Consider the following 49656-nt stretch of genomic DNA (forward strand, 5'->3'; position numbering starts at 1 on the left):
GAATAATTGGAGAGACAGATTGGTTATAAGGAACGAACTTTCGTGAATAGTGATCCATTAAAGACGGTGGAAGTACAATATAACTTAGCCGAACGGACGGAAGGAATGATTTAGAAAATGTACCTAAATAAATCACCTTTTCCCCTTCATCTAGAGATTTGAGTGAAGGAATGGGCTGACCCTGGTAGCGAAACTCCCCGTCATAATCATCCTCGATAATATATCCTCCCGTTTGATATGCCCAATTTAACATTTGCATTCTTTTTGAAATAGAAAGAACCATGCCAAGTGGAAATTGGTGAGAGGGCGTGACAAATAGGGCAGATGCCTCACTCTTTTGAAGATGTTCCATTGACAAGCCGTCCTTTTCAAGCGGTATCGGCTCAATGTAGCATCCCTGATCTTTAAGAACCGATCGCACACCGGTATATCCTGGATCCTCCATTGCTAAGGTCTTTCCCCTGAGATCTAAAAGTTGGCAGATTAGTCCAGTGGAGGCTTGGGTTCCAGCAGTAATTATGATTTGCTCTGGTGCAGATCTCACACCTCTCGATTGCAGTAAATAGTTTGAAATCTCCTGTCTTAGTGCCTGTTCACCCATTTTACCCCCATACTGAAATAACCAGTTACCCTCTTGATCAACTGCCTCTGTCAGACATTTCTTCCACTGTTTTATAGGGAATTTCTCAATATTAACATTCCCATACTCGAAATCAACCAGAGACTTACTCGCGGTTTACATTCCAATCTTGTAGAATGCTCCTTCGCGATCGGATGCAATAAAGGTTTCTCAATTTCAGCTACCCACATGCCACTTCTAGGTACACTATCGAGATAGCCTTCTGATTGTAACTGCTGATAGGCTGCCTCAACCGTGTTCCGGCTGACCTTTAAATGAAGCGTTAGCTGTCGAATAGATGGCATCTTCATTCCTGGTGAAAGCCTACTTTCCTCTATTTCCTTCTTAATCCAATTGTACAACTGACTGTACAATGGTTCTTTTGATTCCTTTTGTAAAAATGGCGTCAATTCCACACTCAACCCTCCTCTGTCCCCATTAAACTTTTTAATTCTGTCACTTTTCATATGTACAGTTATTAATTAAAATCATTTTATCATTAAAAAAGGAGTGGGGATTGGAAAATGAATAAAATGCGCCAAAGCAAATTAGAATGTACGGATGATAATCGAATTGAGCAGTTTTTAAGCACGGCAAAGATAGGGTATCTTGGATTAACAGATGGGGAGGTTCCTTATGTCGTTCCTTTGAATTTTGTCATGCTGAATGGGGCGGTATATTTTCATGGAGCTGCACAAGGAAGAAAGGTAAATTTGATTGGCTCCAATCCCAACTGTTGTTTTACAGTATCTGAAGAATATGGAACGATGGTAAGTCCTATACCAGCGAAGGTAGATACTGCTTATTTTAGTGTGATGCTATTTGGAGTACTTGAAGCGGTAACGGATTTAAATGAAGCAACAGCTGCCATGCAAGCTTTAATCGATAAGCATGTGCCAGGCTACTATCATAACAGCCTATCACAAGCTCATGTTGAGAAATACCGCTCCTCATTAGGGAGTCACACACTGGTTTATAGACTAGTCCCCACCTTACGAACAGCAAAAGAGAATCCATTGAATCCCCAATTGGCCTTTTACTCAGGGAGGAAAGTGGATATAGATTTATAAGAATCTTTTTGGTTATATCCGAGGAAAGAAAAAAGGGGCTAATGTTAAACAAAACATTAGCTCCTTTACGTAAAAAAATATTATTTTACTTATGATAAGGTTCTCCCCGATTAATCCTAAACGCGCGGTATACCTGTTCCACTAGTATCAACCTTATTAGTTGGTGTGGGAATGTCATATCTGAAAAGGACAGGTGCTGGTTGGCCCGCTTCAGGACTTCATCACTCAAGCCTACTGATCCCCCGATAATAAATGCAACTTTACTTTTTCCATAAGTGGCTAATTGATCTAGTTCCTTTGCTAGTCTCTCGGAACTCCATTTTTTACCGTCAATAGCTAGGGCAATGACGTGTGTATCCGTTCCAATTTTGCTTAGTATTCTTTCCCCTTCTTTTTCCTTAACAATATGTATGTCTGCTTCACTCATATTTTCTGGTGCTTTTTCATCTGCAACCTCAACTATTTGTATATTGGCATAGGATGATAAGCGCTTCCTATATTCATCAATTCCTTGTTTTAAATATTTCTCCTTCAGTTTTCCGACGGTAATAATTGAAATATTCACAGGTTTTCCCCCTCCTAACACATTTATCCACATAAGTTATCCACATATCAACAGATTTACAGGGAGTTATCCACTGTTTTAATAATATATTTTGCTTTATTTTCACAGAATGAGCATTTTGTTATAACATCTGCTGAGTTTTCTTGAACAACATCCATTTCAGGCGGCATACCTGACTCATCAACCGTTTCATCAAGGGCTATATCTACATGTTCATGACAGCTGTAATACATATCTGTTGTCCTCCTAATTATCGAAAATCTATTATCTTTATTTATTCCACAATCATTATTCCATTATCATTACGAACATTTTTTATATCATCCACAAGTTATCCACAGGAAATTGTTGCGCACCTCCCATAACTTTATCATGAACCTCTACAATCAAAAAACAGGAGTGCTATTCTTTAGCACTCCTGCCCTTTTATTCTCTTAGAATATTTGCATATCTAAAGTAAGTTCCACAACATCCTTTTCTCCGTTTCGATAGAAAACTACTTCTACTGTATCACCAATACTCATGTGATTATATAAAACTCGGCGTAAGTCATGTGTATCCTTGATATCACGTCCATCCATTTCTACGATAATATCTCCTTCTTGAAGACCAGCTTTATGTGCTGGAGATTCTGGCTCCACTCCTTCAAGATAAACCCCACCTGTTACTTCCTCAGGTAAGCCTAACGTATCTTGCCAGTGGTAGCTTGGAATCTCATTTAATGAACGGATCATAACACCCATTTGTGGACGTCGTACTTCACCATACTGCTCAATATCTTCGATTACTGGCATTGTTATAGCTGCAGGGATCGCAAAGCCAATCCCTTCCACTGAATGCTCGGCGATTTTCATAGAGTTAATACCAATAACCTCGCCTTTTATATTTAATAATGCGCCACCACTATTTCCAGGGTTGATTGCTGCATCAGTTTGTAATACTTCTGCATTCCAATCTGGTTGACCATTTCTCGTTAAGTCTACAGGAATACTTCTTTCCACAGCACTGATGATTCCCAAAGTAACAGAACCTTCAAAAGATAATGGGTTACCTATAGCTATGGCTGGTTCTCCTGGCCTTAATGACTCAGAATCTCCAAACTCTGCAACGACAGAAACATGTTCTGAATCGATTGTTAAAACGGCTAAGTCTGTTAAAACATCTTCGCCAATAAGCTCTGCTGGGACACGGGAACCATTACTTAATGTAACATCGATTTGATTCGCTTGATCAATCACGTGTTGATTCGTTACTACAAAGGCACGATCACCTTCAATTTTATAAATGACACCGGAGCCCACACCTTCACCACCGCCACTAGATCCAAATAGACCACTGCCAGTTCGGCGCTCATTGACAACGCCAACAACTGCTTCGGATACTCTATCAACTGCTTCGATTATCTCGGAAGTCATATTTAAATTTACCGTATTGGTTGTGGCAGTAACAGCTTCACTTTCAACCTCTCCATCTCCAATGATGGTTTCCGCTTCTTGTGAACCTTTTGGCACTACTTCGTAGGGAAGCACACCTTGGTTTGCTAATATAGGAATAGTAAAGACAACAAGTAGTGCACCCATCATAGCACTTACAAATGAATACAAAACTGATCGTTTACTTGATTTTCTTTGCTCTTGTCTAGATGTTTGATAATGACCATCATAATAACCCATTGTGAAACCCTCCTCTTTCATTTTCCTTTCTTTATTTGAGAAAAGTTATGTGTGAATGTGGAACTCCGTCAACTATATTTTATAAAACTATGAATGTTTTCGTCTATTAGTTCCCAATATTTTTGATAATTTTCCACACATACACACATGAATAAGGATTCCCTAAAAAATGGGGAATTAAACAAGCATTAATCAGGGGTTACACCCCAACTAATGCCGTTGGTATTAATGGATCTGTATCAAATAGTTTGACCTGTTTTCCAATTTCATATCCTTTTTCTTCTAATGTTTGGTGAACGGTCATTCTCGCTAAGTCCTTCATATTATTATCTAAACTTAAATGGGCGAGATAAATGTTAGCAGGACTATCTGTTAGTATATCAGCCAAGGCTAAGCCTGCATCAACATTGGAAACGTGACCTTCGTCCCCAAGAATCCTCCGCTTCACGCTCCACGGGTATTTACCCATCCGAAGCATATCCATGTCGTGATTCGATTCAAATATGAATGTGTTGGCCTCCTTAGTAACTCCCTTGATTCTCTCACTGACATAGCCCGTATCTGTAATAACAGCAAGCTTTCTGTCACCATGTGCAAAAGTGAAAAACATTGGTTCTGCAGCATCATGGGAAACACCAAATGATTCCACTTCCATATTACCAAAGGATTTTGTTTTCCCTGTTTCAAAATGAAATCTCTGTTCAATAGGAATTGTACCAAGTGAGCTTTGCATAGCCTTCCACGTTTTTTCATTTGCATAGATTGGTAGATTATAACGCCTTGCTAATATCCCTACGCCTTTAATATGATCACTATGCTCATGAGTGACTAGAATTCCATTTAAGTCTTTAGGGTTAATGTTTATTTTTTCAAAACATTGCTCTATTTTTTTCCCACTTAAGCCAGCATCAATTAATAGGCGCTGATTATCTGATTCAACATATATGGCATTACCAGTACTTCCGCTGGCTAAAACACTAAACCTTAAGCTCATTCTTGATTCACTCCAATTTATTGATTCATGGGGTGTATTTCCCCTTCAATTGCACTAACATAATAAAACGACTCATTGACCTTAACTCTCCACATTGGCGTAAATACTCGGAACTCCAAATCATATGAAGCTTGAAGAGGGTTATAGTAGCCTAATTGTGCTTGGTCAAGCGTCGTATTAGCAGGAATATGATTCGCCTCAAATAAAATCTCAACCACTTTCATAGGTGACAAAAATTCCTGCTCTCTTCCCTGTGTATTAATATCCATATATTCCTGACTGTAGCTTTCGATTTCTAGATCTATGTTCAAATATAGCTTCAAGTGATAAGGACCATCAACAAAATTATCAATAGGTCTCCCTTCAAAGGTTTGATGTAACCCAACCTCATAAGTCTCCTCATCAAATTTAGTAAATTGATATTCATCTCCATACAGAACATGTTGTTGTACAAAAGTTTCTACTGCAGCCGGTATACTAGCATCAACTAATCTATATGGAGAATCTAAAGTTGAGTAGATTGTTTTTCCATCATTTAGTACATCAATCTCTTGGTTGTCAAATTGCTCAACTAAGTTTTCCTCATTAAAGACACGGATTGAACCAGTAATTGGTGACCCAAGCTTTGTTTCCTCCGTGCTCCTTATTTCCACTGTTATTTCATTTTCATCTAAATCTTCCTGAAGTGTTACATGCCTTAATAAATTCACATTCCTTTCACTACGTTTTTCTGATAACTGATATCCGAGAAAAAGGTTTAACAATAAAAAAGTAATTATAAAAATTGATTTTGTTTTACTCCAGTCCAATTATACCACCCTCACTAACGCGGGCAATCCGCTTCCAACTTCCTCTGTCTTTTACAAACCATGCAGGTTCAAATGTAATCACAGATGGACTCTTATTCATGTAAAACCCGATCCTAATATCTTCAATAGCCTCTAGAGCAATGGTATCACTCTCGTCAATTAACTCCATAATCCGATCATATGAGAAGAGGGTAAAATTTAATGGTATTGGCTCATTTTCCCGTTCCACAAGTTGGTTTAAAGGTCTGATATACTCTGTAATTTGATTACCTGTTCGAGTTAGAGATACCGTAAAATATTGTTCCCTGTTAATATTTGAAGCTAACACTGGGACTCCTTTAACACTCATTCGGAACTGAACATGATCATTTTGATCATACATATATAAGTGGTTCCAACTATCAAGCTGGTACTCTCCAGTCCACCCTGCATGGCTATTAATGAAGTCTATACTATCTGTCACCACATGACCTTCAGGTGTTGTTAATGGCCTGTCGTTTGTAGGGTGGTTGTATTTTAAGATATTTTTATTTTCCTCAACACTCATAAATCGACTTCCATCGATATAAATTTCATCATTTCCCTGGAAATAGTGTTTTACAAATTCTGGATCTCCAAACAGTACTTGTTTAAAACTTTCTGGATCAATTGAACTCTCAGATAGATAGGTATATCCAACCATACTAAATAACTCGTTTGGAAAATAACGCACATTTCTGAATGCAGATTCCCTGACTTGTCCTAAATCGACAGCTTTCACTGTTGTTAGCATGTTTTCTTCATGGTAATTATATAAGGACTTTAACTGCTCTTTTGATAAATTCGTATTTGCCTGATACATACGCTCCTCTTCTAAAGAGATAAATCGAATGATAACATCTGAAGATACTGAGTTTTCATTAATATAGAGAATGATTCGGTCTACTGTTTCTAATGGTAGTTCATAATCATTCATATCAATTAATCTATCTAGCCATCCACTATCTAACTTTTGTGAAAAAACTAGTTCAATCCCTTGATATTTATTCTCTGGAGAAGGCGGTCTAGTATAGGTGGAAATCAACTGATCTATTTCTATCTCTCTAATAGCTTCCATAAGGGTTTCATAAGCTTTTTCCATAGGAGAGAGCCACAACTTTTCCTCATCTTCATGTATTACTACTTTACTTGGTATTAAAAAACTACTTAATGGCCTTTCTTCTCCGATTTGGGCACTCTCTATGAAGTTCTCTGATGATTCCAGAATTCTATACTCTGGTTGATATGTCCATATCAAGTAAGTTAAATATATACTTGTTAGCACCAACACCCATAGTGTGACGGTTTTAATTAACTCAAATATCCTCATCTTCTTTCACCGCCTCATCATAAGGTAGACTAAACGATATAGTTGTACCTTTACCCCAATCACTGCTGACCCAAATTGAACCACCATGGGCAAGAACAATTTCTTTTGCAATAGCTAAACCAAGGCCTGTACCACCTAGATTTCTTGATCTAGCTTTATCTACTCGGTAAAAGCGATCAAAAACATGTTGAATGTTCTCTTTCGGTATACCTACCCCTTCATCTTTAATACTTATGACTACCCTGTCTTTCTCTTCTTTTAATACACAATTGATGGTTCCACCCTCTGGAGAATATTTCACTGCATTAGATAAAATATTGTCCAACAGCTGCGTTAATTTATCCCTATCCCCGTTTATGATGAAATCTTTATTATTAGGGAGCTTATGCTTAATTTGAATGTCTTCATTCTTTGTTGACATTTGAAAACGTTCCACAATTTGTTCTACAAAAAGGTTGAGATTAATTGGGACGGCATTCATCTGGTAATCCTTACTATCCATCTTAGATAACTGTAACAAATCGTTTACAAGTCTAATCATTCGTTCCGTTTCATTTTGGGTAACCTTTATAAAACGTGGTGCAATTTCAGAATCTTCTAGAGCACCATCGGCTAGAGCTTCTAAATAGCTTTTCATCGAAGTAAGTGGTGTGCGTAGTTCGTGCGATACGTTAGCCACAAACTCTCGTCTTTCCTCTTCGATTCTTTCTTGCTCCGTAACATCATGTAGTACAGCTATCAATCCGTTTTCTTTCCCATCATCTTTTGTGATTACGGAGAAATGCGCTTCCAAAATCATCTCATGTTCTGCATTATCAAAGTCTAACAGTATTGGATCTGTAAATTTATAAAGATCCATTAAGCTTAAGAATTTATCTAAGTTTAAAACTTTCGTCAATTCTATTTGCAAAACGTCTTCCTGAGTTGTTGTTAGCATTTCTTCTGCACGTTTATTCATTAACATAATTTTACCTTGTTTATCCGTTGCAATAACCCCGTCTGTCATATGCATGAGGACAGAAGAAAGCTTTCTCTTTTCTTCCTCCGTTGTTGCATTAGCCAGTTGTAGTTTATTTGTTAAATCATTAAATGCCATAGCCAATTGGCCAATTTCATCATTTCCATACACTTTTACACTTCTGGAAAAATCACCTTTACCCATAGCATTCGCTTGTTTTTTCATATCTACAATTGGTCGCGTAATCGTTCTTGCTAACAAAATTCCTAGAAACGCTGTAATTACAAGTGCAATAACCGTTCCTGTCATAAAAATATTATTAATCTGCTGAATCTGGTCGTAGATCTGCTCTAATGATGCTTCAATATAAACAGCACCAATAATATTGTCATCTGATTGAACAGGTACTACTGCCATTAAAATGATCTTACCCGTATCAGGATCCAAAACTATTTCAGAATCATCTAGACCAAATAACGCTCTCTTTACGAGGTAATTGGTTGTACGCTTCCCGATATTTTGTCTTTGAGTTGGATTTGAGACACTAATTACCGTATTATGGCTATCTATGACCTGGACACTAGTATCCGTATCTTCAATACTATAGAGATCAGATAAAAGGGAGTTAACTCTCATTGATAGAGATCTCTCTGTCTCTTCTTCGTCCCTAGTCATTTCTTGCTCCACATTAAATGATAAGAGCTTTGCGTGCTCAATAACAGTTTCCCGGTAATTTTCTACTAACTCTTCCTCTAATTTATCAGTAAAGTAAAAACCTATAACTTGAAGTGCAATAAGAATAAGTAGTACGTAAACAATAACAATTTTTACATGAATAGATTTATGGAAACGAATTTTATCCATACTACTTCTCCTGGTCAGCATTCCTTAAATAGTATCCGACACCTCTACGTGTAATAATCCATGTTGGATGACTTGGATTGTCCTCCACCTTTTCTCGAAGCCTTCTCACGGTTACATCGACGGTTCTTACATCGCCAAAATAATCATAACCCCAGACGGCCTGTAACAAATGCTCTCTTGTCATGACTTGTCCAATATGTTTTGCCAAATAGTAAATTAACTCAAACTCCCTATGCGTCAATTCTATCGGTTCATCTCGCTTTGTTACTAGATAAGCATCAGGTTGTATTAGTAATGGACCAACTTCCAAGTTCTTTTTTTCACTTTCAGGCTCTTTAGCCTTTTGATTACGTCGGAGATTCGCCTTTACCCTAGCAATAATTTCCCTCGTACTAAATGGCTTGGTAACATAATCATCAGCACCTAATTCTAATCCAAGAACCTTGTCTATTTCTGAGTCCTTTGCAGTGAGCATGATAATAGGCATATCATATGTTTTCCTAACCTCTCTGCAAACTTCCATCCCATCCAAATAAGGGAGCATAATATCTAATAAAATTAAGTCGGGTTCGTACTTCTTTACCTTTTCAACTGCGTCTCTTCCATCATGGGCACATACGACATCATAGCCCTCTTTCTCGAGTCCAAACTTCAAAATATCTGCGATTGGCTGTTCATCATCTACGACGAGTATTCGTTGTTTATCCATCGTTCTCACCAGCTCCTGTAGTCAATAACGACTATATTTATCTTCTTTAAACTTACTCTATATTTTATCACATTTCTCAGATTATTTTTTTAAGAGATAACCCCTAAGCCAATTTGCTTAGGGGTTAAGTTTTTCACTGTTAAACTTTGCTGTTGAATATCGATATTTACCATGCTAATTAATTAACCACATCATGAGGCATGATAATATATTATTATCCGTAGTTTGTTCAACAAAACCTATTTTCAAGATAACCTAGTTTAAATAGTTCATTGGATTTTTTAATTGGCCATTTTGTCTTACTTCAAAGTGCAGGTGTATTCCAGTTGAATTTCCTGTTGAACCCATTCGCCCGATGACTTGACCCTTTCCAACTGTTTGGCCAACACTTACATCAATACTTGAAAGGTGTGCATAGAGCGTCTCCATACCATTATTATGGTTAATTCTAACGGTATTACCATAACCATTTTCATAACGCGCAGATGAAACTGTACCATTATCAGCAGCTAAAATATTATAATTAGATGGACGTGCAATATCAATCCCATTATGCATACGTCCCCAGCGCGGTCCGTAATGACTGGAAATGTATCCTCCTACAGCAGGCCAAGCCAAATTACCAGTACCTCTAGACGGAGAGGTTTTCGTACCCCTTATGACAACTTTATTTGTTGGTTCTTTCATGATTTCCTCTGCAACTGTTTCACGATCCACAGTGCGACCATTTTCATAAGTTGTTGTGTAATGAACGAGCTTCTTTCCATCTTTTCCTTCCTGCGTTACTTTCGTTGTACCTTGCCAAACATCATCATCATCTTTTGTCTCTGTCTCATATGCAATTGTTTCTTCTTGCTTTATCTCTTTTTCTACAATGACGGATACCATTGGTTTAAGTACAGTCACATTAAGCTCATCACCAATTTGTAGCAAAGTACCTTCCGTTATTCCTGGATTAAGTAGTTGGATCTCTTCCATTGATAAATCATGTTCACTAGCAATCGTACTAAGGACATCTCCAGCCTCAACTGTATACGATTCTTCTTCAAGTGTCCCTTGTTGTATTACCTTAATTATTTCCTTTAATGAATAAACATCATCTAATTTCGCGGCGGATTCTTCCCAACTAATTTCCTCTGAAAAGCTTATATTTACTATTCTTTCACTATTTTTAGTTAGCTCTATTTCTTCTCCAGCATAATATTGCTCCAACTCTTCAACAGATACATACTCTAGTTTCAAAGTATCTACCAATGTATCAATATCTTCATTAGCATTTACGTGCCCTACACTCTTATCACCTACCACAACTTCGTAAGTTAGTGCTGATAAAACTGCTGAATCTTTTAAATGTTTCACTGTTTCTTCATTAAATGCCGTATTGCTAAAAACTACTTCAGGTACAATTTCAATATCTTCTTTAAAAGAAAGTTGAAACTCATTATATTGATCTTTGTATTTTTCAATTTGATTTTCCTTCAATTCCTCAATCAATTCAGGATTATCGACGACACCCATTTTTTCATCACCGTAAAAAACATGATATATGGTCTCGATTGAAAAGGAACTATCATTTTCACCGTTGCTATTAGCATGAACTGACTGTAAATTTATAACAAACAAAGTAAAGTATACTATCATTAAAATTATTAGCAACTTACTTTTCAAACCTTTGGATAGGATCTCCATACTATTCCTCCAATAAAAACTCATTTCTACTAAATTTCTCTACCGTTCTACTAAACCAAGAGTTATTCTATCATATATTAGTAGAAATAGGCGGAAAAGGAGGTATCCGTAAAAAATTTGTATTATTAGTGTTACATTATGTTAATTAAATGTACATTTTTTGTACAAAAACAAAAAAACTCATCTACTTTTTTGAAAAGTAAATAAGTTAATATACTGTAGTGGTGCTGGCCAGAGGACTTGAACCCCCAACCTACTGATTACAAGTCAGTTGCTCTACCAATTGAGCTAGGCCAGCATTAAGTGGTGGCTCGGGACGGAATCGAACCGCCGACACATGGATTTTCAGTCCATTGCTCTACCGACTGAGCTACCGAGCCTAATAATTGTTTACATAAAAAAATGGCGGTCCCGACGGGAATCGAACCCGCGATCTCCTGCGTGACAGGCAGGCATGTTAACCGCTACACCACGGGACCTTGTCCAAAAATAAAAAAATATGAATATACTTTTTATTAATTTTTACTGCTTATACAAAAGGTAAAAAAAAAAGAAAATATTTTGGTTGCGGGGGGCGGATTTGAACCACCGACCTTCGGGTTATGAGCCCGACGAGCTACCAGACTGCTCCACCCCGCGACGTTATAAAGTTTACGGATGATGTATTGCTTTGTAGTATTGACTGTCCCTTCCTCTACTAGCTATCCTCTGTAGAGTATCCGTCGGGACAACTCGCAGTTTATTCTTGAAGCAAACGCTCGTTGCTCCACCCCGCGACGATATGAAGTTTACCGATTTGATGAAGTTAATGTCTCCCTCAAACGCTTTGTTAACTGTTTACCTTACTAGTATGTTTAATCACAGATGTAATTATACCTTATTTTTATAAAGTTTGTAAACAATAAATAATAAATGGTGACCCGTACGGGATTCGAACCCGTGTTACCGCCGTGAAAGGGCGGTGTCTTAACCACTTGACCAACGGGCCAACTTTTAAAAGTGCAAATCATTTCTTAGCGACAAGAAATATCTTAACATCCATTAAAGAAAAATACAATATACTTTTTAAAAATAATTTTTAAACATAGGGACGGTTCTTGCGTTCACAGTTATCTGACAATTATAAACGCAAGAACCGTCCCCTATATTACACCCTTAGCTTCACCGTTGTTAAATAGCTTTGCACGATCGATACCAGGTAGTTTACGTAAGACGGGACTACATAACCAAAAAATACTGAAGATCACCATTGAGATACCACAGATGAATATAGATAATTCTGGTGCAAATGTTTCACCTAATAAACCACCAATTAAAGAACCTAAGGGCATTCCTAGAGCTGCTGCACTAGTTATTAAAGTGATTACTCTGCCTATATAGGCTGTCTCTACTTGTTTCTGTATGGCAGAAAAAACAAGAATGTTAGTTATCCCAATGGAAATTGCACCTATACAGAATAGAATTAGGGATGCTATTAATGGTAAAGTTGCTGCACCTATCCAAACTATACCTGTACCAATATATGCTGTAATAATTAATTTTCCAAAATCGATATGTTTTAGCTTTGGTGAAACAATCGTACCGATCATTATTCCTAGCGACAATGAAGCTAGATAAAATCCATATACAGCTTCTATGCCATTACCTTTCATAAGAGAAAATGCAGGTAAATTCGTTGTCATGATAACCATTGCAATGTTGATAAAAACGATAGAAAAAATCATTTTAGGAACTAATGAATTCCGAATATAGTTAAACCCTGCTTTTAGATCCATGAAGTAAACATTTGTGACAGCCCCAATTGACTTAGATTTATCTTTAGATATATCTGGTTGTTTAAAATTTAAAAATGTATATAAAAGGCTTACTAATAATAAACAGACTGCAAAAATTGAAATAGCCGAAACAGTACCAATAAAAGTTATTATAATACCTGCTCCTGCAATAAAGACAATATCCATTGCTTCTCGAACCGTTTGTAAATAAGAGTTTGCTTCAATCACATTGTCTTCTCCCACAATGAGTGGCAAAATGGTTGATTCAATTGGATAAGTGTATTGCGTGAATAAAGCTGTGATAAACAACAAAGTGATTACATACCAAACATTTAGTCCAATGGTGAAGTGTAATAATGGTAACGTCAATAAGATAATCGCTTTAATAAGATTACTATATACCAGACCATTTTTATATTTTGCATAATTTGCTAATGGAGCGATTAAGAACGACAAAACACCTGCTGATGATATTGCAAACATTGCCAGTCCAGAATAGAAAACACTTCCACTCAAATTTAAAACGAGCAACATACCTGCAACTAAGTAAATCCCACTCCCTAAACCATTAATAAAAACACCTATCATTAAGATTAAAAAGTTCCTTTCCAACATAAATGGCTTTAATTTACCGATAACTACTCACCCTCCTCATTAGAATTTTTTACAAGAAATTCTATAGAATAGGGTGATTGATCCTCACTATCCTTTTCTTTATAAGATAAATGTCCATATTTAAAGATGAGGTCCTCTACCTCTTTACTTAACTGATCCAAAAGTTTTTTAGACAAATAAATATTTGCAGCTTTACCGGCTACATGACCAATAGGAGAGGCTTTCTCTGGATTTTTAAAGACCCTGGCTTTAGATTTATAATATTTTTCAACAATCCCCTTTTCAGTATTAACGCGATCCACTTCCAAAATCTCGTGCTTAACAAGTTGTTGAATATGGTAATAAACAGTTCCTGGATTTTTTCCAACTAAATCGGCTACTTGTTTAGGTGTCATAGGCTTTTCATAAAGTAAAGCTACCATTCTTGAGCGTAGTGGATTAGACAAAACCCTTTGTTGTTCCCAATTAACTTCCATGACATCACTCGTATCCTTATAATTTCTATCCATTTCGTCCCTCCTAAATAATTTCTTTTAATATATTTGTACCCCTAATTTGATTTGGAAATACAAATCATTTGTATTTATAATACGATTTGTATTTCCAAATGTCAATGCCTTTTCGTTTATTTGTTCATCAAAAATAAAAGGGCCGACCATGTGATATCAAACATGATCAGCCCTGTAAGTATTAAGTATTGATTAAGCGAAAACGCCTCTTACTAAATTTGTTTGATTTCTGTCTGGACCTACTGAGAAAATCGTTAATGGAATTCCAGTTAACTGCGATACTCTTTCTAAATAGAATAAAGCGTTTCTTGGAAGGTCGTGTAGAGAAGTTACCCCCGTAATATCCTCTTCCCAACCAGGAAGTTCTTCATACACAGGTTCACATTCAGCCAAAACTTTCAAGCTTGCAGGGAACTCTTCAATAATTTCACCACGATATTTATAAGCTACACAAATTTTTAACGTTTTAATTCCTGTTAACACATCAATGGAGTTTAAAGATAAGTCTGTAATCCCACTCACTCTTCTTGCGTGCCTCACCACTACACTATCGAACCAGCCAACACGTCGGGGACGGCCTGTAGTTGTACCATACTCATTTCCTACTTCACGAATATGATCACCTAATTCATTTTTCAGTTCTGTTGGAAATGGACCATCACCAACTCGTGTAGTATATGCTTTTGAAACACCGACAACATGATTTATTTTAGAAGGACCTACACCAGAACCGATTGTGACTCCACCTGCGATTGGATTAGAAGAAGTAACGAAAGGATACGTACCTTGGTCAATGTCCAACATAACCCCTTGTGCACCTTCGAATAAAACTCGTTTCCCAGCATCTAAAGCATCATTTAGTACTACAGAAGTATCCGTAACATACTTAGCAAATTGTTGGCCATATTCATAATACTCATCTAAGATATCTTCCATTTTAAAGCCTTCTACTTCATATACTTTTTCAAAAAGACGATTTTTCTCTTTTAGATTGTAGGCAAGCTTTTCTTTAAATGTTTCTTTGTCTAAAAGGTCTGCAATTCTTATCCCAACACGTGCAGCCTTATCCATGTATGCAGGGCCAATCCCTTTTCTTGTTGTCCCTATTTTGTTAGCCCCTTTACTATCCTCTTCCACAGCATCCAGTTTTAAATGGTAAGGTAAAATGACATGTGCTCTGTTGCTAATTCTTAATTGGCTAGTATCTACATCTTGATCATGTAAGTATTTAAGCTCTGTTACTAAAGCTTTTGGATCAATTACCATACCATTACCGATTACTGATAATTTATTACTATAAAAAATACCTGATGGAATAAGATGAAGCTTATATTTCTTTCCGTTAAAAACAATTGTATGTCCTGCGTTATTTCCACCTTGGTATCTTGCGATTAATTCAGCTTGCTCTGATAAAAAGTCAGTAATTTTCCCTTTTCCTTCGTCACCCCATTGTGTTCCAACCACGACTACGGATGGCATAATGTGAGCACCTCCATTTAAATTTCAGTTTTTATAACACTTTATTTCATTTAATAATTAATAAATTGTTCATGTGTTTGTGCATTTATTCTTTTTAAATATTTTGAAAACCAGTGTTAGTTTATCAGCTTTTAGGGATACAGTCAATAAAAAAGGCGAACATTAGTTAAGTTTTCTTCGTTATACGTTCGGTTATTTTGTGTATAATTCATAAAAAGCTGGTAATTATGATCTTAAATTAGGGTATACCAACAAAACAGAAGGAACTAATACAAGCCATAGGAGCACTGTAAAATTAGCAAATAAAAACAGTACCACTGTGACTAATGAGAAAATCTACAACATGCTTTGATTTAATAAGGGGAGGATTTCCGCTTAAATTAAAAATTCTCCTAATTTCGTCGCAAATTAGGGGAGTTTTTCCGCCTATGTAAAGGAAACTCCTCCTTTTGAAATAGATTCGAGTCAATAAGCAGAATTTCTCCGGTTATTCATACTTTTTTCCGTGCTATTTATTAATTAAGGGAAATTTCTCCGCTTATTTATTCAATTCAGCATTTCCATATCTCTTCGTTTCTTTAATTAAATTTCTTGAAAGAATTTATATATCTTTTCATTATCTTTAATATAAATTACCAAATCTCCTTTGGATAAACTCTTCAATCATGTATGGTCCCTTTTTATTGGGTTGTTCACCCTTTTTGTACTCTATTGTGAGCCGTTTTCAATTTTAGTTAAAAAAAAGAAGCTTGCCCGTATTAAAGGCTAAGCTCCTGGTGGGATATCTTGATCATCATAACGACGCTCAAGATTCACGAATTTATTATATTCTTTAACGAAAGCAAGCTCTACTGTCCCTACAGGACCGTTACGCTGTTTTGCTATAATGATTTCTATAATATCTTTCTTTTCACTTTCTTTATCGTAATAATCGTCACGATATAAGAAGGCAACGATATCGGCATCCTGCTCAATACTTCCAGATTCACGAATATCAGACATCATCGGACGCTTGTCTGTTCTTGACTCAACACCACGGGATAACTGGGATAAGGCAATGACAGGTACTTCAAGCTCACGGGCAAGTCCCTTAAGTGAACGGGAAATTTCTGATACCTCTTGTTGACGACCTTCGCCACTTCGAGCATCCCCTTGAATAAGCTGTAAATAGTCAATCATAATCATTCCAAGACCACGCTCTTGCTTTAGACGTCGGCATTTCGCCCTAATTTCATTCACCTTGATACCTGGTGTATCATCAATATAAATTCCTGCCTTAGATAAGGTTCCCATCGCCATTGTCAGCTTTTGCCAATCTTCATCTAGTAATTTACCTGTACGAAGTCTTTGAGCATCAATATTTCCCTCTGCACAGAGCATACGCATGACTAGTTGGTCTGCACCCATCTCCAAACTAAAGATTGCCACATTTTCGTCCGTTTTTGTTGCCACGTTCTGCGTAATGTTTAAGGCGAACGCCGTTTTACCTACTGATGGTCGAGCTGCTACGATGATGAGATCATTTCTTTGGAATCCTGCAGTGATTCGGTCTAACTCTGAAAACCCTGTTGGAATCCCTGTTATTTCACCAGCTGTATGCTGTAACAATTCAATTTTATCAAAGGCTTCTACTAAAACATCTTTGATTGATACAAATGCACCTGAATTCTTTTTCTGTGAAACTTCTAAAATTGTTTTTTCAGCTTCGTTCAAGATAGAATCTACATCTTCATCTGCAGCATAGCCTTCAGCAGCTATAGTCGTTGCAACCCTAATTAATCGACGCAGAAGCGATTTTTCCTCTACCATTTGACTGTAATAGTCTATGTTTGCAGCTGTAGGTACTCCTCCAGCTAAATCACTTAAATAAGATACACCGCCAACCTCATCTAACCATTTTTTCGTTTGAAGTTCTGAGGTTACTGTAATTAAATCTACAGGCTCCCCTTTTTGGGCCAATGATAACATCACCGTGTAAATACGTTGGTGTGAGGCTCTATAAAAATCCTCTGGAACTAATCGCTCTGATGCAGATACTAATGCTTCATCGTTTATAAAAATAGCACCTAGGACAGCTTGTTCCGCTTCTATATTTTGTGGCGGTGTACGGTCAGTAAAGATATCACTCATGACCCAATCCCCTCGTTTCTTTAGTGTTTATTCTTCGATGACATGGACTTTAAGTGTTGCATTTACCTTTGGATGTACTTTTAAATTTACGTTCGTATATCCTAAATTACGGATAGGTTCGTCCATTTCAATTTTTCTTTTATCTACTTTAACTTTCATTTTCTTTAAATGCTCAGCAATTTGTTTATTGGTTACGGCCCCAAATAATCTGCCACCTTCACCTGACTTTGCTTTTATTTTCACTTCCATAGACTCTAGTTTTTCTTTGAGTTGTTCTGCTTGTTTCACTTCTTCTTCTGCTTGCTTTTGTTTACTTTCCTGTTTCTTCTCCAACGTTTTCATATTACCAGCATTGGCTTCAATTGCTAGATTATTCTTAAATAAATAGTTTCGAGCATACCCTTCTGAAACATTCTTCACTTCACCTTTTTTACCTTTACCTTTTACATCGCTTAAAAAGATGACTTTCATGTCGATTGTCCTCCTTTAAAATAATCATCTATTTTTTCCTTAAGTAATTCTTCTGCTTCTTCGATCTCAATTCCTTCTAACTGTGTAGCAGCATTAGATAAATGGCCACCGCCACCCATATTCTCCATTATAACTTGAACATTAACATCTCCTAAAGAGCGAGCACTAATCGTAACTCGGCCATCATTAAGTTTAGAAATAACAAAGGATGCAATAACATCATTCATGGTTAACAATGTATCTGCGGCTTGTGCAATAATCAATTGTTCATAATCTTCCTCAGGATCTCCTATTGCAATCGCAGTGCCCCCACCATATATATAAGCTCTTTCTACCAATTTTGCTCGTTTTACAAACTGGTCCAGGTCTTCCTTCATTAACTTTTGAACTTGCGTTGCGTCTGCACCTTTACTTTTTAGATAAGATGCTGCATCAAAAGTACGTGAACCTGTACGAACGGCAAAGCTTTTCGTATCCACAATAATCCCAGCTAACAATGCAGTTGATTCAAGTACATCTAGCTTCGGTTGTGTTGGTTGATACTCTAGAAGTTCTGTTACAAGTTCTGCTGTGGAAGATGCATAAGGCTCCATATAAACGAGGACAGCCTCCTCAATAAATTCTTCCCCTCGTCGATGGTGATCGATTACTATAATGCGATCCATCATATTAAGTAATGCTGGTTCAATAACGAGTGATGGTTTATGCGTATCTACAACTACTAGTAAACATTCTTCCGTTACTTCCTCACGCGCTTTCTCTGGAGTAATGAATTTTTCCCATAACTCTGGTTTCTTCTTAATTCTTTCAACGAGCTTTTTCACACTATCATTCATTTCCATTGGATCTAACACAATATATGCCTCTTTACCGATAGACTCTACTATTTTCAACATACCAATAGCAGCACCAATGGAATCAAGATCTGGATTTTTGTGACCCATTAGAAAAACTTTATTACTATCTGATATAAAACCTCTAATTGCATGTGAAATCACCCTAGCACGGACCCTAGTTCGTTTCTCCACTGCATTAGACTTACCACCATAAAAGCGAACTTTTCCGTTAGCTTGCTTAATTGCAGCTTGATCGCCACCCCTACCAAGTGCTAAATCTAAGCTTGAATGGGCTAGTTGACCCAATTCTCTCATTCCAGACTTTCCAGTACCAATACCTATGCTTAATGTAAGAGCCACCCTTTCATGGGCTGTAGCTTCCCTAACTTCATCAAGAATAGTAAACCTGTCTTCCTCTAGGGCAGCTAATGTCTCCGTATTGAAAACTGCAATATATCTGTCAGCGGCCGTTCGGCGTAATAATATATCATTATTTTTTGACCAAGAGTTTAATTTCTCAGTTACATGAGCTAAAAGCTTACTACGTAACTGATCTTCCATACCTTGAGTTACTTCATCATAATTATCAAGATAGATTAACCCAATGACTGTCCTGTCTTTTTCAAATAGCTCTTTTATTTCTTGTTCTTCAGTAGCATCGAAAAAATATAGTAACCTTTCATTCACTTCATGAACAATTCTATACTTGTTACCTGCAATATTAATAATGAACGTTCTATCTTCCTCATTAAGTATATCTGGAAGTTGATCAGATATAAATTCTAAGTTTTTTCCAACACAGTCTTCCTCTTTCAAACTTGCAATATAAGGGTTAGCCCATTGAATGCTTCCCTCTTCATTATATAAAACTATTCCAAGGGGAAGGTGAGTAACAGCCTCTTCACCAGCCTTATTTACGCGATAGGTTAACGTTGATATATATTCTGATAGTTCATCTTCAAATTGTGTTTTTGCACGATTCATCAAGTACAAAACCACACCAAGGATAAGAAAACCAACGAGCCCTAATTGCCATTGATAAATAGTAACAATCCCTGAGAATATGATTGATATAACAAATAGTGCTATTACATGATAACCATGCCATCTTTTTAATAGAAAATTAGGCATTATTTACAACTCCTACTTCTTTGAGTTCAATCTTTTCCTTAGTTCAAAACCAAGGTCTATAATTCCGACGATCCGTACTAAATACAGTACAGGAGCTAAGATAAATGAAACAATCACTATTAAAACAGGCATGAGAATTCCTTTGTTTTTATGGTGAAAGAAGAAAAAGATAAATGAAAATCCTTGAATCAACATGATAGTTTCAAGTAATGGTCTTAAGTTAGCTGTAACAATAAAGAGTGGTGAACCAACTTCAATATCCATTAAGATAATGATATAAACAATTAAATAATACCATATAACTGCTTTAGGAAATGTCCATTCTCTAAACGGTGGAAATAAGGAAACTTCCAAATTTTTTGCCCTTAGAAAACGTGAGCTTAGCCATTGCACAATAAAGGCAAATGCAATCCCTATCATAATAATTATCGTTGGTGCTACATAAGATAGTAAATCAACAAACTCTTCTACAACTTCTAAATAAGCCTCTTCCTCGAAAGTAAACATAAACAGCATTTCTTCAGTTGTTTCTATAGATTCATGTAATATATTTTGCATTTCGTTAATTGGATTCACTCCAACTAATACAATGGAGCCAATAAAATTTAATAATAGGGCCGCAATAAAGGCCAATGCTCCTCCTTGTAAAACTCCAAAGGCATTCTTTCTCCTTCGATATAGTTCACCAATCACAATACCACCAATAGTGAAGCCCACTGTTAAAGGTAGTGCCGCAGGGCCAATAAATAGGAATAAAGCGAAGAAGGAAATCAAGCCTAATAATATTCCAGGTCGTAGCCCATTTTTGTTTGTATATATAACAAAAGGAATTGGTAATAGAAACAATGTAAATAATCCTATTAAAGGTATTAGCAATGTTATTACAGCAAGTAGTAAATATATTCCTAAGTATATTGCTCCTTCTCTAAGTAACTTTGAGCGATCCATTACAGTACCTCTTTTCCGAATAAATTCAAGTCTGTCGACCCCTATTGTAGCATGAGAAGAATAAAAAGAACAAAAGGTAAAATAGTAATAATAGTAAGAAAAACGTTACCTTTATCATTATAATCTTCGTTCTTATTGTTTATAATTGCAGGTCAAAATGTTTCATGTGAAACATTCAGAAAAAATAAAGCACAGTAGCTCCGTCACTACTGTGCTTTATTTTTTAAGTTTAGATGTTTATGTGATTGCTCTGTAACAACGAATACAGAGCATATCATGTACTACTCAGTAACATACGGCAATAAAGCCATTGTACGAGAGCGCTTAATTGCGCGAGTTAATTGACGTTGATACTTAGCTGAAGTACCAGTTACACGACGAGGAAGAATTTTTCCGCGTTCGGAAACAAATTTCTTCAACAAGTCAGTATCTTTATAGTCGATTTTCGTAATTTTGTTCACTGTAAAGTAACATACTTTACGGCGTTTTGGACGACCACGACGTGCCATGAGAACCCCTCCTTTTATATTTTATTAAAATGGAAGATCATCGTCACTGATATCAATAGGCTTACCATCATTAGCAAACGGATCATCATTGTTTGGCTGGTTTGATGGACGACCTTGATTACCTTGACTAAATCCTTGTCCAGGTCCTGGGTTCGGAGGATTTTGTTGATAACCGCTATTGCCTTGCCCTTGTTGTTGATCATAACCGCTACCATATTGTTCGCGATTACCACCACCTGAAGCATTTCTAGGCTCTAAAAATTGAACACTGTCTGCTACGATTTCTGTTACGTAGACACGACGACCTTCATTATTATCATAGCTGCGTGTTTGAATGCGACCATCTACACCTGCAAGACTTCCTTTTTTCAAAAAGTTCGCCACGTTTTCAGCAGGCTTTCTCCAAATTACACAATTGATGAAATCCGCTTCGCGGTTCCCCTGTTGATTTGAAAATGGACGATTTACAGCTAGTGTAAATGTTGCAACAGCTACGCCGTTAGCAGTATAACGTAATTCTGGGTCCTTCGTTAATCGGCCTACTAAGACAACTCGGTTTAACATCCGAACTCCCCCCTGGAAAATATATTACTACTTCTTTAATTTATCTAATTATTCTTCGTCTTTTACAACAATGTGTCGTAAAATGTTGTCGTTAATTCGAACTAAACGGTTGAATTCATCAATTGCTTCAGAAGGAGCATTTACGTTTAATAAAACGTAGTAACCTTCTGTAAAGTCATTGATTTCATAAGCTAAGCGACGCTTACCTTTTTCCTCAACTTTTTCGACTTCTGCGCCATTGTCTGATAAAACCTTGTTAAAACGCTCTACTACTTCTTTCGTAGCTGCTTCTTCAAGATTTGGACGTACAATGTACATAATTTCATATTTGCGCATGTTTCGTCACCTCCTTTTGGACTAAGGCTCCTTTTCAAATGAAAGGAGCAAGGAGCAAGTACAAGTATCATATTGCTCGCAATTGTCAATTATAGCAGAGTCATCACCCATTTACAAGAAGTGATTTTATATCCTGCTAATTTTCTTAGATAATGTCATAAAATAAGATTCAAATTAATGAAAATAAAACTATCTCATGCTTTTATTTGCACTGCAGAGATAGTTAGTTACTTTCTTATATAGTAGGTTACCCTAATATAAGTCTTGTTAGATCACACTTACGGTTGGTTTACTCGCTTTGCGTGGGCGACTGGTGTTTAAACATTGAAACGGAAATGAATCACATCACCATCTTGTACAATATAGTCTTTACCTTCTAATCGTACTTTTCCATTTTCTTTTGCCTGCCCCATAGAGCCTGCTTCAATTAAATCATCATAAGATACAACTTCTGCTCGAATAAAGCCGCGTTCAAAGTCAGTATGAATGACACCTGCTGCTTGAGGTGCTTTTGTACCTTTTCTGATTGTCCATGCACGTACTTCTTGTTTTCCAGCAGTAAAGTATGTTTCAAGGCCTAGCAAATTGTATGCAGCTTTAATTAGTTGGTCAAGACCCGATTCCTCTATACCAAGATCATCAAGAAACTCTTGTTTTTCTGCACCGTCTAATTCCGCTATTTCCGATTCAATTTTTGCACAAACGACAATTACTTCTGAACCTTCTGATTGTGCAAAATCACGTACTTTAGCAACATATGGATTTTGTTCCGCATCAATGATTTCTTCTTCACTAACGTTTGCAGCGTAAAGTACTGGCTTCATTGTCAATAAGTGAAGTCCCTTTGCTATTTTTGCTTGTTCCTTACTAAGTTCTACACTTCTTGCTGGCATTTCATTTTCAAAGGCTTCCCTTAGCTTTTCTAAAACTTCAAATTCAGCTATAGCCTCTTTGTCTTTTTGTTTTGCCATTTTTTCAACACGGCCAATTCTTTTTTCCACTGTTTCCATGTCAGCTAAAATAAGCTCAAGATTGATTACTTGAATATCCCTTATTGGATCTACTGAACCAGAAACATGGGTAATGTTTTCATCTACAAAACATCTTACCACATGGGAAATAGCATCAACCTGACGGATATGTGATAAGAATTTATTACCTAGCCCTTCCCCTTTACTAGCACCTTCTACAATCCCGGCAATATCAGTAAATTCAAAGGCAGTAGGAACTGTTTTATCTGGGTCAACAAGCTCAGTAAGCTTGTCCAAGCGATAATCTGGTACTTCTACAATCCCAACGTTTGGATCTATCGTACAGAATGGGTAATTGGCAGATTCTGCCCCAGCCTGTGTAATTGCATTAAATAATGTAGACTTTCCGACATTCGGCAAGCCAACTATTCCAGTTGTTAAAGCCATATTCACATACCCCTTTACATTTCAAACATCTAGTTAGATTTTAATCATATTTCCGATATATTTATTCTACATCATTATAGAGATAGAACATAAAAAAGACAAGGCTCTTCTATAGGAAGACCTTATCATCTATACATGTATCAATTGTAGTCTATCTGCTACCAGCCTTAAGCTGGTAGCCCAACACATCACTTCAATTATTACTTTCTAATATTCGTTTCAATTTCTTAGTGAATTCTTTTCTTGGAAGCATAACACTATGGGAACACCCAAGACATTTTATTCGTATATCCATTCCGAGTCTAATAATCTGCCATCTATTTTCCCCGCATGGATGTGGCTTTTTCATTTCAACAACATCATGTAATACGAATTGTTGATCCATTCTATTACACTTCCTCTCAACATTGTAATCATTATATTAGTTGAAATTATACTATATTTTTTCTTAATATGCTCTGAAATTCGTGTTTTATCTAATCTTACGTACGTTACTTGTGTACAGTAACATTCTAGCCTACTCCAGCTGGAACTTATTCACGATTGGGTGAAGTATGATGGCCGCTAAAACATATAGATTTAATATCCCATAGATTGGATAAAGAATGGAAATCAGTTGTGAAAAACCAAATGTCGTTAATGGTACCATTAGTAGAATTAAAAATAGTGAAAGTAACCAAAACGGCATTTTTAAATACTCATAAAATCTTGTACATAGCCCTAAAATTCCAGATGCAGCTGTAGTATATATTGCTGCCCACAATAACCCTGTCATGATTAAAACCATAAAATAAGGATAATGCTTTAAAATTGCAAACAAAGGAATCTCATAAAGCATCACTTCATTTGAAACCTTCAATAATGATTCATTATATAAGAGAGAAATAGTTCCTAATATAAACGCGCTTCCCCCACTAGCAATCCATATTTCACCTTTTCTTTTAATTTTCCCACCGATAGCACCAAGTACTGCAATAAGAGGAAGAATGTTTAAAGCAGTGAATGTAAATGCTGCTGGCCAATTACTTTGGCTCGTTAAGTCTATTTCAAAAGAGAAACCTGTTGTCCATTGAAAAACCGTCAGTGTTCCTACTAGAAAAATGATAAGTAGTGGAATAATAAACGCATTCATTGATGTCATACCATTTATACCCCAAATAAATAACACTACTAGTAAAGAGGATATGATGATCACACCATACCAGTAAGGTATATGTAAAACTTGGAGAGTAGCCCCACCTCCAGCAATCATCACCACTGTAACAGAAAACAAATATAACACTATCATCCCATCATATAGTTTTGTTAACCTCTTCCCCATCAACTCATTTAGTACTGGAATATAGTGTCCTGATTCCTTCTCATAACTAATATTCAATATTACAGTTGTACAAATGAAAAATAGAATGGAGAACAGTACTATTCCAAGAGTACTTTCTGTCCCAAAAAATTGCCATAACTCTCTCCCTGATGCATAACCTGCCCCAATCATTGTTCCTATTATTAGAAACATCCACTTAATCCCTGATATGATCATTGTTTTTCCCCTCTTTTTCTTATTTTGAAGTATAGATTTAAAAAAGAATCCGTATACTGTTACTATTATTTAAGAAATGAGGGTTGTATGATGTTTTCTGGACAACTTTTTCAACAAAAAAGAAATGACTCATTTCGATTCCATATGAATCAACCACTTGTAACCAATGAAATTGCCAAAAAAATTTATTCTTTTTTACCAGATGACCCTTCGAGAGATATAGTTTTAGTATGTATAGGTACAGATCGTTCTACTGGAGACAGCCTAGGTCCACTGATTGGATCTAAACTTAATGAGCGGAGATGTATGATACCTATTTACGGTACATTAAATAATCCTGTCCATGCAAAAAATCTAGTGGAAACGATGGAAAAGATTGAATCTACTTATAATAACCCATTTATTATTGGTATTGACGCTTGTTTAGGTCGTTCCTCTAGTGTAGGTTATATTACCGTGGCTAACGGTCCTGTTCGCCCTGGAGCTGCTGTTAAAAAGCAACTACCGGAAGTGGGAAACATTCATATTACTGGTATTGTAAATGTTAATGGCTTTATGGAAATGATGGTATTACAAAATACAAGATTATCTTTAGTCATGGATATGGCTGAAATAATCTCAAGATCTATTGCAAGATGTAATCGTTGGAGAGAAACACAGCCTAACTGGCTTCTTGCATCACTTCAACGTGAGAAAACAATATAGTAATTTTGTGTTTGTAAATATCCCTCTATGTAAAAAAACTAGATTATACCTATTAACAGAGGATAATCTAGTTTCTTCATTAATTGCTTTATTTGAATGTATATAGACAAATAGTACGTACTTGAAAAAATAAACAACGAAGAATACCACTACACTTCCTTTTAATTAAAGAACATTACTTTACCAACGACAAATAAGGCAGTTATTAATATAGCTGGTAACAAATTAGCCACTCGTATTTTAGGTATTCCAATGATATTTAAACCAATAGCGATAATCATAATTCCACCTACAGCAGTTACTTCACTAATAAATAAATCAATATGCTCCTGAGGAATCCATCTTACTATTAATGTAGCTGATAAAGCTATTGCACCTTGATATATTAAGACTGGAAACGCTGAAAACATGACACCAATCCCTAAAGTTGCTGCAAAAACGATAGAAGAAAATCCATCTAGGACAGATTTTGTAAACAAAACTGTATGGTCTTGTCTCAACCCGCTATCAATTGCGCCTATAATTGCCATGGCACCTACTACGAATAACAAAGTAGCTGCCACAAACCCTTCAGCTAACTGGCCATCAGTCTTTTTTTTCATCTTTTTTTCTAGCCATTGCCCTACTTCATTTAGTTTCCCCTCTATATTCCACCTTTCACCTAAAACACCACCAAGTGCGAGACTAAAGATAACAAATAAAAATTGTTCTCCTTGTAGTGCCATATTAAAACCCAGTACAATTACAGCAAGGCCTATGGCTTTCATTACAGTATCTTTCATTTCACTTGAAAACTTTTTTAGTTTTACTCCTAACCAAGCCCCCAATATAATCGCTATACCATTCACAATTGTTCCTAACAACACCATTTCTCTCTCTCCTTATTTGAAAAGCGTAAGCGCCTTTGTTCACGAGCTTAGGGCAGTGGAGATATGACAACTAAAAGTCACGCTTTGGGACTTCTGTTGTCATGTCGAAGTGCCCTGTACCGAGCAGGCCCTGGAGCTAGCATCAGTTCGAAGAATTATATTTATTCTAGAAAAAAGACCATCAAATGATGGTCATCAACTCTGATTATTCTTCTGTTTCTTTATTTAATAAGACTAAAATTCGTTCAAGATCCGTTTCTGAGAAAAATTCGATTTCAATTTTACCCTTTTTTCGACCTTTTTTAATATGAACATTCGTTCCAAAGTATTCTTTTAAGCGTGATTCACTTTCACGAAGGAACGGCGATATAGGCTTTTTTTGTTTTGTTTCACGTGAAACATTCTTATTTAGTTGCTGTACCAATTCCTCTAACTGACGAACGCTTAATTTTTCGTTTAATACCTTTTGAATGACAGGAGTCATTTTCTCTTTGTTCTTTAACCCTAAAAGTGCCCTTCCATGCCCCATGGAAAGCTTTCCTTCAGCGATGAAATCTTGCACTAGTTGAGGTAATTGTAATAAACGAACATGGTTAGCAATATGTGGACGGCTTTTTCCGAGTTTTTGAGCTAACTCTTCCTGCGTAACTTGAAGATGCTCCATCAGTTTTTGATAAGCCTTCGCTTCCTCAAGTGGATTTAAATCTTCTCGCTGAAGATTCTCAATGAGCGCTATTTCCATCATTTGATCTTCCGTTAGTTCTCGAACAACGGCTGGGATAGCCTGTAGTTTAGCTTCTTTAGAAGCTCTAAACCTTCGTTCACCAACTACGATTTCATATCCCTTTATGCTTTTCCTAACAATAATAGGTTGTAATACACCATTTTGTTCAATGGAGGTTTTCAGTTCCTCTATTGCTTCTGGATCAAATACTTTTCTTGGTTGATAAGGGTTGGGACGTAACTCAGAGAGTTTTATATCAATTACTTTTTCTTCTTTTACTTCCAATTCACCTGGAAAAAAAACATTAATACCTTTTCCTAAACCTTTACCCATGACTAATCACTTCCTTCGCTAAATCAATATATACCTCTGCCCCACGTGATTTTGGGTCATATGTAATGATTGGCTCTCCGTGACTAGGTGCTTCTCCTAAACGAACATTTCTTGGGATAATCGTTTGAAATACTTTTTCCCTAAAGTATTTCTTTACTTCTTCAATTACTTGAATACCTAAGTTTGTTCTGGCATCTAGCATTGTTAGTAATACACCTTCTATTTCTAATTCATTATTCAGGTGTTTTTGTACTAATCTTACTGTATTTAAGAGTTGGCTTAGTCCTTCTAAGGCATAATATTCACATTGAACTGGAATCAAAACTGAATTTGATGCAGTTAAGGAATTGATAGTTAGTAATCCTAAAGAAGGTGGGCAATCAATAATAATATAATCATAATCATCTTTAATTTGCTCTATTGCACGTTTCAAACGAACTTCTCTAGAAATAGTAGGAACAAGTTCAATTTCTGCACCAGCTAACTGAATAGTAGACGGTAAAATATATAAATTCTCAACATTAGTGGAAACAACAACATTCGCTGCTTTTTGATCCTCTACAAGAACATTATATATACACTCATCTACATCTCCTTTATCAATACCAACCCCACTTGTTGTATTCCCTTGAGGGTCAATATCAATAATCAGTGTTTTCTTACCCACATGGGCGAGACAAGCACTTAAATTTACTGCAGTAGTTGTTTTACCAACACCGCCTTTTTGGTTTGCGATTGCTATGACTCTTCCCATCTTTTCACCTACCTCACTAACAATAACTAAAATTATCTATTACATAGTCTGATACAAGTATAGCAAACTATAAAAAGGAATCTACTAATTTAATTTGCTCTGTATTTCATTTTATCATGAAATTTGATATATGATGTCAAATCAGAACTAAAAATAATTTAAAAATGTGAATAATTTTTTAAAAATATCCTATTATTACCTACTCAACATAAAAAGCTCATTCAAAACTAAACAAAAATAAAGCACTCGCCTACTTTTAGGCGAATGCAGCATATTAAAAATAAAGATTATGTGCTATTTTTTCGGTATTTTAATTGTAAATTGATAATAATCTTCATGTTCTTCTTCAGATGTATCTAAATTCATGCCAGTTTGTGTCACCATATCCACAGACTTACGGATCGTATTCATAGCTAACCGCATGTCCCTTGAAAAGCCTTTTCGAATCGGTTTCTGCTTTGCTGGCTTCTCCTCTTTTTCTGTCAACCTCTTCACAATTTCCTCTGTTTGTTTTACGTTTAAATCATCATTAAGAATTCTATTTAGCACTTTTTCTTGTATATCTGCTTCTTTAAGCTTAATAAGCGCCCTAGCATGTCGCTCCGTTATTTCACGCTTAAGAAGGGCTTCCTTCACAGACTCTGGTAAATGTAGCAATCTCAATTTATTAGCTATTGTAGACTGTCCTTTACCTAATCGTTGTGCTAAACTCTCCTGTGTTAAATTATGAATTTCTAGCAGCTTTGCATAAGCAGTAGCCTCTTCAATGGCTGTTAAACCTTCTCGTTGTAAGTTCTCTATTAAGGCTATGGAAGCAGTTTGAGAATCGTTAAATTCTCTAATTACGGCAGGAATTGTCTCCCACCCTAGTGTTTGAACAGCTCGCCAGCGCCTTTCTCCCGCGATGATCTCATAATTCCCATCGCGATTTCTAACAACGATCGGCTGGATAATTCCATGCGTTTTGATCGTTTGTGCTAATTCTTCAATTTTATCATCTTGAAATATCGTTCTAGGTTGATACCGGTTGGGTACGATTTCATTTACAGGAATTTTAATAACTTCCTCTTTTTCCTCATCCACAACTAAATCGTCATTAGATAATTGTTCCTTTTCAGTTGTAACTTCATTTGTTTCTTCATTTTTTTCATTAAAACCAAATAATCTAGTAAATGGTTGTTTCATGGCCTCACCCACCACCCTTAAAAAAACTGCCTTTTTTATTTCTTCTAGAGAAAATAGAAAATTCCTCTTTTATTCTATCATTCTCTGAGAAAAATACAATTACTGCTGATTTTCTTCTCAAGATCTACTCTATTAATATTATAACTATAAATAGTGAATCTGTTAATCTTTTTGATACTTTCTACCATTGATATATCCATATTATATATTTTACTATAAAATTCTCTTTTTATTGCGTAAATAAAAGGCTACCTTGAAAATAGACATTATTTAATTGAATTCGCTGTCCATCAGGAACGTGTGTTTATACCGAAAATGATTAGAATTGTCTCGAAGGATACGCAACAGAGCGTTAGCAAGTAGAGGGAACGACAGGTACCTGCGAAACTCCTGCGGATAAAAGTAGTTATGGTGAGACCCCGCAGAGCGAAAATAGAATGGAGTTCGAGGAGACTCACCGTTTGCCCGCGGAAAACGAGCAAGTGGTTGGCATATCATCACCTATTCTCAAAGCTTCAGATAAAATATTGAAATTCTTAAATATCAACATTTTCTTTTAAAAACCAAATAAAAAACAGCAATGTTTCACGTGAAACATTGCCTTATATTCTTAAACTAATGGTTGTTTATTTGGCGTTCCTGCTTTTCTTGGATATTTTTTTGGTGTAGGTTTCTCTTTAGCAATTTCAATTATTGCACGTTCACTTTCTTCACCTGGTAATTTGAATGAAGAATCGGAAGATATCACCCCACCAAGAAGGTTCAATGCTTTATTTGAATCTTTTAGTTCTTCTTGTGCACCAGCAGCTTTCATAGCAATGAATCGGCCACCTACTTTTGTTAGTGGTAAGCACAATTCTAATAGTACTGGTAAACGTGCGACTGCCCGTGCTAATACAATATCATATTTTTCACGATGCTCTTTCAATAAACCAAAGTTTTCTGCCCTTTCATGATAAAAAGAAACGTTTGATAAATTTAATTCTGCCGCTAAAGCATTCAAGAATGAAATACGTTTATTTAATGAGTCAACGATCGTCACATGTAATTCAGGAAAACAAATTTTTAAAGGGATACTAGGAAATCCCGCTCCTGCACCTACATCTACTAGCTTAAACTCCTTGTTAAAATCATGATAAAAAGCAACTGAGATAGAATCATAAAAATGCTTTAGATAAACTTCTTCTTTATCCGTGATGGACGTTAAATTCATTCTTTCGTTCCAATCAACCAGTAATTCATAGTACTTCTCGAATTGGTTCATTTGTTCATCAGTTAATGTAAATCCTTTAGTTAATAGTGCCTCGCGGAACTGATCTTGATTCATAGTACCACCCTCAAAAATTAATTGATCTATCAAGTTATTCAACTAAAAGAGCATTAAGAATTTATTTTTTTCAATTTTCCTTGCTCTAAATAAACAAGTAAAACAGATACGTCAGCAGGATTTACACCTGAAACCCTTGATGCTTGTGCAACAGAAAGTGGCCTTACTTCTGCAAGCTTTTGTTTTGCCTCCATTGCTAACCCATTAATAGCCATGTAATCCAGATCTTCAGGAAGTTTTTTGTTCTCCATTTTTTTCATTTTTTGAACTTGATCCAGTTGTTTTGAGATATAGCCTTCATACTTAACATGGATTTCAACCTGCTCGGTTACATCACTGTCTAAATTTGTTTCTGGAGGAGCTATTTTTTCAATATGCTCATATTTAATTTCAGGCCTTTTTAAAAGCAAAGTTGCAGTTGCAGCCTCTTTTAATGGTGAGCCAATTTCTTCAAATAACTCTTTAGCTTCTGAAGGTTTAATCATTGTATTTTTTAAACGATTAATTTCAGTATCTATAGCTTCTTTCTTCTCTAAATACTTTTTATATCGTTCTTCAGATATTAAATTTATGTCATATCCAATATCTGTAAGTCTTAAATCAGCATTATCATGTCGTAAAAGTAAACGATATTCTGCTCTAGACGTGAGTAAACGATAAGGCTCATTTGTCCCTTTTGTAACTAAATCGTCAATTAAGACGCCTATATATGCTTCCGAACGATCAAGAATCACAGGTTCTTTGTTTTGAACCTTCCTTGCAGCATTAATTCCAGCAATTAATCCTTGGCCTGCAGCTTCTTCATAGCCACTTGTACCATTTATTTGACCAGCAGTGAAAAGCCCACTAATTTTTTTCGTTTCAAGAGAAGGCCACAACTGTGTCGGAACGATAGAATCGTACTCAATGGCATAGCCAGCACGCATCATTCTTACATTTTCCAAGCCAGGTATTGTGCTTAAAATTCGGTGTTGAACATCTTCTGGCATACTCGTAGATAACCCTTGAACATATACTTCTTGTGTATTGCGTCCCTCTGGCTCTAAAAAGATCTGGTGTCTAGGTTTATCATTAAATCTAACCACTTTATCTTCAATAGAAGGACAGTAACGAGGACCTGTTCCTTCAATAATACCTGAATACATTGGTGCGCGATCAAGGTTACTATTAATAATTTCATGTGTCTCATCATTTGTATAAGTCAACCAGCATGGAAGCTGATCTGTAATATACTTCGTTGTTTCATAAGAAAAAGCACGGGGAACGTCGTCACCTGGTTGTATTTCCGTTTTTGAATAATCGATCGTTTGGCTATTTACCCTTGGAGGTGTCCCTGTTTTAAAACGAACCATTTCAAATCCAAGATCCTTTAAATTGTAGGACAGGTTTACAGATGGTTGTTGATTATTTGGTCCACTCTCATAAGCTAAATCACCAAGTATAATTTTTCCTCTTAAGTATGTTCCCGTTGTGATGATTACTGCTTTCGCTTTATATTCAGTGCCCGTTTGAGTGACTACCCCTGTTACAGTATCACCTTCAACAACTAAACCCTCCACCATTCCTTGTCGTAACAATAGATTTTCCGTTTCTTCTATTGTTTTTTTCATTTCATGCTGATATAAAAACTTGTCTGCTTGAGCACGCAGCGCACGAACGGCGGGGCCTTTACCTGTATTAAGCATTCTCATTTGAATGTGTGTCTTATCAATATTTTTGGCCATTTCTCCACCAAGGGCATCAATTTCCCTAACAACGATTCCCTTTGCTGGTCCCCCTACTGAAGGGTTACACGGCATATATGCAATAGCATCTAGATTTAATGTCAGCATTAACGTCTTTGCACCCATTCGTGCAGAAGCTAGACCAGCTTCAACACCTGCGTGTCCTGCACCAATGACTATGACATCAAATTCTCCTCCTTGATAACTCAAATTACCTCTCCTCCTTTAATGAAGCTAGTTTCGGTTATTTTCCTAAACAAAATTGTGAAAACAATTGATCAATTAAGCTTTCATGGACGCTATCTCCAATTACTTCTCCTAATAGTTCCCACGCTTTTGTAATATCTATTTGAATGACATCAACAGGCATTCCCACTTCAATGGCCCCAAGTGCATCATTGACTGCAGTTTTAGCCTGATTTAGTAGAGAAATATGTCGAGAATTAGAGACATATGTTAAGTCCTCTGATTCCAATCCTCCACCAAAGAACAATTGCTTAATAGCTTCTTCAAGCTCATCAACCCCTTCATCCTTTAAAAGAGATGTAGTTACTATAGGTTGATCTATTGCTAATTCTTTTACAAGATTAAGATTGATCTTTTGTGGTAAATCTGTTTTATTAATGATGATAATTCGATCACGTCCATCACTAATTTGGAATAATTCTTCGTCTGCAGAAGTTAACTCCTCATTATTATTTAAGACTAGCAGAACTAACTCTGAATCTAAAACAACTTTTCTTGATCTCTCTACTCCTAGTTTTTCAACAATATCCTCTGTTTCTCGAATACCTGCTGTATCTAATAATCGGAGTGGAACTCCTCGGACATTAACATACTCTTCAATAACATCTCTTGTCGTTCCAGGAATATCAGTTACGATTGCTTTATTATCATGAACTAAACTGTTTAATAAGGATGATTTCCCGACATTAGGTCTTCCAATAATGACTGTAGACAACCCTTCACGTAATATTTTCCCTTGTTGTGCAGTTGCTAAAAGCTTATCTATTCCTTTATTTACTATTTCTGCTTTTTCCTTAAGAATTCCCAATGTCATTTCTTCCGCATCATATTCAGGATAATCTATATTCACTTCAACGTGAGCTACAGTTTCCAATAGCTCCTGTCGTAACTTTTGAATACGAATAGAGAGCTTTCCTTCAATTTGTGACATTGCTACATTCATTGCCTTATCCGTTTTGGCACGTATTAAATCCATTACACCTTCTGCCTGGGATAAATCAATTCTTCCATTTAAGAAAGCACGTTTTGTAAATTCTCCTGGCTCAGCTAATCTTGCTCCCTGTCCCAATACAAGCTGCAAAATTTTATTAACGGAAACTAATCCACCATGACAATTTATTTCAATCATATTTTCCTTTGTAAAGGTTCTTGGTGCTAGCAATACAGAAACCATCACTTCCTCAATAATATCTCCAGACATTGGATCTATGATGTGACCATAGTTAATAGTATGACTCTCTACCTCTGTTAGCTTCTTCTTACCTTTATATATGTTATCACCTATTTGAATTGCATCTTCACCACTCACCCTAATGATGGCAATTGCTCCCTCACCCATTGGAGTGGATATGGCCGCGATTGTATCCATTTCCATCTTCTACACCTCTATTACATTATAAAAATTGACAAAAATTATTAATAACTCTCCATCATTATAGAATATCATAAAGCCCTCTGATTACAAAGAATTCCTTCTTCATACAATATTGGCATTTATACTCTATCTCAATCAATTTATCACATGTTGATAACTTTTTAATGAAATTCCCCAATCTAAAACAAAAATGTTCTCTAATAATATCCCCATGTGGATAACTTATATAAAGGGTTGTTAAACATTGATTGTGGATATTTATTTTCCGCTCTTATGTCAAGCATCCTAGATTTATATGAATGCAGTTAGTTGAGCTAGGGTAAAATTCCCGTTCCTTGGAGAAGCCAACTAGCCCCTTTTAGATACAAAAAAAGTGTACCAAGGATAAATTACCCTCGATACACTTTCAAATTTGAAGATCAAGCTCTTAATATAATGTATGCTAGCTTTCATAGGTGACTGTATGAATTATTTAGGAGCTACGATAATACGGCGATTTGGTTCCTCACCATCGGAATAAGTCTTAACGCCCTTTACATTCTGCAAAGCAGTATGAATAATTTTACGTTCATGAGCATTCATTGGCTCTAAACGAACTTCTCTTTTTGTTCGAATAGCTTTACTAGATAAACGGGCAGCAAGGGTTTCTAACGCTTCTTTTCTTCTCTCTCTATACCCTTCTGCATCAAGATAGATCCGAACATAATTACTAGATTGACGGTTTGCAACGAGATTTACTAAATATTGTAAAGAGTCAAGTGTTTGTCCTCGTTTTCCAATTAAAACGCCAATATCGACCCCAGTAATATTTAGGAAAACTCCATCTTTTTTCTCTTCTTTATCTACGCTGGCTGAGATCCCCATTTTATCAATGGTATCCCTTAAAAATAAGATAGCTTCTTTCACTGGATCTGGTTTTAGCGTCACTTCTACTACTGCAGGTTTACCACCAAGTAACCCTAGAAAACCTTTTTGTGGCTCTTCCAGCACTGAAATAGTCACGTTGTCTTTTTCGGTACCAAGCTTCGATAATCCTAACTCAATGGCTTCATCCACCGTTTTTCCTGATACAGTCACTTTTCTCACTTGCCCTTCGCTCCCCCTGTACTAGGCTGTGGGTCTTTATCTTTCCCCACATTTGGCCCTGTAATAAAGTATGTTTGAACGATCATAAACAAGTTACCAATTACCCAATAAAGTGCCATAGCTGCTGGGAAGAATGCTGCAAAAGCCATGATCATTATCGGCATAATATACATCAACATGCGCATTTGTGGGTTATCCTGTACCATCATCATTTTTTGCTGAATAAATGTTGTTGCACCAGCAATTAATGGTAATAAGTAATATGGATCTGCTGCACCTAATTCAAACCATAAGAACATTTGCGGATCAAAATGACCATAAGCTTCTGGATCAATTCCAGGATTGATATATGGTGTTCTAATGATAGCATGATATAACGCAATTAGAATTGGCATTTGTACAAAAATTGGTAAACACCCTGCTAAAGGATTTACATTATGTTTTTGGAAAAGTGCCATTGTCTCTTGCTGTAGTTTTTGTTGCGTTTGCTGATCTTTAGCACTGTATTTTTCCTGTAGCTTTTTCATTTCTGGTTGTAATGCTTGCATTGCCTTCGTACTTTTAGTCTGTTTGATCATTAATGGTAGAATCAAGATTCTTAGTAAAATTGTAACAATAATGATCGCAATACCATAACTGTTATTAAATGTTTCAGCAATCGTCGTCATTAGCCAAGATAATGGATATACAAAGTAGGAATCCCAGATCCCTTCTCTTCCTTCAGTAATTGGCTCATTGACGTTAAAACAGCCTGTCATTATTAACATTAAACCTATAAGTAAAATAACTAATCCTATTTTTCTTTTTACTGACACACGCGGCCCTCCTAAATACAAATATATTTATATGATAAACGTCATTCATTGAATGACCGAAAAAACTATTTTTTACTCTTTACGCTCTGGAACTGGATCATGCCCTCCTGGATGAAAAGGATGACATTTCAAGATTCGAATAAAAGTTAAGAAAAAACCTTTAAATGCACCAAATCTTTGAATTGCTTCATATCCATAGTGTGAGCAGCTCGGATAAAATCGACATCGTGGTGGAGTATAACGTGAGATATAATTTTGATAGAAACGAATTGCTCCTAATAAAAGCCTTTTCATTTCCTCACCACCTCAAGCATTATTTTAAAAGTTTTCCTAGCTTGAAAACATGTTTCAGTGATTTATTTATGCTAAGCATGTCCATTTCTGTCACTGGCTTTCTTGCTATAAGTACAACGTCATATGATCCATTCAAACTAGGGATAAGTTCACGTAAACCTTCTCTCAATAATCGTTTGATTCGGTTTCTTATAACAGCATTTCCTAGTTTTTTACTTACTGATAGACCTATACGAATGTTTTTTTGATCAGTCTTTTTTAATTTATATACAACAAATTGTCGATTAGCAACAGATGATCCCCGTTGAAAAACAACTTGAAATTCTTCATTTTTTTTCAACCGGTTTTCTTTCTTCATCACTACACCCCGTAAACATATCAATGATTCTAATGAATCCAAGTATCATTATAAAGAATAATCCACTATATCTCCATCATTTTATGCAATCAAGTAAAATTACATAAATCATTACGAGTATAGCCTAAAAAAATACTAAATAAATCAGTAGGAACAAATATTATATAGTATATAAAGTTAAAAAAGTAATAGCTCTATTATCACGAAAAAAAAACCACTGAAAAGTCAGTGGTTAAATTAAGCAGATAATACTTTTCTGCCTTTACGTCGACGATTTGCTAAAACTCTTCTACCATTTTTAGTACTCATTCTAGCACGGAAACCGTGATTTTTTTTACGTTTACGATTATTTGGATTAAATGTTGGTTTACCCATTTATAACACCTCCTGCGGGAAATATCTAACGACAGTCTTGTAAATTATATGAAAGTCGTAATCCAATGTCAAGGTTTTCTCTGATATAAACAAGTTTTTCCTGTCTATTCAAATTTAACCTCTCATTATATTTACATTCATATTGCTCCCCTGGATACGGAAACAACTTTACGGTAATTGTACTCCCTTTTCGTAGGTAGCTGAACTCCTCGAGAAGTATCCAGTATCTCTCCTTGCTGCGTTGTATCTGTGGCCATACTATATGAATAACATCATTTAATTAAGCGTATTATAATCATTACCCTTCTCCAGAACAAATAATTCTTTACATATTTCCTTCATTTGTTTTCTTCAATTAAATCATGCACGATTCTTCTTCGTTTGTCATACTTCAAAATTTTCGTAATCGAATCAACGTCTCGTCTTTAATTTAAGTAAGCTGGAAACTTAAATTCTCATGTCGATCTGAACTCATCTCCAGCTACTAAATAGTATTTACAAAACATACAAAAATAATTTTTTATTATCGCTTCCTCATTTTGTGGACAACTTTCAACAATTTTTTCACATGTTAACAGACATTTCGACATATTATACACAGTATCTTGTGTTGTGGAAAACATTTAAACACAACAGGTTGAATCTTGTGGATAACTTGTCCTAAACGTTGCTAACACTGTTTTTATTTGATATCATATTCTTGTTTTTTCTAGTGGAAAACTTGTGTTACAATAGAAACTATCCACAACTGTTAGTAACTATGTGGATAGTTATTCTCACTATATGGACAAGCTTTTCCACAGAGCTGTGGAAAATGTTTATGATTATTTTTCTTCTTTATTATATATTTTTCCACAATTATCGAGTAGAATATATATTCACCCATATACAAAGCACTTGTACAATACTTATACAAAACGGATTTTGTTTTAGAAATTCGTTTATCTGTTATGGAACAATTCCTTGATAAAGGAGGGAAAGGGTTTTGGAAAACCTAAATGATCTATGGGATCAGGTACTAAAATTAATTCAAGGTAAAGTTAGTAAGCCTAGCTTTGATACTTGGTTTAAATTTACGAAAGCTGACTCCATTGACCAAAGCACTAATACAATTACTGTCATCGCACCTAATGAATTTGCTAGGGATTGGTTGGAAAATAGATATTTTGCAATCATCACAGAAACGTTAAATGAATTAACTGGTGCTGAACTAGAAGCAAGATTTGTTTTACCAAAAGAAGAAAAAAATGACGATCTTGAATTACTTGATAAAGTCAAACCACCAATCAAACAAACTGTCCAATCAAACGGCGATACACCAAAAAGTATGTTAAATCCTAAATACACTTTTGATACCTTCGTTATAGGTAGTGGAAACCGTTTTGCACATGCTGCTTCCCTTGCAGTTGCTGAAGCGCCAGCTAAAGCTTACAATCCTTTATTTATATATGGGGGCGTCGGTCTTGGTAAGACTCACTTAATGCATGCTATTGGCCATTATGTTATTGATCATAATCCAAGTGCTAAAGTAGTTTATTTGTCGTCTGAAAAATTCACAAATGAATTTATAAATTCTATTAGGGATAATAAAGCCGTTAATTTTAGAAATAAATACCGTAATGTTGATGTCTTATTAATAGACGATATTCAGTTCCTTGCTGGAAAAGAACAAACACAAGAAGAATTTTTCCATACGTTTAATGCATTACATGAGGAACGTAAACAAATCGTTATTTCTAGTGACCGTCCCCCAAAGGAAATTCCAACCTTAGAGGACAGGCTTCGTTCACGTTTTGAATGGGGATTAATTACAGATATTACTCCACCAGATTTAGAGACGCGAATCGCAATTTTACGTAAAAAAGCTAAAGCAGAAAACCTAGATATACCGAATGAAGTTATGCTATATATTGCTAATCAAATAGACACTAATATACGTGAATTAGAAGGAGCACTTATTCGGGTTGTTGCGTACTCTTCGCTAATAAACCAGGATATGAATGCAGATTTAGCAGCAGTGGCTCTTAAAGATATTATTCCTAATTCCAAACCTAAAGTGATTACAATTCCAGATATTCAAAAAACGGTTGCAGAAGCTTTCAATATTAGAGTTGATGAATTAAAAGCGAAAAAGCGGACAAAGACCGTGGCTTACCCTAGGCAGATTGCTATGTACTTATCCCGCGAACTAACTGATAATTCACTACCTAAAATAGGAAATGAGTTTGGTGGTCGGGATCATACGACAGTCATTCATGCTCATGAGAAAATTTCTAGATTGTTTACATCGGATATGGAGCTTCAACGACAAATTCAAGAAATCAAAGAGCAATTGAAATCATAACTTTACGCTTGTTAACAATGTGCATAACTGTTACGTAGTTACCAACACTTTTTCCACATGTGGAAAACTATGCTAGACATTCAATTTTTGCACTTATCAACATGTTAACAGCCCTTATTACTATTACTTCTATAAATTTATTAAATAAAAATAATAATATTCTTTAAAACTTAGATTTTTTTTAATGCAAAATATAGGCATAGAAAGTGAGGAAGGAAAATGAAGTTTACAATCCATCGTGATCATTTCGTCCAAAGTGTTCAACATGTTTCAAAAGCAATATCACCTAGAACGACGATTCCTGCTTTAACAGGTATTAAAATAGTTGCCTCTGATGAAGGTGTTACATTAACTGGTAGTGATTCAGATATTTCAATTGAGGCTTTTATTCCTAAAGAAGATGAAGAATTACAATTAGTTGAAATCATAGAAGAAGGAAGTATTGTATTACAAGCTAGATTTTTTGCTGATATCGTTAAGAAGCTTCCTGAAAATACAATTGAAATAACTGTATCTGATAACTATTTAACTACTTTAAAATCTGGTTCTTCGGAGTTTAATTTAAACGGTTTAGATCCAGAAGAATATCCAAGGCTTCCTGAAATTGAAGAAAATAATATCTTTAAAGTTCCTACAGATTTATTAAAAAATATAATTCGTCAAACTGTATTTGCAGTTTCTACTGTAGAGACAAGGCCGATTTTAACTGGAGTCCATTGGACGCTTGAAGATGGTTTATTAGCATGTACAGCAACGGACAGTCATCGTTTGGCGATGCGACATGCTAAAGTAGAAACTAATTCTGGTGAGTTAGAATTTTCAAATGTAGTAATCCCTGGTAAAAGTCTTAATGAATTAAATAAAATTTTAGATGAAAAAGACGAATGGGTTGAAATTATCGTTACAGATAATCAAATTTTATTTAAGGGGAAAAACATTCTATTTTTCTCAAGACTATTAGACGGGAACTATCCAGCTACAAAAAATATGATACCCACTCATTCCAAAACTAGTGTTACTTTAGATACTAAAAAGCTTACTCAAGCAATCGAACGTGCCCTACTTCTATCAAGAGATGGGAAAAATAATGTTGTAAACTTAAAAGCTATGGAAAGTGGAGAAATGGAAATTACTTCTGTAACACCAGAGGTTGGTAAGGTTACTGAGGAATTAGATACGATTAATTACACTGGTGAAGAATTACGCATTTCTTTTAACGGTAAAAACATTATTGATGCTTTGAAAGTAATTGATTCTACAGAAGTAACAATTGATTTCACTGGTGCCATGAGTCCTTTTGTCATGAAACCAACGGAACATGATAATATGCTTCATCTTTTCTCACCTGTAAGAACATACTAGTTAAAATATTTATTACTTATGGATTTTTTCTTCAAACATCATGATTAAAACAAAAAAATGATTTTTAATAGCTGCCGATCGCTCGGTAGCTTTCTCTTTTTCACGTTTTAAAATATGAATTGGCGTTCTTTCGATTATTTTAGTACAATATATATTAGGGTTTTTTGCGTTCTGTTAAGAAATGTCTTATCTGTATAGACAGATTGATTAGAAAGATGGTGACCTATTTTGGAACAAACGCTGCGAATTAAAGAAGAATACATCACATTAGGCCAAGTTTTAAAGGAAGTTGGTCTTATAGGTACAGGTGGAGCTGCAAAGTGGTTTTTACAAGAAAATCCAGTCTTGATAAATGAGACAGAAGAAAACCGTCGCGGTAAAAAACTTTACCCAGGAGACAGAATTGATATCGAAGACTTTGGAACTGTGTTTATTGAAGAGGGATAGACTTGTATATTAATCAAATTACCTTAAAAGACTATCGGAACTATGACCAATTGGATTTAACATTTGAAAACAAGGTTAATGTGATCATTGGAGAAAATGCTCAGGGAAAAACTAATCTCATGGAGGCTGTTTATGTTTTAGCTATGGCTAAATCTCATCGAACACCTAGGGATAAGGAGTTAATTCGCTGGGATCAGCCGTTTGCAAAAATAGAAGGTAACCTTCATAACCGTAATGGACCACTCCAGATGGAAGTGGTGTTTTCTAATAAAGGCAAGAAAGTAAGAATAAATAGAATCGAAAAGAAGCGGTTAAGTGATTATATTGGTACATGCAATATCGTAATGTTCGCCCCAGAAGACCTCAATCTAGTTAAAGGAAGTCCACAAGTAAGACGTCGGTTTTTAGATATGGAAATGGGGCAAATACATCCTGTATATTTATACCACTTATCGCAATATCATAAAGTTTTAAAGCAACGAAATCAGTGGTTAAAGGATGTCCAGCAGCGTAAACAAAAACCAGATAATACGATGTTGGACGTGATTACAGACCAACTCATTACATCAGCAGTTTCAGTGATAGAAAAAAGATTTTCTTTTATTAGAAAACTAGAGAAATGGGCAAAACCTATTCACAATGAAATTAGTCGTGGTAGTGAGGTTTTAAGTATTAAGTATATTCCATCAATTAACGTATCAGAAGACATGGATTTGTCGACAATGAGAGTAAAGATAGAGGAAGATTTTCATCGATTAAGAGAAAAAGAACTGATCAGAGGAACAACAATCGTAGGACCACACCGAGATGATCTTCAATTTCTCGTTAATGATCGTGATATTCAAACTTATGGCTCACAAGGCCAGCAAAGAACGACTGCATTATCCTTAAAGTTAGCTGAAATAGAACTAATCCATGAGAAGGTTGGGGAATATCCAATTCTATTATTAGATGACGTCTTATCAGAATTGGATGACTACCGACAATCTCATTTACTAAATACAATTCAAGGAAAAGTACAGACTTTTGTAACTACTACTAGTGTTGAAGGAATACATCATCAAACTTTACAAGAAGCACAGATGTACATTGTCAGAAATGGCAGTATCGAAGTGAAAAGGTGAGGTGGCGTTAAATGTTTATTCATCTTGGTGGAGATATTGTAATTAGATCAAACAAGATCATTGCGATATTAGATTTTCAATCCAATGGATCACAAGATAATCAATCTTTTCTCATTGAACAAAAAAGAGGTAATAATACGATCTCAATAACGGAAGATACACCAAAATCAGTTGTTGTTACTGATGAAAATATTTATTTATCTCCTATATCGTCACACACATTAAAACGAAGATCAGAAACAGTTACAGTACTAGAAGAAGAGGATTATAATTAGTGACTAAAAATCCTTGAAATATATTTATAGACTAATTTAATTTAGTGATTTGCATTAGATAGATACATTTATTTATCAACGAAAAGCGTAGGTGAAGAAATTGACAATCGAACAGCATTCTTACGATGAAAGTCAAATACAGGTTTTAGAAGGATTAGAAGCAGTACGAAAGCGACCTGGTATGTATATTGGGTCCACTAGTTCAAGAGGGTTACACCATTTAGTTTGGGAAATTGTTGATAACAGTATTGATGAGGCAATGGGTGGCTATTGTGATACGATCAAAGTCACTATTGAAGAAGACAATAGCATCACTGTTGAAGATAACGGACGAGGTATTCCAGTTGGTATTCATGAAAAAATGGGACGTCCAGCTGTGGAAGTTATTATGACAGTTTTACACGCAGGCGGTAAATTTGGTGGCGGTGGTTATAAGGTTTCTGGAGGACTCCATGGTGTGGGTGCTTCCGTAGTTAACGCACTGTCTACACATCTAGAAGTTAACGTTCATCTAGATGGGAAAATTCATAACATTAAATTTGAAAGAGGCGTCCCTGTTCAAGACTTAAAAGTAGTTGGAGAAACAGAGAAACAAGGAACAATTATCAAATTTAAGCCTGACGGAGAGATCTTTACTGAAACGACCGTATTTGAGTATGATATTCTAGCAAATCGTCTACGAGAGTTAGCTTTCTTAAATCGAGGACTACGTATCTTTATTGCAGATAAGCGCCCAGACGGAAAAAGTGCAGAGTACTATTATGAGGGCGGTATTTCCTCATTCGTAGAGCATTTAAACCGTACAAAAGAGCCTTTACATGAACCACCTGTATTTATTGAGAGTGAGCGTGAAGGATTATCTGTAGAAGTAGCGATGCAGTATAATGATGGCTTTGCAAGCGCCATATATTCATTTGCGAACAATATTAACACCCACGAAGGTGGAACACACGAATCTGGTTTTAAAACAGCTTTAACAAGGGTTATTAATGACTATGCTCGTAAAAACAGTCTTTTTAAAGAGTCGGATCCAAACTTAATTGGTGATGATGTCCGTGAAGGGCTAACTGCTATTATTTCCGTTAAGATCCCTGATCCACAGTTTGAGGGTCAGACGAAAACGAAGTTAGGAAATAGTGAAGCAAGAACGATTACAGATTCATTGTTTTCTGAACATATGGCCAAATATATGGCAGAAAACCCTAATGTTGCGAGAAAAATAGTAGAAAAAGGAATTATGGCATCAAGAGCAAGGGATGCTGCGAAAAAGGCGCGAGAACTTACAAGACGTAAATCTGCACTTGAAGTGAGTTCATTACCTGGTAAACTTGCTGACTGTTCTACCAAAGATGCATCTATTAGTGAGTTGTATATCGTTGAGGGTGATTCAGCCGGTGGGTCAGCAAAACAAGGACGTGACCGCCATTTCCAAGCGATTCTACCATTACGAGGAAAAATTATAAATGTTGAGAAATCTAGGTTAGATAAAATTTTATCTAACAATGAAATAAGGGCTATCATTACTGCATTAGGAACAGGGATTGGTGGAGATTTTGATATAAGTAAAGCAAGATACCATAAATCTATTATCATGACTGATGCAGACGTAGACGGTGCACATATTAGAACTTTATTATTAACCTTCTTTTATCGTTATATGCGCCCACTCATTGAAGAAGGATATGTCTATATCGCACAGCCACCTTTATATAAAGTACAACAAGGTAAGACAATACACTATGCTTATAATGACAAAGAGATGGATCGCATCATGAGTGAGCTTTCTCAAAATCCAAAGCCAGGTGTACAGCGATATAAAGGATTGGGAGAGATGAACCCAACGCAGCTTTGGGAAACAACGATGGACCCAGGGACGAGAACTTTGTTACAGGTAACGTTAGAAGATGCCATGATTGCTGATGAAACGTTTGAAACATTAATGGGTGATAAGGTTGAACCACGTCGTGACTTTATCCAAGAAAACGCCCAATATGTTAAAAATCTAGATATATAAATAGATAAGTGTTTTGGTTTGGAAATTGTGAACGGAGGTACACAGAATGTCTGAGCACGATCAATCAAAAGTGAAAGAAATTAATATAAGTCAGGAAATGAAAACATCGTTTATGGATTACGCCATGAGTGTAATTGTCAGCCGTGCATTACCTGATGTCCGTGATGGATTAAAACCAGTACACAGAAGAATATTATTTGCCATGAATGAACTAGGTATTACAGCAGACAAAGCATATAAAAAGTCTGCTCGTATCGTTGGTGAAGTAATTGGTAAATATCACCCCCATGGTGATTCAGCTGTGTATGAAACAATGGTTCGTATGGCACAGGATTTCAGCTATCGTTATATGCTAGTAAATGGGCATGGAAACTTTGGTTCCGTTGATGGAGACTCGGCTGCTGCGATGCGTTATACGGAAGCGAAAATGTCAAAAATTTCAATGGAATTAGTTCGTGATATTAATAAAGACACGATTGACTACCAAGAAAACTATGACGGTTCTGAATCAGAACCAGTTGTACTTCCGGCTCGATTTCCTAACCTATTAGTTAATGGAACATCTGGGATTGCAGTTGGAATGGCTACGAATATTCCACCTCACCATCTTGGAGAAGTAATTGAAGGTGTTCTAGAGTTAAGTAAAAACCCAGACTTAACAATTGCTGAACTAATGGAATATATACCTGGTCCTGACTTCCCAACAGCAGCGGAGATTGTCGGAATTTCAGGAATTAGAAGAGCATATGAAACTGGGAAAGGCTCTATCACTATTCGTGCTAAAGCTGAAATAGAAGATCATAACGGTAAGCCTTGGATTATCGTGAATGAGATTCCATATCAGGTCAATAAGGCAAGATTAATTGAAAAAATAGCAGAGTTAGTTCGTGATAAGAAGATAGATGGTATTACGGATTTACGTGACGAGTCTGACCGTAACGGAATGCGGATCGTTATTGAATTACGTCGAGATGTAAATGCTAATGTTTTACTAAACAATCTCTACAAACAGACTGCTTTGCAGACAAGTTTTGGGATTAATATGTTAGCCTTAGTAAATGGACATCCTAAGGTTCTAAACTTAAAAGAAGTTTTATATCACTATTTAGAGCATCAAAAAGTAGTAATTCGCCGTAGAACTGCATTTGAATTGAAAAAGGCTGAAGCAAGAGCCCATATTCTAGAAGGTTTGCGAATCGCATTAGACCATATCGATGAAATTATTGCATTAATCCGTGGTTCACAAACAACGGAGATTGCTAGGAACGGTTTGATTGAACAGTTTAATCTGAGTCATGATCAAGCTCAAGCAATTCTCGATATGCGTTTACAAAGGTTAACAGGATTAGAAAGAGATAAAATTGAAGAAGAATATCAAGAATTAATAGCCAAGATTGCTGAGTTAAAAGCGATTCTAGCTGATGAAGAAAAGGTTCTTGAAATCATCAGAGAAGAATTAATTGAGATTCGTGATAGATTTAATGATGAGCGAAGAACAACGATTTCTGTCGGTGAAGATAGTTTAGAGGATGAAGATCTTATTCCACGTCAAAATGTGGTTATTACCTTGTCCCATAACGGCTATATTAAACGAATTCCATTATCGACTTATCGTAGTCAAAAACGTGGAGGTCGTGGTGTACAAGGAATGGGAACCCACGATGATGACTTTGTAAGACATCTATTTATTACAAATTCTCATCATCATCTTCTATTCTTCACTAATAAAGGGAAAGTATATCGACTTAAAGGATATGAAATTCCTGCTTTAAGCCGTACTGCAAAAGGTATTCCAATTATCAATTTACTGCAAATTGATAAAGACGAATATGTAAGTACAGTTATTCCAGTAGAATCCTTTGATGAAGGTAAATATGTATTCTTCATGACTAAATATGGCGTGGTTAAACGTACCAATCTTCCGGCATTTGGAAATATTAGAAGAGGTGGCCTATTTGCCATTAATTTACGTGAAGATGATGAACTTCATGGTGTGCGTCTTACAGATGGTGAAAAAGAGATTATCGTTGGAACAAGAAAAGGTATGTCCATACGATTTGAGGAGACAGACGTACGAATTATGGGAAGAACGGCAGCTGGTGTTAAAGGTGTAACTCTCCAAGAAGAAGACCAAGTAGTTGGAATGGATGTTATTGAAGAAGGACAAGATGTCTTGATTGTAACGGACAAAGGCTTTGGTAAGCGTACGCCTATTGAAGATTACCGTGTTCAGACTCGAGGAGGAAAAGGAATTAAAACATGTAATATCACCGATAAAAATGGTGACTTAGTTTCCTTGAAAGTAGTTTCTGAAGAGCACGATTTAATGATCATCACAACTTCTGGGGTTATTATTAGAATGCATGTTCAAGAAATCTCTCAAACAGGACGTAATACACAAGGGGTAAGACTTATCCGTGTAGCGGAAGATGAGCATGTATCCACCGTGGCAAGAGTCAATATAGATGATGATGAAGAAGAACTGAATGTTTCAGAAGACGAAACTACAGAATTAGATGATGTAACCAATGTGGAGGGAGATCAACCAGTTTTAGAAAATGATGAATCCGATCACGTTGAACCTGATAATGATGTAGAAAAATTAGATGAAGATGATTCTTCAACTACAGATGAATAGTTAATAAGATAATATATATTAAAGCCAGGGTTGCAATCTTTCATGCAATCCTGGTTTTTTAAAAGGTTACCGTGAAAATAGATTTATTTTATTGAATTTGATGCAGGCAGGATACTTGCTTCCCGCGGGCAATGAAATATAGATAATGAATTTATTAAAGCTAAACAGAGTCTTAACTTTCTCTTTATTCTGATGTTTTTTGTTTGAGCTGCAGTATGTTTTCTATGTAACTAATGCATATGTACTAATGTTAAATAGGTATATTTTTCTATTCCCCATGATGGTAGGTAGATATGCTGTGTAAAATATAATACAAAAAGACTATTATGAATTAATACTTTTTTCAAATGTCCGATATTAATAGAGGTTAATTTATTTTTATACTACTTATTATACTTTTCTATCCAATAGTTTTACATAAATGAAAGGTTGTGGCTTACTATGATGGTAAATACCTATCATCTAATACCAGGGTGCATTATAAAAGACGATATATATAAATCAACCAATTCTCCATTAATACGTAAAAATACAGTTGTTACAAAAGAGATCTTAGACGTGTTACATATATTTATGATACCTTCAGTTAATGTGGAAGCTACTCTTGAAAATGGTTCTTTATTTAAACCGAAAGAGGTTAAGTCAGATAACGAGCATCTAATTACACAAACAAATTACAGACCAGAACGAAGTACTTTTATAGATCAATATTTAACTAGTGTGAAACAATATAAAAGGTTATTTAAGCAATGGCAAGGTGGTAGTAAAGTAGAAGCTTACACGATTAGAAGTATATTCCTCCCATTATATAAGCATACACCTACTAAAAAGGAACTGATGCAACTTCATACTCTTGGAACAAAAGCAGATTATATTTATTTTCATTCTGTGGCAGTAAGTGTTTATAGTTTTATGTTAGGAAAGAAACTTAATCTAAAGAATGGAGAGATTATTCAATTAGGTCTTTCTGCTTTATTAGCTGATTGTGGTATGGCTAAAGTTCCGTTTAATGTGTTTGAAAAACCTAGTCCACTTTCTGTAGAACAATATAAAGAAGTAAAAAAACACCCATTACAAGGTTATAGAATGTTAGAGAATATTCCTGGGTTTTCGAAAGCTGCCCTATTAGGGGTTTTACAACACCATGAACGTGAAGATGGTAGTGGGTACCCAATAAAATTAAAAGGTGACAAAATCCACACGTATGCGAAAATAATTGCAATTTGTGACATTTACCATGCTATGATTTCTGAGAGATTATATTGTAAGAAGAAATCACCATACAAAGTAATGGAAGATTTACTTAAGAGTCACTTCGGTAAAATTGATCATGTGATATTAAACAAATTTTTAAATATGGTTGTGGATTTATCTATAGGTAAAAAAGTACGTTTAAATAATGGTGCTATTGGGGAAATTATCTTTGTAGAAGAAATAGAACCACTAAGACCAATGGTGAAATTGGAGGATGAGAACCTATTATCATTAAAGAGTCATCCAGAGTTTTATATAGATAGTATCGTATAAGAATGGACAAGCATAAACTTTTTAAATAATTATATATATAAAGTTTTAAAATACTATTGCAAAATAGAATTGATCTGTGGTATATTATTTATTGTCGCTAAAACAAGCGATTACGAAAACATGTTTTATTAAATATCTGTAAAATAACTTTTAAAACTTTTTTTAAAAAAGTTATTGACATTCAACTAGAATATTTGGT

Annotated in this window: 46 protein-coding genes and 5 tRNA genes (1 of these 51 only partly in view); 10 read left to right on the forward strand and 41 right to left on the reverse strand. The window is 35.7% G+C overall.

The genetic code is table 11. From position 1 onward, the window contains the following. Positions 1-721, reverse strand: the 5' portion of a protein-coding gene (locus BW724_RS22305; protein ID WP_328588743.1) for a MocR-like pyridoxine biosynthesis transcription factor PdxR. It extends 362 nt beyond the left edge of the window; the window shows 721 of its 1083 coding nt (coding positions 1-721); its start codon is at positions 719-721; its stop codon lies off the left edge, out of view. After that, positions 673-1035, reverse strand: a complete 363-nt coding sequence (locus BW724_RS24200; RefSeq protein WP_235849050.1) for a GntR family transcriptional regulator — start codon at positions 1033-1035, stop codon at positions 673-675. The genes BW724_RS22305 and BW724_RS24200 overlap by 49 nt, the downstream gene beginning before the upstream one ends. Positions 1036-1143: 108 nt before the next feature. Here BW724_RS24200 and BW724_RS22310 point away from each other — a divergent pair, with 108 nt between their 5' ends. After that, positions 1144-1689 carry a pyridoxamine 5'-phosphate oxidase family protein gene (locus tag BW724_RS22310; protein WP_088077313.1) on the forward strand — a complete coding sequence of 182 codons (546 nt, stop codon included), beginning with the start codon at positions 1144-1146 and terminating at the stop codon, positions 1687-1689. Positions 1690-1774: 85 nt separating this feature from the next. Here BW724_RS22310 and rlmH read toward each other — a convergent pair whose 3' ends face one another. From rlmH to BW724_RS22445, 27 genes are all read right to left on the reverse strand, one after another. Further along, entirely contained in the window at positions 1775-2254 is a 480-nt protein-coding gene (gene rlmH / locus BW724_RS22315) for a 23S rRNA (pseudouridine(1915)-N(3))-methyltransferase RlmH (RefSeq protein ID WP_088077316.1), read from the reverse strand. Positions 2255-2310: 56 nt separating this feature from the next. After that, entirely contained in the window at positions 2311-2487 is a 177-nt protein-coding gene (locus BW724_RS22320; RefSeq protein ID WP_088077318.1) for a CxxH/CxxC protein, read from the reverse strand. A gap of 201 nt (positions 2488-2688) precedes the next feature. Beyond that, positions 2689-3927 carry a S1C family serine protease gene (locus BW724_RS22325; protein ID WP_088077320.1) on the reverse strand — a complete coding sequence of 413 codons (1239 nt, stop codon included), beginning with the start codon at positions 3925-3927 and terminating at the stop codon, positions 2689-2691. Between the two features lie 199 nt (positions 3928-4126). Continuing rightward, positions 4127-4921 carry an MBL fold metallo-hydrolase gene (locus tag BW724_RS22330; protein WP_088077322.1) on the reverse strand — a complete coding sequence of 265 codons (795 nt, stop codon included), beginning with the start codon at positions 4919-4921 and terminating at the stop codon, positions 4127-4129. Positions 4922-4938: 17 nt separating this feature from the next. After that, on the reverse strand, positions 4939-5730 hold the full coding sequence (locus tag BW724_RS22335) for a two-component system regulatory protein YycI (protein ID WP_088077324.1): 792 nt from the start codon (positions 5728-5730) through the stop codon (positions 4939-4941). Further along, positions 5717-7078 (reverse strand): YycH family regulatory protein, encoded by a 1362-nt coding sequence (locus BW724_RS22340; RefSeq protein ID WP_088077326.1) that lies wholly within the window; start codon positions 7076-7078, stop codon positions 5717-5719. Before BW724_RS22340 ends, BW724_RS22335 begins: the two co-directional genes overlap by 14 nt. Next, positions 7065-8900 (reverse strand): cell wall metabolism sensor histidine kinase WalK, encoded by a 1836-nt coding sequence (walK, locus tag BW724_RS22345; RefSeq protein ID WP_088077328.1) that lies wholly within the window; start codon positions 8898-8900, stop codon positions 7065-7067. Before walK ends, BW724_RS22340 begins: the two co-directional genes overlap by 14 nt. Before the next feature lies 1 nt (position 8901). Continuing rightward, complete coding sequence (yycF, locus tag BW724_RS22350; RefSeq protein WP_088077330.1) at positions 8902-9609, reverse strand: response regulator YycF; 708 nt, start codon at positions 9607-9609, stop codon at positions 8902-8904. A 255-nt stretch (positions 9610-9864) separates the two neighbouring features. Further along, complete coding sequence (locus BW724_RS22355; RefSeq protein ID WP_176371535.1) at positions 9865-11298, reverse strand: peptidoglycan DD-metalloendopeptidase family protein; 1434 nt, start codon at positions 11296-11298, stop codon at positions 9865-9867. Positions 11299-11520: 222 nt separating this feature from the next. Beyond that, positions 11521-11596, reverse strand: a tRNA-Thr gene (locus BW724_RS22360). A 6-nt stretch (positions 11597-11602) separates the two neighbouring features. Next, a tRNA-Phe gene (locus tag BW724_RS22365) sits at positions 11603-11678 on the reverse strand. Positions 11679-11701: 23 nt separating this feature from the next. After that, a tRNA-Asp gene (locus tag BW724_RS22370) sits at positions 11702-11777 on the reverse strand. Positions 11778-11860: 83 nt separating this feature from the next. After that, positions 11861-11937, reverse strand: a tRNA-Met gene (locus tag BW724_RS22375). Between the two features lie 274 nt (positions 11938-12211). Continuing rightward, positions 12212-12286 (reverse strand) — tRNA-Glu (locus tag BW724_RS22380). A 154-nt stretch (positions 12287-12440) separates the two neighbouring features. Continuing rightward, positions 12441-13688 (reverse strand): MFS transporter, encoded by a 1248-nt coding sequence (locus BW724_RS22385; RefSeq protein ID WP_246596212.1) that lies wholly within the window; start codon positions 13686-13688, stop codon positions 12441-12443. A 23-nt stretch (positions 13689-13711) separates the two neighbouring features. Further along, positions 13712-14197: an ArsR/SmtB family transcription factor gene (locus BW724_RS22390; protein WP_088077336.1), complete on the reverse strand. Its 486-nt coding sequence runs from the start codon at positions 14195-14197 to the stop codon at positions 13712-13714. Positions 14198-14389: 192 nt separating this feature from the next. Further along, entirely contained in the window at positions 14390-15676 is a 1287-nt protein-coding gene (locus BW724_RS22395) for an adenylosuccinate synthase (protein ID WP_088077338.1), read from the reverse strand. Between the two features lie 765 nt (positions 15677-16441). After that, the gene (gene dnaB, locus BW724_RS22400) at positions 16442-17806 is read right to left on the reverse strand and encodes a replicative DNA helicase (RefSeq protein ID WP_088077340.1); all 1365 of its coding nucleotides are present in this window, start codon (positions 17804-17806) and stop codon (positions 16442-16444) included. A gap of 27 nt (positions 17807-17833) precedes the next feature. After that, on the reverse strand, positions 17834-18277 hold the full coding sequence (rplI, locus tag BW724_RS22405; protein WP_088077342.1) for a 50S ribosomal protein L9: 444 nt from the start codon (positions 18275-18277) through the stop codon (positions 17834-17836). After that, positions 18274-20244: a DHH family phosphoesterase gene (locus BW724_RS22410; RefSeq protein WP_088077344.1), complete on the reverse strand. Its 1971-nt coding sequence runs from the start codon at positions 20242-20244 to the stop codon at positions 18274-18276. Before BW724_RS22410 ends, rplI begins: the two co-directional genes overlap by 4 nt. A 12-nt stretch (positions 20245-20256) precedes the next feature. Further along, complete coding sequence (locus tag BW724_RS22415) at positions 20257-21192, reverse strand: YybS family protein (RefSeq protein WP_088077346.1); 936 nt, start codon at positions 21190-21192, stop codon at positions 20257-20259. A gap of 281 nt (positions 21193-21473) precedes the next feature. Then, positions 21474-21701 (reverse strand): 30S ribosomal protein S18, encoded by a 228-nt coding sequence (gene rpsR, locus BW724_RS22420; RefSeq protein WP_088077348.1) that lies wholly within the window; start codon positions 21699-21701, stop codon positions 21474-21476. Between the two features lie 24 nt (positions 21702-21725). Beyond that, entirely contained in the window at positions 21726-22265 is a 540-nt protein-coding gene (ssb, locus tag BW724_RS22425) for a single-stranded DNA-binding protein (protein WP_088077350.1), read from the reverse strand. A gap of 48 nt (positions 22266-22313) precedes the next feature. Next, positions 22314-22601, reverse strand: coding sequence for a 30S ribosomal protein S6 (gene rpsF / locus BW724_RS22430; RefSeq protein ID WP_088077352.1), 288 nt, complete (start codon positions 22599-22601; stop codon positions 22314-22316). A 317-nt stretch (positions 22602-22918) separates the two neighbouring features. Beyond that, a complete protein-coding gene (ychF, locus tag BW724_RS22435) occupies positions 22919-24019 on the reverse strand; it encodes a redox-regulated ATPase YchF (protein ID WP_088077354.1) in 1101 nt (366 codons plus the stop codon). 193 nt (positions 24020-24212) lie between these two features. Continuing rightward, complete coding sequence (locus BW724_RS22440) at positions 24213-24404, reverse strand: DUF951 domain-containing protein (protein WP_088077356.1); 192 nt, start codon at positions 24402-24404, stop codon at positions 24213-24215. 132 nt (positions 24405-24536) lie between these two features. Next, positions 24537-25556 (reverse strand): YkvI family membrane protein, encoded by a 1020-nt coding sequence (locus tag BW724_RS22445; protein WP_088077358.1) that lies wholly within the window; start codon positions 25554-25556, stop codon positions 24537-24539. Positions 25557-25646: 90 nt separating this feature from the next. Here BW724_RS22445 and yyaC point away from each other — a divergent pair, with 90 nt between their 5' ends. Then, positions 25647-26261 carry a spore protease YyaC gene (gene yyaC, locus BW724_RS22450; RefSeq protein WP_088077360.1) on the forward strand — a complete coding sequence of 205 codons (615 nt, stop codon included), beginning with the start codon at positions 25647-25649 and terminating at the stop codon, positions 26259-26261. Positions 26262-26422: 161 nt separating this feature from the next. Here the strand turns inward: yyaC and BW724_RS22455 are convergent, their stop codons facing one another. The 12 genes from BW724_RS22455 to rpmH form a co-directional block, all read right to left on the reverse strand. After that, positions 26423-27130, reverse strand: a complete 708-nt coding sequence (locus tag BW724_RS22455; RefSeq protein WP_088077362.1) for a DUF554 domain-containing protein — start codon at positions 27128-27130, stop codon at positions 26423-26425. A gap of 205 nt (positions 27131-27335) precedes the next feature. Beyond that, positions 27336-28187: a ParB/RepB/Spo0J family partition protein gene (locus tag BW724_RS22460; protein WP_088077364.1), complete on the reverse strand. Its 852-nt coding sequence runs from the start codon at positions 28185-28187 to the stop codon at positions 27336-27338. Continuing rightward, positions 28180-28941, reverse strand: a complete 762-nt coding sequence (locus tag BW724_RS22465; RefSeq protein WP_088077366.1) for a ParA family protein — start codon at positions 28939-28941, stop codon at positions 28180-28182. Before BW724_RS22465 ends, BW724_RS22460 begins: the two co-directional genes overlap by 8 nt. A gap of 294 nt (positions 28942-29235) precedes the next feature. Beyond that, positions 29236-30126, reverse strand: a complete 891-nt coding sequence (gene noc / locus BW724_RS22470; RefSeq protein ID WP_088077368.1) for a nucleoid occlusion protein — start codon at positions 30124-30126, stop codon at positions 29236-29238. A 610-nt stretch (positions 30127-30736) separates the two neighbouring features. Next, a complete protein-coding gene (gene rsmG, locus BW724_RS22475; protein WP_088077370.1) occupies positions 30737-31453 on the reverse strand; it encodes a 16S rRNA (guanine(527)-N(7))-methyltransferase RsmG in 717 nt (238 codons plus the stop codon). A 53-nt stretch (positions 31454-31506) separates the two neighbouring features. Next, on the reverse strand, positions 31507-33387 hold the full coding sequence (gene mnmG, locus BW724_RS22480; RefSeq protein WP_088077371.1) for a tRNA uridine-5-carboxymethylaminomethyl(34) synthesis enzyme MnmG: 1881 nt from the start codon (positions 33385-33387) through the stop codon (positions 31507-31509). A 34-nt stretch (positions 33388-33421) separates the two neighbouring features. Beyond that, complete coding sequence (gene mnmE, locus BW724_RS22485; RefSeq protein ID WP_088077373.1) at positions 33422-34798, reverse strand: tRNA uridine-5-carboxymethylaminomethyl(34) synthesis GTPase MnmE; 1377 nt, start codon at positions 34796-34798, stop codon at positions 33422-33424. Positions 34799-35266: 468 nt separating this feature from the next. Continuing rightward, a complete protein-coding gene (jag, locus tag BW724_RS22490; RefSeq protein ID WP_088077375.1) occupies positions 35267-35884 on the reverse strand; it encodes an RNA-binding cell elongation regulator Jag/EloR in 618 nt (205 codons plus the stop codon). Continuing rightward, positions 35881-36699 carry a YidC family membrane integrase SpoIIIJ gene (spoIIIJ, locus tag BW724_RS22495; RefSeq protein ID WP_268876167.1) on the reverse strand — a complete coding sequence of 273 codons (819 nt, stop codon included), beginning with the start codon at positions 36697-36699 and terminating at the stop codon, positions 35881-35883. Before spoIIIJ ends, jag begins: the two co-directional genes overlap by 4 nt. Positions 36700-36771: 72 nt before the next feature. Further along, positions 36772-36993: a membrane protein insertion efficiency factor YidD gene (gene yidD, locus BW724_RS22500; RefSeq protein ID WP_088077377.1), complete on the reverse strand. Its 222-nt coding sequence runs from the start codon at positions 36991-36993 to the stop codon at positions 36772-36774. A 19-nt stretch (positions 36994-37012) separates the two neighbouring features. Next, complete coding sequence (gene rnpA / locus BW724_RS22505) at positions 37013-37351, reverse strand: ribonuclease P protein component (protein ID WP_088077379.1); 339 nt, start codon at positions 37349-37351, stop codon at positions 37013-37015. A gap of 237 nt (positions 37352-37588) precedes the next feature. Continuing rightward, positions 37589-37726 (reverse strand): 50S ribosomal protein L34, encoded by a 138-nt coding sequence (gene rpmH / locus BW724_RS22510; protein ID WP_088077381.1) that lies wholly within the window; start codon positions 37724-37726, stop codon positions 37589-37591. 985 nt (positions 37727-38711) lie between these two features. Between rpmH and dnaA the strand changes: the two genes are divergently transcribed. From dnaA to BW724_RS22550, 8 genes are all read left to right on the forward strand, one after another. Next, complete coding sequence (gene dnaA / locus BW724_RS22515; RefSeq protein ID WP_088077383.1) at positions 38712-40070, forward strand: chromosomal replication initiator protein DnaA; 1359 nt, start codon at positions 38712-38714, stop codon at positions 40068-40070. A gap of 219 nt (positions 40071-40289) precedes the next feature. Beyond that, on the forward strand, positions 40290-41432 hold the full coding sequence (gene dnaN / locus BW724_RS22520) for a DNA polymerase III subunit beta (protein WP_088077385.1): 1143 nt from the start codon (positions 40290-40292) through the stop codon (positions 41430-41432). 228 nt (positions 41433-41660) lie between these two features. Further along, positions 41661-41879, forward strand: coding sequence for a S4 domain-containing protein YaaA (gene yaaA / locus BW724_RS22525; RefSeq protein WP_088077386.1), 219 nt, complete (start codon positions 41661-41663; stop codon positions 41877-41879). A gap of 2 nt (positions 41880-41881) precedes the next feature. Further along, entirely contained in the window at positions 41882-43003 is a 1122-nt protein-coding gene (gene recF / locus BW724_RS22530) for a DNA replication/repair protein RecF (RefSeq protein ID WP_088077388.1), read from the forward strand. An 11-nt stretch (positions 43004-43014) separates the two neighbouring features. After that, on the forward strand, positions 43015-43278 hold the full coding sequence (gene remB / locus BW724_RS22535) for an extracellular matrix regulator RemB (protein ID WP_088077390.1): 264 nt from the start codon (positions 43015-43017) through the stop codon (positions 43276-43278). A 100-nt stretch (positions 43279-43378) separates the two neighbouring features. Continuing rightward, positions 43379-45292 (forward strand): DNA topoisomerase (ATP-hydrolyzing) subunit B, encoded by a 1914-nt coding sequence (gyrB, locus tag BW724_RS22540; protein WP_176371536.1) that lies wholly within the window; start codon positions 43379-43381, stop codon positions 45290-45292. A 46-nt stretch (positions 45293-45338) separates the two neighbouring features. After that, a complete protein-coding gene (gene gyrA / locus BW724_RS22545; RefSeq protein ID WP_088077394.1) occupies positions 45339-47930 on the forward strand; it encodes a DNA gyrase subunit A in 2592 nt (863 codons plus the stop codon). A 441-nt stretch (positions 47931-48371) separates the two neighbouring features. After that, positions 48372-49457 carry an HD-GYP domain-containing protein gene (locus tag BW724_RS22550; RefSeq protein ID WP_088077396.1) on the forward strand — a complete coding sequence of 362 codons (1086 nt, stop codon included), beginning with the start codon at positions 48372-48374 and terminating at the stop codon, positions 49455-49457. The last annotated feature ends 199 nt before the right edge of the window (positions 49458-49656 follow it).

This window comes from Litchfieldia alkalitelluris (assembly GCF_002153425.1).
Lineage (GTDB): Bacteria > Bacillota > Bacilli > Bacillales > Salisediminibacteriaceae > Evansella > Evansella alkalicola.

Bases quoted from the DNA above. Each gene is read 5' to 3' on its own strand.
- BW724_RS22320 (WP_088077318.1), bottom strand. From the start codon at position 2,487: ATGTATTACAGCTGTCATGAACATGTAGATATAGCCCTTGATGAAACG.
- BW724_RS22465 (WP_088077366.1), bottom strand. From the start codon at position 28,941: ATGGGAAGAGTCATAGCAATCGCAAACCAAAAAGGCGGTGTTGGTAAA.
- BW724_RS22455 (WP_088077362.1), bottom strand. From the start codon at position 27,130: ATGGTGTTGTTAGGAACAATTGTGAATGGTATAGCGATTATATTGGGG.
- rpmH (WP_088077381.1), bottom strand. From the start codon at position 37,726: ATGGGTAAACCAACATTTAATCCAAATAATCGTAAACGTAAAAAAAAT.
- BW724_RS22325 (WP_088077320.1), bottom strand. From the start codon at position 3,927: ATGGGTTATTATGATGGTCATTATCAAACATCTAGACAAGAGCAAAGA.
- dnaN (WP_088077385.1), top strand. From the start codon at position 40,290: ATGAAGTTTACAATCCATCGTGATCATTTCGTCCAAAGTGTTCAACAT.
- noc (WP_088077368.1), bottom strand. From the start codon at position 30,126: ATGAAACAACCATTTACTAGATTATTTGGTTTTAATGAAAAAAATGAA.
- ychF (WP_088077354.1), bottom strand. From the start codon at position 24,019: ATGGCTTTAACAACTGGAATAGTTGGCTTGCCGAATGTCGGAAAGTCT.
- BW724_RS22390 (WP_088077336.1), bottom strand. From the start codon at position 14,197: ATGGATAGAAATTATAAGGATACGAGTGATGTCATGGAAGTTAATTGG.
- BW724_RS22415 (WP_088077346.1), bottom strand. From the start codon at position 21,192: ATGGATCGCTCAAAGTTACTTAGAGAAGGAGCAATATACTTAGGAATA.
- yycF (WP_088077330.1), bottom strand. From the start codon at position 9,609: ATGGATAAACAACGAATACTCGTCGTAGATGATGAACAGCCAATCGCA.
- remB (WP_088077390.1), top strand. From the start codon at position 43,015: ATGTTTATTCATCTTGGTGGAGATATTGTAATTAGATCAAACAAGATC.
- BW724_RS22445 (WP_088077358.1), bottom strand. From the start codon at position 25,556: ATGATCATATCAGGGATTAAGTGGATGTTTCTAATAATAGGAACAATG.
- walK (WP_088077328.1), bottom strand. From the start codon at position 8,900: ATGGATAAAATTCGTTTCCATAAATCTATTCATGTAAAAATTGTTATT.
- mnmE (WP_088077373.1), bottom strand. From the start codon at position 34,798: ATGGAAATGGATACAATCGCGGCCATATCCACTCCAATGGGTGAGGGA.
- rsmG (WP_088077370.1), bottom strand. From the start codon at position 31,453: ATGAATCAAGATCAGTTCCGCGAGGCACTATTAACTAAAGGATTTACA.
- BW724_RS22340 (WP_088077326.1), bottom strand. From the start codon at position 7,078: ATGAGGATATTTGAGTTAATTAAAACCGTCACACTATGGGTGTTGGTG.
- BW724_RS22550 (WP_088077396.1), top strand. From the start codon at position 48,372: ATGATGGTAAATACCTATCATCTAATACCAGGGTGCATTATAAAAGAC.
- BW724_RS22355 (WP_176371535.1), bottom strand. From the start codon at position 11,298: ATGGAGATCCTATCCAAAGGTTTGAAAAGTAAGTTGCTAATAATTTTA.
- yidD (WP_088077377.1), bottom strand. From the start codon at position 36,993: ATGAAAAGGCTTTTATTAGGAGCAATTCGTTTCTATCAAAATTATATC.
- BW724_RS22310 (WP_088077313.1), top strand. From the start codon at position 1,144: ATGAATAAAATGCGCCAAAGCAAATTAGAATGTACGGATGATAATCGA.
- BW724_RS22460 (WP_088077364.1), bottom strand. From the start codon at position 28,187: ATGGGTAAAGGTTTAGGAAAAGGTATTAATGTTTTTTTTCCAGGTGAA.
- yyaC (WP_088077360.1), top strand. From the start codon at position 25,647: ATGTTTTCTGGACAACTTTTTCAACAAAAAAGAAATGACTCATTTCGA.
- BW724_RS22410 (WP_088077344.1), bottom strand. From the start codon at position 20,244: ATGCCTAATTTTCTATTAAAAAGATGGCATGGTTATCATGTAATAGCA.
- BW724_RS22440 (WP_088077356.1), bottom strand. From the start codon at position 24,404: ATGGATCAACAATTCGTATTACATGATGTTGTTGAAATGAAAAAGCCA.
- BW724_RS22330 (WP_088077322.1), bottom strand. From the start codon at position 4,921: ATGAGCTTAAGGTTTAGTGTTTTAGCCAGCGGAAGTACTGGTAATGCC.
- rplI (WP_088077342.1), bottom strand. From the start codon at position 18,277: ATGAAAGTCATCTTTTTAAGCGATGTAAAAGGTAAAGGTAAAAAAGGT.
- ssb (WP_088077350.1), bottom strand. From the start codon at position 22,265: ATGTTAAACCGAGTTGTCTTAGTAGGCCGATTAACGAAGGACCCAGAA.
- rnpA (WP_088077379.1), bottom strand. From the start codon at position 37,351: ATGAAGAAAGAAAACCGGTTGAAAAAAAATGAAGAATTTCAAGTTGTT.
- rpsR (WP_088077348.1), bottom strand. From the start codon at position 21,701: ATGGCACGTCGTGGTCGTCCAAAACGCCGTAAAGTATGTTACTTTACA.
- rpsF (WP_088077352.1), bottom strand. From the start codon at position 22,601: ATGCGCAAATATGAAATTATGTACATTGTACGTCCAAATCTTGAAGAA.
- gyrA (WP_088077394.1), top strand. From the start codon at position 45,339: ATGTCTGAGCACGATCAATCAAAAGTGAAAGAAATTAATATAAGTCAG.
- BW724_RS22385 (WP_246596212.1), bottom strand. From the start codon at position 13,688: ATGTTGGAAAGGAACTTTTTAATCTTAATGATAGGTGTTTTTATTAAT.
- dnaB (WP_088077340.1), bottom strand. From the start codon at position 17,806: ATGAGTGATATCTTTACTGACCGTACACCGCCACAAAATATAGAAGCG.
- BW724_RS22395 (WP_088077338.1), bottom strand. From the start codon at position 15,676: ATGCCATCCGTAGTCGTGGTTGGAACACAATGGGGTGACGAAGGAAAA.